At 63.7% G+C, this 55,952-nt stretch carries 56 protein-coding genes (2 of these 56 cut by a window edge); 23 read left to right on the forward strand and 33 right to left on the reverse strand.

What is annotated here, in order from left to right; all coding sequences use genetic code 11:
- The 3 genes from R3C13_RS08725 to R3C13_RS08735 all read left to right on the forward strand — a co-directional run.
- On the forward strand, positions 1-6 hold the final stretch of the coding sequence (locus R3C13_RS08725) for a hypothetical protein (RefSeq protein ID WP_371310422.1). The gene continues 303 nt to the left of window position 1, outside the view; only the last 6 of its 309 coding nucleotides appear in the window; its start codon lies off the left edge, out of view; it ends in the stop codon at positions 4-6.
- 97 nt (positions 7-103) lie between these two features.
- Positions 104-1,225, forward strand: a complete 1,122-nt coding sequence (locus R3C13_RS08730) for a beta-ketoacyl-ACP synthase III (RefSeq protein WP_371310423.1) — start codon at positions 104-106, stop codon at positions 1,223-1,225.
- Positions 1,225-3,138, forward strand: coding sequence for a glycoside hydrolase family 9 protein (locus R3C13_RS08735; RefSeq protein WP_371310424.1), 1,914 nt, complete (start codon positions 1,225-1,227; stop codon positions 3,136-3,138). Before R3C13_RS08730 ends, R3C13_RS08735 begins: the two co-directional genes overlap by 1 nt.
- A gap of 3 nt (positions 3,139-3,141) precedes the next feature.
- Here R3C13_RS08735 and R3C13_RS08740 read toward each other — a convergent pair whose 3' ends face one another.
- The gene (locus R3C13_RS08740) at positions 3,142-3,291 is read right to left on the reverse strand and encodes a hypothetical protein (RefSeq protein WP_371310425.1); all 150 of its coding nucleotides are present in this window, start codon (positions 3,289-3,291) and stop codon (positions 3,142-3,144) included.
- Between the two features lie 535 nt (positions 3,292-3,826).
- On the opposite strand from R3C13_RS08740, the gene R3C13_RS08745 reads away from it, so the two are divergent.
- The 3 genes from R3C13_RS08745 to R3C13_RS08755 all read left to right on the forward strand — a co-directional run bounded on the left by R3C13_RS08745 (position 3,827) and on the right by R3C13_RS08755 (position 5,917).
- Positions 3,827-4,240, forward strand: a complete 414-nt coding sequence (locus tag R3C13_RS08745) for a hypothetical protein (protein WP_371310426.1) — start codon at positions 3,827-3,829, stop codon at positions 4,238-4,240.
- Between the two features lie 106 nt (positions 4,241-4,346).
- Entirely contained in the window at positions 4,347-4,964 is a 618-nt protein-coding gene (locus R3C13_RS08750; RefSeq protein ID WP_371310427.1) for a YfbR-like 5'-deoxynucleotidase, read from the forward strand.
- Positions 4,964-5,917, forward strand: coding sequence for an NAD regulator (locus R3C13_RS08755; protein WP_371310428.1), 954 nt, complete (start codon positions 4,964-4,966; stop codon positions 5,915-5,917). Before R3C13_RS08750 ends, R3C13_RS08755 begins: the two co-directional genes overlap by 1 nt.
- On the opposite strand, the gene R3C13_RS08760 is transcribed toward R3C13_RS08755, so the two are convergent.
- The 7 genes from R3C13_RS08760 to R3C13_RS08790 form a co-directional block, all read right to left on the reverse strand.
- Positions 5,918-7,333 (reverse strand): M16 family metallopeptidase, encoded by a 1,416-nt coding sequence (locus R3C13_RS08760; RefSeq protein WP_371310429.1) that lies wholly within the window; start codon positions 7,331-7,333, stop codon positions 5,918-5,920.
- A gap of 6 nt (positions 7,334-7,339) precedes the next feature.
- A complete protein-coding gene (locus R3C13_RS08765) occupies positions 7,340-8,710 on the reverse strand; it encodes a M16 family metallopeptidase (RefSeq protein WP_371310430.1) in 1,371 nt (456 codons plus the stop codon).
- Between the two features lie 47 nt (positions 8,711-8,757).
- Positions 8,758-9,252 carry a DUF3035 domain-containing protein gene (locus R3C13_RS08770; protein ID WP_371310431.1) on the reverse strand — a complete coding sequence of 165 codons (495 nt, stop codon included), beginning with the start codon at positions 9,250-9,252 and terminating at the stop codon, positions 8,758-8,760.
- A gap of 21 nt (positions 9,253-9,273) precedes the next feature.
- Positions 9,274-9,804: a signal peptidase II gene (gene lspA, locus R3C13_RS08775; protein ID WP_371310432.1), complete on the reverse strand. Its 531-nt coding sequence runs from the start codon at positions 9,802-9,804 to the stop codon at positions 9,274-9,276.
- A gap of 87 nt (positions 9,805-9,891) precedes the next feature.
- On the reverse strand, positions 9,892-13,002 hold the full coding sequence (ileS, locus tag R3C13_RS08780) for an isoleucine--tRNA ligase (protein WP_371310433.1): 3,111 nt from the start codon (positions 13,000-13,002) through the stop codon (positions 9,892-9,894).
- A 164-nt stretch (positions 13,003-13,166) separates the two neighbouring features.
- Positions 13,167-13,691: a hypothetical protein gene (locus tag R3C13_RS08785; protein ID WP_371310434.1), complete on the reverse strand. Its 525-nt coding sequence runs from the start codon at positions 13,689-13,691 to the stop codon at positions 13,167-13,169.
- A gap of 90 nt (positions 13,692-13,781) precedes the next feature.
- On the reverse strand, positions 13,782-14,321 hold the full coding sequence (locus R3C13_RS08790) for a YbjN domain-containing protein (protein ID WP_371310435.1): 540 nt from the start codon (positions 14,319-14,321) through the stop codon (positions 13,782-13,784).
- Between the two features lie 170 nt (positions 14,322-14,491).
- On the opposite strand from R3C13_RS08790, the gene R3C13_RS08795 reads away from it, so the two are divergent.
- A complete protein-coding gene (locus R3C13_RS08795) occupies positions 14,492-15,694 on the forward strand; it encodes an IS256 family transposase (RefSeq protein WP_339635701.1) in 1,203 nt (400 codons plus the stop codon).
- Between the two features lie 158 nt (positions 15,695-15,852).
- On the opposite strand, the gene ribF is transcribed toward R3C13_RS08795, so the two are convergent.
- The 7 genes from ribF to R3C13_RS08830 all read right to left on the reverse strand — a co-directional run bounded on the left by ribF (position 15,853) and on the right by R3C13_RS08830 (position 21,836).
- On the reverse strand, positions 15,853-16,776 hold the full coding sequence (ribF, locus tag R3C13_RS08800; RefSeq protein ID WP_371310436.1) for a riboflavin biosynthesis protein RibF: 924 nt from the start codon (positions 16,774-16,776) through the stop codon (positions 15,853-15,855).
- Positions 16,777-17,208: a MaoC family dehydratase gene (locus tag R3C13_RS08805; protein WP_371310437.1), complete on the reverse strand. Its 432-nt coding sequence runs from the start codon at positions 17,206-17,208 to the stop codon at positions 16,777-16,779.
- A 55-nt stretch (positions 17,209-17,263) separates the two neighbouring features.
- Positions 17,264-18,124 carry a TIGR01459 family HAD-type hydrolase gene (locus tag R3C13_RS08810; RefSeq protein WP_371310438.1) on the reverse strand — a complete coding sequence of 287 codons (861 nt, stop codon included), beginning with the start codon at positions 18,122-18,124 and terminating at the stop codon, positions 17,264-17,266.
- A gap of 32 nt (positions 18,125-18,156) precedes the next feature.
- A complete protein-coding gene (locus R3C13_RS08815; protein ID WP_371310439.1) occupies positions 18,157-18,645 on the reverse strand; it encodes a hypothetical protein in 489 nt (162 codons plus the stop codon).
- A gap of 67 nt (positions 18,646-18,712) precedes the next feature.
- A complete protein-coding gene (locus R3C13_RS08820) occupies positions 18,713-19,942 on the reverse strand; it encodes an EAL domain-containing protein (protein ID WP_371310440.1) in 1,230 nt (409 codons plus the stop codon).
- Between the two features lie 306 nt (positions 19,943-20,248).
- Entirely contained in the window at positions 20,249-20,989 is a 741-nt protein-coding gene (locus tag R3C13_RS08825; RefSeq protein ID WP_371310441.1) for a hypothetical protein, read from the reverse strand.
- Positions 20,990-21,002: 13 nt separating this feature from the next.
- The gene (locus tag R3C13_RS08830; RefSeq protein ID WP_371310442.1) at positions 21,003-21,836 is read right to left on the reverse strand and encodes a fumarylacetoacetate hydrolase family protein; all 834 of its coding nucleotides are present in this window, start codon (positions 21,834-21,836) and stop codon (positions 21,003-21,005) included.
- A gap of 148 nt (positions 21,837-21,984) precedes the next feature.
- Here R3C13_RS08830 and R3C13_RS08835 point away from each other — a divergent pair, with 148 nt between their 5' ends.
- The 4 genes from R3C13_RS08835 to R3C13_RS08850 all read left to right on the forward strand — a co-directional run bounded on the left by R3C13_RS08835 (position 21,985) and on the right by R3C13_RS08850 (position 25,458).
- Positions 21,985-23,601: a DUF262 domain-containing protein gene (locus R3C13_RS08835; protein WP_371310443.1), complete on the forward strand. Its 1,617-nt coding sequence runs from the start codon at positions 21,985-21,987 to the stop codon at positions 23,599-23,601.
- Between the two features lie 102 nt (positions 23,602-23,703).
- Positions 23,704-24,468, forward strand: a complete 765-nt coding sequence (locus R3C13_RS08840) for an SDR family NAD(P)-dependent oxidoreductase (RefSeq protein WP_371310444.1) — start codon at positions 23,704-23,706, stop codon at positions 24,466-24,468.
- Between the two features lie 10 nt (positions 24,469-24,478).
- A complete protein-coding gene (locus tag R3C13_RS08845; protein ID WP_371310445.1) occupies positions 24,479-24,955 on the forward strand; it encodes a PaaI family thioesterase in 477 nt (158 codons plus the stop codon).
- Complete coding sequence (locus R3C13_RS08850) at positions 24,955-25,458, forward strand: hypothetical protein (RefSeq protein WP_371310446.1); 504 nt, start codon at positions 24,955-24,957, stop codon at positions 25,456-25,458. Before R3C13_RS08845 ends, R3C13_RS08850 begins: the two co-directional genes overlap by 1 nt.
- A 3-nt stretch (positions 25,459-25,461) precedes the next feature.
- On the opposite strand, the gene queA is transcribed toward R3C13_RS08850, so the two are convergent.
- The 5 genes from queA to ssb form a co-directional block, all read right to left on the reverse strand.
- Positions 25,462-26,517, reverse strand: a complete 1,056-nt coding sequence (gene queA / locus R3C13_RS08855; RefSeq protein ID WP_371310447.1) for a tRNA preQ1(34) S-adenosylmethionine ribosyltransferase-isomerase QueA — start codon at positions 26,515-26,517, stop codon at positions 25,462-25,464.
- A 71-nt stretch (positions 26,518-26,588) separates the two neighbouring features.
- On the reverse strand, positions 26,589-27,476 hold the full coding sequence (locus R3C13_RS08860; RefSeq protein ID WP_371310448.1) for a peptidylprolyl isomerase: 888 nt from the start codon (positions 27,474-27,476) through the stop codon (positions 26,589-26,591).
- A 111-nt stretch (positions 27,477-27,587) separates the two neighbouring features.
- Positions 27,588-28,085 carry a pantetheine-phosphate adenylyltransferase gene (coaD, locus tag R3C13_RS08865; RefSeq protein WP_371310449.1) on the reverse strand — a complete coding sequence of 166 codons (498 nt, stop codon included), beginning with the start codon at positions 28,083-28,085 and terminating at the stop codon, positions 27,588-27,590.
- Positions 28,086-28,128: 43 nt separating this feature from the next.
- A complete protein-coding gene (gene gyrA, locus R3C13_RS08870; RefSeq protein WP_371310450.1) occupies positions 28,129-30,915 on the reverse strand; it encodes a DNA gyrase subunit A in 2,787 nt (928 codons plus the stop codon).
- Between the two features lie 175 nt (positions 30,916-31,090).
- Complete coding sequence (gene ssb / locus R3C13_RS08875) at positions 31,091-31,570, reverse strand: single-stranded DNA-binding protein (RefSeq protein ID WP_371310451.1); 480 nt, start codon at positions 31,568-31,570, stop codon at positions 31,091-31,093.
- Between the two features lie 215 nt (positions 31,571-31,785).
- Between ssb and R3C13_RS08880 the strand changes: the two genes are divergently transcribed.
- Complete coding sequence (locus tag R3C13_RS08880; protein WP_371310452.1) at positions 31,786-32,871, forward strand: phosphatase PAP2 family protein; 1,086 nt, start codon at positions 31,786-31,788, stop codon at positions 32,869-32,871.
- A gap of 108 nt (positions 32,872-32,979) precedes the next feature.
- Entirely contained in the window at positions 32,980-36,000 is a 3,021-nt protein-coding gene (gene uvrA, locus R3C13_RS08885; protein ID WP_371310453.1) for an excinuclease ABC subunit UvrA, read from the forward strand.
- A gap of 22 nt (positions 36,001-36,022) precedes the next feature.
- On the opposite strand, the gene R3C13_RS08890 is transcribed toward uvrA, so the two are convergent.
- From R3C13_RS08890 to R3C13_RS08905, 4 genes are read right to left on the reverse strand one after another with little or no spacing between them, the layout of a single operon-like run.
- Positions 36,023-36,604 (reverse strand): DUF6265 family protein, encoded by a 582-nt coding sequence (locus R3C13_RS08890; protein WP_371310454.1) that lies wholly within the window; start codon positions 36,602-36,604, stop codon positions 36,023-36,025.
- On the reverse strand, positions 36,561-37,505 hold the full coding sequence (locus R3C13_RS08895; protein ID WP_371310455.1) for a hypothetical protein: 945 nt from the start codon (positions 37,503-37,505) through the stop codon (positions 36,561-36,563). The genes R3C13_RS08890 and R3C13_RS08895 overlap by 44 nt, the downstream gene beginning before the upstream one ends.
- Before the next feature lie 25 nt (positions 37,506-37,530).
- The gene (locus R3C13_RS08900; RefSeq protein WP_371310456.1) at positions 37,531-38,508 is read right to left on the reverse strand and encodes a hypothetical protein; all 978 of its coding nucleotides are present in this window, start codon (positions 38,506-38,508) and stop codon (positions 37,531-37,533) included.
- 49 nt (positions 38,509-38,557) lie between these two features.
- Positions 38,558-39,376 (reverse strand): hypothetical protein, encoded by an 819-nt coding sequence (locus R3C13_RS08905; protein WP_371310457.1) that lies wholly within the window; start codon positions 39,374-39,376, stop codon positions 38,558-38,560.
- A 78-nt stretch (positions 39,377-39,454) separates the two neighbouring features.
- Between R3C13_RS08905 and trmFO the strand changes: the two genes are divergently transcribed.
- Positions 39,455-40,858 (forward strand): methylenetetrahydrofolate--tRNA-(uracil(54)-C(5))-methyltransferase (FADH(2)-oxidizing) TrmFO, encoded by a 1,404-nt coding sequence (gene trmFO / locus R3C13_RS08910; protein ID WP_371310458.1) that lies wholly within the window; start codon positions 39,455-39,457, stop codon positions 40,856-40,858.
- A 7-nt stretch (positions 40,859-40,865) separates the two neighbouring features.
- A complete protein-coding gene (locus tag R3C13_RS08915; protein ID WP_371310459.1) occupies positions 40,866-41,843 on the forward strand; it encodes an NAD-dependent epimerase/dehydratase family protein in 978 nt (325 codons plus the stop codon).
- Here R3C13_RS08915 and R3C13_RS08920 read toward each other — a convergent pair.
- Positions 41,840-42,511 (reverse strand): squalene/phytoene synthase family protein, encoded by a 672-nt coding sequence (locus tag R3C13_RS08920; RefSeq protein WP_371310460.1) that lies wholly within the window; start codon positions 42,509-42,511, stop codon positions 41,840-41,842. The two genes, R3C13_RS08915 and R3C13_RS08920, sit on opposite strands and share 4 nt — an antisense overlap.
- 43 nt (positions 42,512-42,554) lie before the next feature.
- Between R3C13_RS08920 and R3C13_RS08925 the strand changes: the two genes are divergently transcribed.
- From R3C13_RS08925 to R3C13_RS08935, 3 genes are all read left to right on the forward strand, one after another.
- Positions 42,555-43,163 (forward strand): superoxide dismutase, encoded by a 609-nt coding sequence (locus tag R3C13_RS08925; RefSeq protein ID WP_371310461.1) that lies wholly within the window; start codon positions 42,555-42,557, stop codon positions 43,161-43,163.
- A gap of 141 nt (positions 43,164-43,304) precedes the next feature.
- Positions 43,305-43,910, forward strand: coding sequence for a hypothetical protein (locus R3C13_RS08930; protein ID WP_371310462.1), 606 nt, complete (start codon positions 43,305-43,307; stop codon positions 43,908-43,910).
- A 175-nt stretch (positions 43,911-44,085) separates the two neighbouring features.
- Positions 44,086-45,633, forward strand: a complete 1,548-nt coding sequence (locus R3C13_RS08935; RefSeq protein WP_371310463.1) for a DEAD/DEAH box helicase — start codon at positions 44,086-44,088, stop codon at positions 45,631-45,633.
- A gap of 80 nt (positions 45,634-45,713) precedes the next feature.
- Here the strand turns inward: R3C13_RS08935 and R3C13_RS08940 are convergent, their stop codons facing one another.
- Complete coding sequence (locus R3C13_RS08940; RefSeq protein ID WP_371310464.1) at positions 45,714-47,150, reverse strand: coniferyl aldehyde dehydrogenase; 1,437 nt, start codon at positions 47,148-47,150, stop codon at positions 45,714-45,716.
- Positions 47,151-47,305: 155 nt separating this feature from the next.
- Here R3C13_RS08940 and R3C13_RS08945 point away from each other — a divergent pair, with 155 nt between their 5' ends.
- From R3C13_RS08945 to R3C13_RS08955, 3 genes are all read left to right on the forward strand, one after another.
- A complete protein-coding gene (locus R3C13_RS08945) occupies positions 47,306-48,100 on the forward strand; it encodes an enoyl-CoA hydratase/isomerase (RefSeq protein WP_371310465.1) in 795 nt (264 codons plus the stop codon).
- Positions 48,101-48,186: 86 nt separating this feature from the next.
- Positions 48,187-48,675, forward strand: a complete 489-nt coding sequence (locus tag R3C13_RS08950) for a DUF3291 domain-containing protein (RefSeq protein ID WP_371310466.1) — start codon at positions 48,187-48,189, stop codon at positions 48,673-48,675.
- Positions 48,672-49,178, forward strand: coding sequence for a histidine phosphatase family protein (locus R3C13_RS08955; RefSeq protein ID WP_371310467.1), 507 nt, complete (start codon positions 48,672-48,674; stop codon positions 49,176-49,178). Before R3C13_RS08950 ends, R3C13_RS08955 begins: the two co-directional genes overlap by 4 nt.
- Before the next feature lie 104 nt (positions 49,179-49,282).
- On the opposite strand, the gene R3C13_RS08960 is transcribed toward R3C13_RS08955, so the two are convergent.
- From R3C13_RS08960 to R3C13_RS08985, 6 genes are read right to left on the reverse strand one after another with little or no spacing between them, the layout of a single operon-like run.
- Positions 49,283-49,636: a TfoX/Sxy family protein gene (locus R3C13_RS08960; RefSeq protein ID WP_371310468.1), complete on the reverse strand. Its 354-nt coding sequence runs from the start codon at positions 49,634-49,636 to the stop codon at positions 49,283-49,285.
- A 3-nt stretch (positions 49,637-49,639) separates the two neighbouring features.
- A complete protein-coding gene (locus R3C13_RS08965; RefSeq protein WP_371310469.1) occupies positions 49,640-49,897 on the reverse strand; it encodes a DUF3253 domain-containing protein in 258 nt (85 codons plus the stop codon).
- Between the two features lie 18 nt (positions 49,898-49,915).
- Positions 49,916-50,542: a hypothetical protein gene (locus R3C13_RS08970; RefSeq protein ID WP_371310470.1), complete on the reverse strand. Its 627-nt coding sequence runs from the start codon at positions 50,540-50,542 to the stop codon at positions 49,916-49,918.
- A 2-nt stretch (positions 50,543-50,544) separates the two neighbouring features.
- Complete coding sequence (locus R3C13_RS08975; protein ID WP_371310471.1) at positions 50,545-51,780, reverse strand: serine hydrolase domain-containing protein; 1,236 nt, start codon at positions 51,778-51,780, stop codon at positions 50,545-50,547.
- Positions 51,780-52,313 carry a hypothetical protein gene (locus R3C13_RS08980; RefSeq protein WP_371310472.1) on the reverse strand — a complete coding sequence of 178 codons (534 nt, stop codon included), beginning with the start codon at positions 52,311-52,313 and terminating at the stop codon, positions 51,780-51,782. The genes R3C13_RS08975 and R3C13_RS08980 overlap by 1 nt, the downstream gene beginning before the upstream one ends.
- 8 nt (positions 52,314-52,321) lie before the next feature.
- Positions 52,322-53,482, reverse strand: a complete 1,161-nt coding sequence (locus R3C13_RS08985) for an acyl-CoA dehydrogenase family protein (RefSeq protein WP_371310473.1) — start codon at positions 53,480-53,482, stop codon at positions 52,322-52,324.
- A 111-nt stretch (positions 53,483-53,593) separates the two neighbouring features.
- Here R3C13_RS08985 and R3C13_RS08990 point away from each other — a divergent pair, with 111 nt between their 5' ends.
- Positions 53,594-54,025, forward strand: a complete 432-nt coding sequence (locus R3C13_RS08990; RefSeq protein WP_371310474.1) for a PaaI family thioesterase — start codon at positions 53,594-53,596, stop codon at positions 54,023-54,025.
- Positions 54,022-54,810, forward strand: coding sequence for an SDR family NAD(P)-dependent oxidoreductase (locus R3C13_RS08995; protein ID WP_371310475.1), 789 nt, complete (start codon positions 54,022-54,024; stop codon positions 54,808-54,810). The genes R3C13_RS08990 and R3C13_RS08995 overlap by 4 nt, the downstream gene beginning before the upstream one ends.
- Here R3C13_RS08995 and R3C13_RS09000 read toward each other — a convergent pair.
- A protein-coding gene (locus R3C13_RS09000; protein WP_371310476.1) for a M1 family aminopeptidase crosses the window boundary here: on the reverse strand, positions 54,807-55,952 show its 3' portion. 1,605 nt of this gene lie beyond the right edge of the window; only the last 1,146 of its 2,751 coding nucleotides appear in the window; its start codon lies off the right edge, out of view; its stop codon occupies positions 54,807-54,809. The two genes, R3C13_RS08995 and R3C13_RS09000, sit on opposite strands and share 4 nt — an antisense overlap.

The raw sequence follows: 55,952 nt of genomic DNA on the forward strand, positions 1-55,952 counted from the left end.
GATTGACTCTGCCGCTCGACCGGGCGGAAAACCCGCGCTACAGACGTCAGATCATAATAAATACAATGCCGCACCCCTGGGAGGCGCGCAGTCAGAGGCCAGCATGAAAACCGCCGTCATTTCGTCCACGGGCCTGTGGACCCCGCCGAACTCCATTTCCAACGCCGAACTTGTGACCGCCTACAATGCGTGGGCGGAGAACTGGAACCGTGAGCGCGAGGCGGACATCGCCGCCGGGCTGATCGAACCGAAACCCATGTCGTCGGTCGAGTTCATCGAAAAGGCGTCCGGTATCAAGGCACGCTATGTGATCAACAAGTCCGGCGTCATCGACCCGGACATCATGGCCCCGCGCATCCCGGAACGTCCGAACGACGAGGTTTCCGTGATGGCGGAAATGGCCGTCAAAGCGGCGACCGAGGCACTGGAGCGGGCCGGCCGCAGACCGGAAGACGTCGATGCCGTGATCTGCGCCGCATCCAACATGCAGCGCGCCTATCCGGCCATGGCCATCGAAGTGCAGCAGGCGCTCGGCATGTCCGGCTTCGCCTTCGACATGAACGTCGCCTGCTCTTCGGCAACCTTCGGCATACAGACGGCTGCAGATTTCGTGCGCTCGGGCAGCGCGCGGTCCGTCCTGATGGTGAACCCGGAAATCTGCTCCGGCCACCTCAACTTCACCGACCGCGACAGCCACTTCATCTTCGGCGATGTGGCGACGGCCGTGCTGGTGGAAGAAGAAAGCATGGCCCCGGCCGGGCACTGGAAAATCCTCGGCACGAAGCTGAAGACGGAATTCTCGAACAATATCCGCAACAATTTCGGCTTCCTGAACCGCACCGCGCCGGAAGGCATCGACGCGCCCGACAAGCTGTTCGTGCAGGAAGGCCGAAAGGTGTTCAAGGAAGTTGTGCCCATGGTGGCCACCATGATCACCGAACACCTCGGAGAGCTAGGCCTTCAGGGCACGGACCTTCGCCGCATGTGGCTACACCAGGCAAACGCCAACATGAACCGCCTGATCTCATCCAAGGTTCTGGGCCGCGAAGCGAACGAGGATGAGAGCCCGACTGTGCTGGATACCTATGCCAACACGTCTTCCGCCGGCTCCATCATTGCCTTCCACAAGAATTCGGAAGACTTCAAGGCCGGCGAGAAAGGCCTGATCTGCTCGTTCGGGGCGGGCTATTCGGCCGGAACGGTCTTCGTCGAAAAGACCGCCTGATGTGGCGCACGGCGGCAGCCTGTGTGGGTGCCGCGCTGTTCCTGTTCGCTGGCGACGCCGTCGCCGCGCCGCCCGAAGCGACGCCTACGCTGGTGATCGACCAGTTCGGATATCGTCCGGAAGCGGAGAAAACCCTGATCGTGCGCACGCCCATGCGCGGCTTCGATGCGGGAGCCGGCGAGGCGCCAGAAGACGCGTATGAAATCGTCAGCGCGGCAACAGGCGAGGTCGTTTTTCGCGGCGAGCCTCAGCCCTGGCGAAATGGGGCGGTTGATCCCGGATCGGGCGACAAGGTTGCGTATATGGACTTTTCGGCGCTCGATACGCCGGGCACCTACTCCATCCGCTCCGAAGACGGAAGGCAGACGTCCGGCCCGTTCGTGATCGCACCTGACGTGTATGAAGACGTGTTCCGCGCCGCGTTCCGCACTTTCTTCTACCAGCGTGCAGGCTTCACCAAGGCCGTGCCCTATGCCGACCCGCGCTGGGCCGATCGTGCCAGTCATCTGGGCAAGGGACAGGACACCGAAGCGCGCAGCTTCTTCGCCAAGGGAAACGCGAAGACCGCCCGCGACCTGCACGGCGGCTGGTACGATGCGGGCGATTTCAACAAGTACACGAACTGGACCGCAGATTACTGCCACACGCTGCTGCTCTCCTTCGCAGAAAACCCTGAAGCCTGGGGCGACGATTTCGGCATTCCTGAAAGCGGCAATGGCATTCCGGATGTTCTGGACGAGGTGAAGTGGGGCCTCGAATGGCTCGTCCGTATGCAGAATGAGGACGGTTCGGTTCTGTCCATCGTCAGCCTGGATGTCGCAAGCCCCCCGTCCAGCGCCAGGGGGCCCTCCTTTTACGGCCCGGCGAGCACGTCGGCGACGCGGTCCACGGCCGCGGCCTTCGCGCAGGCGGCGCTTGTCTATCGCGCGACCGGCCTGCCGGGCCACGACGCCTTTGCCGAAGACCTCGCGCGCCGCGCCGTCGCGGCCTGGGATTGGGCCGAAGCCAATCCGGACGTCACCTTCTTCAACAATGACGTCCGGGATGCCTCTATTGGCCTCGGCGCCGGGCAGCAGGAAGTCGACGATGCCGGCCGCGCCGCCAAACGCCTCGCCGCCGCAGTCTATCTTTTTGCGCTGACCGGAGAGGAGGCGTACCGCAAGGCGGCGGAGTACGAGATTGGCGCCGCGAAGCTGATGCGCGAAGGCGCCGTGACGCCGTATGACCTGGAAGCGCAGGATGCGATGCGGGTCTATGCGGCCCTGCCGGGCATTTCAGATGGCCTCGGCCAGTCGATCAACACCGCCCTGCGCAAGGCGATGGCGGGCGAGCGCTTCTGGACGGCAATCGAACAGGAGCAAGACCCTTACTTCGCACCGGTCTGGGCAATGCACTGGGGCAGCAACAATGTGAAAGCGCGCACCGGAAACCTGTTCATGGACGAGCGCAAGACCGGCCTCACCCCGGCCGAGTTGGTCACCGTGCGCGATGTTGCGGCGCGCTATCTCCACTATTTCCACGGCGTCAATCCGCTGGGAAAAGTCTACCTGTCGAACATGGGCGCCTATGGGGCAGAAAACTCGGTCGACAGTTTCTATCATGGCTGGTTCTCGGACGGCAGCCGGCTATGGGACAGCGTGACGGAGTCCCGCTACGGCCCGGCGCCGGGCTTTGTCGTGGGTGGGCCAAACCCGTCTTATTCCTGGGCCGATTGCTGTCCGAACAGTTGCGGCGGACCGGGCGCGCGGATCAGCTGCGGACGGACGCCGCCGTCTCCGCCTGCCTGGCAGCCGCCGCTGAAAGCCTATCTCGATTTCAATACGAGCTGGCCGCTGAATTCCTGGGAAGTCACGGAAAACTCGAACAGCTATCAGGTGTCATACCTGCGCCTGCTCGCGAATTTTGTGGATTAAGGATCAGTCGTATTCGTCATCGCTGAAGAGGTCGCCCCACAGCGCTTCGCGGCTCGACTTGAACGCTTCGACGACCACGATGATCGCACCCATCAGCAGCACGCAGAATGCCATCACCTGCCAGGGAGCAATCTGTGTCACCGCATCGAGCATAACCACCGCCTTGTTTTCTGATCCGGGGCGCAAAAGCACCGGTGTGTTGTCGGTCCAGCAGTTGTCGCGGAAAAGCCTTAACGGCGGTTTGGCAATTGGAGGCCATTGCAGGGCGGCTTCGTAACCAGATTGCCCCGCTTTCTTTACCCTTGCTACGAGAGGGTTAAGAGTGCCGCGCCAGCCGGGCCGCCATCAACACATTGGAAGGGATCAAGGCAGGCGCGCCTTATTTTGACGCTTGTGGAATTCCCGGCGCCAACGCAATCATCGGTGATGATATCGCGGCGTCTGGCAATGGGAGGGTTGGCAATGGTGTTCCTGTCGCCAGCGGCGTCTGCCGAACGATCGGGGCGCGCCAGCCTGCCGGGCGGAGGCGAAAGGGGCGCGCCACCTCTGGTCCGGCCTTGCCGCTGACGAGCCGGGCGACCTCCACCGCGTGCATTACCTTTTCGAACACCGTGGTCAGGGCTTATACGGACTGGCAGAAGCACCGAACGATCTTTGGGCGGATTATGGCCCGTTCCTGGAAGGCGCCATGCTATCGCTTGATATCGGGGAAAAGCCGGTCCCGGTGCTTGCCCTTATCGGAGGCGAAGCGGCACCGGCCATCCCTGACCGGCCTGTCGAAGTTGACCCCATCGCAGAAACGAAGCGATTGCTGGAGAGCCTGTCGGACGACACGGTGCGCCTGGTCCTGGCCGGAGACTTCGATCAGGCGGAGCGCAGGGTGCGCGAGATCGACCGGGACGCCATGGGCGCGCATGCGCTCGCCGCCGCCTATGAGGCCGCGCTGCGAAGCGACCCGGCGAACCCGCGATTGCTGGAACGTGCGCTGTACTGGGTCCGGTCGGGCTTTCCCGATCTCCACACCGCCCATGAAGCCGAGGCATTCGGCGCGGCGATCCGGGAGGGCGAAGCCCGGCTGCGGCAGATCTATCGTGGACCGTAAACCGCATTGCCAATGCCGCCGCCCTGCCTGCAAATCGCAGGACAGGGTGCAGGTTCTTCGTTTTGGGCCTTAATCGTCCCGCCGCGATGCCGTAAGAGGGGTCAGAATGACCGCACGTACACGACAAACTTCAGCGGCGCCGCGCGTGTGGCAGCGCATGCTGTCCGGCCGGCGGCTGGACCTTGCCCACCCATCCCCGATGGATGTGGAAATTGAAGACATCGCCCATGGCCTTGCCCGCGTAGCGCGCTGGAACGGGCAGACAAAAGGAGAGCATGCCTTCTCCGTCGCCGAGCATTCGGTGATCGTCGAGCGGATCTGCCGCAAGCTCGACCCGTCGATGACAGCGAAACAGGGCCTGACGGCCTTGCTCCACGACAGCCCGGAATATGTGATCGGCGACATGATCTCGCCGTTCAAGGCGCTGCTGGGCGAGGGCTACAAGGGGGTCGAGTCGCGGCTGCAGGAGGCCATCCATATTCGCTTCGGGCTCGTGGCGGTGACGCCGGTGAAGCTGAAGAAGCTGATCAAGAAGGCCGACATGATCTGCGCCTGGTTCGAGGCGACGCAGCTGGCAGGGTTCGAGGCGGCCGAAGCGGACAGGTTCTTCGGCCATCCACCTGAAGGCATCCGCCTGCGCCTCGCACCGAAATCCGTGCCGGAAGCGGAGGACGTGTTCCTCGCCCGCTTCCGCCAGTTGATGACCGAAATCGGAGCGCCGTGATGCCTGGTGGAGCGACGCCCCTTCTGATTGGCCTCTCGGCCGTGATGGTCGCGGTGGAAGACGACACGCCGCTGGTTCTGGTTACGCGGCGCGAGACGGGCGAGGACGCCCTGCCCTTTGGCCCGTTCAATCCCGATGAGCACCGGACCTTTGACCTGTCGCTGCGCGGCTGGGTGCGCGAGCAGACGGGTTTTGAACTCGGCTATGTCGAACAGCTCTACACCTTTGGCGACAAGGACCGGGAGATGCCGGAGGCGACCCTTTCCGGAGCGCCGGCACATGCCCGCGTGATTTCCGTCGGCTATCTCGCCCTGACGCCGGATGCCCGGCCGGCCGGCGCGCCCTTCGAAGCCCGCTGGCAGGGCTGGTATCGCTATTTCCCGTGGGAAGACCACCGCTCGGGACGCCCCGCAATGATCGATGAAGAGATCGTGCCGCGCCTCTATACCTGGGCGGCAGGGAAGGAGCGGCGCCTGGAGCGCGCGCGCATCGCCTTCGGCATTGATGGCGCCCGCTGGGCCGAGGAGCGCGTGCTGGACCGGTATGAGTTGCTCTATGAAGCCGGCCTCGTCGCAGAGTGCGGGCGCGATGCCGGCCTGCCGGAACCGGACATCCGACTGGGCGAGACGATGGCCTCGGACCACCGGCGCATTCTGGCCACCGCCATCTCGCGCCTTCGCGGCAAGATCAAATACCGCCCCGTCGTGTTCGAACTGATGCCGGAACGGTTCACGCTGTCGGCCCTGCAGAAGACGATGGAGGCCATTCTGGGCCTGGGCCTGCACACGCAGAATTTCCGCCGCGCGCTCGACAAGACCGGGCTCGTCCAGGGCACGGGCGCGATGGAGACAGGCACGGGCGGGCGCCCGGCCGCGCTCTACCGGTATTGCCGGGACCAGGCGGCCGCGACCGCCGCGCCGGGCCTTGCGACCCCGCGACGGCCGGCCGACTGACTATTCCGCCGCGACGGGCGCTGCTGCTTCGGCAGCGGGGACAAGACCCTGCGGCTGGCCCACGGCGATGAAGAGATACTTCGAAGGCTGAAGGTACTCCTTTGCCACGCGGTTCACATCGTCCAGCGTGACCGCATCCACCCTGGCGTTGCGCGTATCGAAATAATCGATGCCGAGCTTTTCCTGGCGCACGCCCATAAGCTGGCCGGCGATTTTCGAGTTGGAGTCGAAGCCGAGGGCGTAGGAGCCAGTGAGATAAGCCTTCGCCGCGTCCAGTTCCTCTTCGGTCACGCCGTTCTGGACGAAGTCTTCCATTTCGGCCTTGATGCCGTCGATGAAGGCACCGGCGCTTTCGTTCTTGGTCTGACCGCTGCCGCTCCAGCTGGCATAGTACTCACCCGGATTGATGCCGGTATAAATGCCATAGGTCAGGCCCTGTTCGACGCGCAGCGTCTGCATCAGGCGGCTTTCAAAACCACCGCCGCCATAGGTGTAGTTCAGCACATAGGCCGGGAAGAAATCCGGATCGTCGCGCTTCAGGCCGGGACCGGAAAACTGCACCAGCGTCTGCGGCTGCGGCAGGTCCACTTCGACAGGCGCAGGCATGTCGAGCGCCGGGAAAGCAAGCTCAGGCGTCTCCGGAAGGTCGGAGCTTTCCGGCAGGCTGGCGATCACCTCGTCGATCATCGGCGCCAGTTCCTCCGGCGTGATGTTTCCAACCGCCGTCACCAGAAGCCGGTCCTTCACCATCAGCTTGCGCATATGCTCGCGTGCAAGCTCAGGCGTCAGAGCCGCGATGCTTTCGGCGCTTTTCTCGCGGGCATAGGGATGATCCGGGTACAGAGCCTGCGACTGGGCACGCCAGGCAAGGTAGCCGGCGCTCGTCTCGCGGGTTTCGAGCCCGACCTGCTGTTCGCGGCGGAAACGTTCGAACGGGACATCGTCGAAGCGCGGCTCCGCAAAGGCCTTTGCCACAAGGTCCATGACGTCGGCGGCATTCTCCGTCAGCATGGAGGTCGAGCAGGACGTCCAGTCATTGTCGGCGTCGCAGCCAAAGCTCATATTGAGGTCTTCCATCCGCGTCTGGAAGGCAAGCGAGTCGAGATCGCCGGCGCCCTCGTTCATATGATAGGTGACCGCTTCAGCCAGACCCTCAAGGCCCTCCGGGTCAGCCGCTTCGCCGCCTTTCCAGGCCATGTCGAGCGACAGGATGGGGATGGAAGGTTCGGACACGAGCCAGACCGAGGCGCCGCCCGGCGTCACGAATTGCTGGATGGTGGCGAAATCGCCTTTATGGACGTCGACCTTCAGGCCGGCGTCTTCGGTGGTGATGAGATCTGCTGTGGTGTCAGGCACCTGGGCGCAGGCAGCCAGGCTGGCGGCGAGAACGAGGGCCGATACAAGTTTCCGGGTCATCATCTCTTACTCCGCTGCGTCTGTGCCGGTCTCTGCCACGGGCGGCAGGAGCTGGGCTTCAATGTAATGGCGATCCGGCGCGAACACCTTGCGCACCGCGGCGATCGCTTCCTCGGTGGTGATCGACTTCATCCGGTCAGGATAGGAGAGGACATCCTCGATCGTTCCGCCGAGCGCGAGGGTGGAGCCGAAATTGTTGGCCTGAGTCGACTGGCTGTCGCGGCTATAAATGGCCGAGGCGGCAAGCTTGTTCCGGGCCCGGACGACTTCCTCGTCGGTAAAACCCTCTTCAAGCACCTTGCTGACCTCTGCCATAACGGCGGCTTCGAGATCGTCCATGGACACACCCGGCGCAGGGCTGGCCGTGATCAGGGCCGGGCCCTCATCATGCAGTGTCGTCCAGGCATAGCTGGAAGCGTCGATGGCGAGTTGCTGCTGCTCCACCACGGACTGGTAGAGCCGGCTGGTCATGCCGCCGCCGAGGATTTCGAGGCCGACGTCCAGCGCCAGCGATTCCCGCGGCTCGCGCGTTTCCGAGGTGCCGTTGTAGTACCGGCTCCAGACCGGCTGGCGGACCTTCGGATCTCGGTAGACGATCGTTTCGGTCTGGGTGAGCAGCGGCACGCTCTGCCATTTGCGCTCGCCATGGGCGGTGCCGGTCGGCTGGATCTTGCCATAATGCTCTTCAGCCAGCGCACGCACTTCTTCCGGTGTCACGTCGCCGGCAACGACCAGGATCGCATTCTCCGGGCTGTAGTATTCGTGGTAGAAGTTCAGACCGTCTTCCGGCGTCAGCGCGGCGACTTCTTCCATCTTGCCGATGACGGTGATCTCATACGGATGGCCAGCCCAGAGCTTTGACAGCACCTGTTCCTGCAGGATCACGCCCGGATTGTTGTCGATCCGCTGGCGGCGCTCTTCCTTCACGACATCACGCTCGGAAATGAAAGGGCCTTCGGGGTCGTCATTGATGACGAGATTGACCATGCGGTCGGCCTCAAGGCCCATCATGGTGCCGAGCTGCTCCTTGGCGACGCGCTCGAAATAGGCGGTGTAGTCCCAGCTGGTGAAGGCGTTGCTCTGGCCGCCATTGCGCGAGACGATCTTGTCGAACTCGCCGGGCGCCAGCGTGTCGGTTTGCTGGAACATCACGTGTTCGAAGAGGTGCGCAATTCCGCTCTTGCCCGGCTGCTCGTCAACGGCGCCGACCTTGTACCAGACCATGTGGGTAACGACCGGCGCGCGATGGTCGGGCACGACCACGACCTGCATGCCATTATCGAGATTGAATGTTGTAGGCTTCCACGCTTCCTCGGCGAATGCGGGAAGTGCGGACAGGGCGAGGGCAGCAAGCCCCCCTGTCAGGATCTGTTTCATGGGCTTGCTCCGTATGGGTCAGTCAGGCGGCGGGCTGGGCCGGGAGATCAGGTTCCCGGCAGTTTCAGGCGCGGTTCTGCGGTGCCACGCTCGATGGTCACTTCTGCATCGCCGGTCGCGTTATCCTTGGCGGCGGCGGCGGCATCTTCCGGATTGTCCTTGCGCCAGAACAGGATCCGGTCCGCAATGCCCTGCGGCTTGCGGACGGCCTTGGTCTCGTCATAGTCGACCTCGACGCGAATGAGCGGGCTGACGGCATTGGCGCCCGCTGCAGCCACCAGGGCCTTTTCAGAGGCGCTGGCATTCTCGCCGACCGTGGAGCCGAAGGTGGAAACACTCTCGGCGCGGGCGGCTTCCACTTCTGCCGGGAGCGACATGCCGGAAGCCGGCGGGCGCAGCGAATAGTCCGGCGGGACGGTCAGCGGCGCCTTTGTGACGACGCGGAATTCGTCCGGCGTGCGCGTGGTGGTGCGGCCGGTTGAACAGGCCGTCGTCGCGACGCATGCAGCGCCGAGGGCCAGGATGGAAAGCGTTGTCTTCATAGGGCGTCCTCGCCTCTCCGGTTACTTGTGTTCAGATGCAGCTTTTGCCTGCCTGCGGCCCGACAGTAAGAACTGATCGGCAAACAGCAAGACGGCACCGACACTGATTGCAGCATCGGCGATGTTGAAAACCCACGGAAAATGCAGGGCACTGGCGTCGATAAAGTCCACGACGGCGCCAAATCGCACGCGGTCGATCAGATTGCCGAAGGCCCCGCCGACGACCAGGCCAAGCGCCAGCCGGAGCAACCCGCCCTGCGCCTTCAGCAGCCAGTACAGAAAACCGAACGCAATCGCAGCCATGACGAGCGCCAGAACCCAGCGCATGACGCCTTCGGACTGGAACATGCCGTAGCTCATGCCGCGGTTCCAGACCATGGTGAGGTCGATCGGGCCCGGAATTTCGATTTTTCCACAAATATTCAGGTTATCAAGGCACTGCAGCGACCTGAAGCGCGGATTCCCGAGGATCATGTGCTTGGTGACCTGATCGGCAATCACCGTGGCCGGGATAAGGGCCAGCGGCCAGACCTGAGCGGGTTTCAGTTGCATGGCGGCAGATTGCAGCTACCGCCCGGCAGATCAAGCGATTCCGTGCAGGAAAGGCCTTCACCCCTTTGAGAGGCGAAGGCCGGTTCCCTAGTTCTGTGTCGCGTCCCACGCCTTCACGGCGAGCGCATCGCGCGGCGTGATGTCCGGAAAGGCCGGATCGGCCGTGGCCGGGTCAAAATACTTCCAGCTGCGGCGGCATTTGATACCGGTCGCTTTCTCCGGATACACGACGACGCCCGGCGTATCGTCCAGCGTGAAGCCGCCGCCCTTGCCTTCAGCCGTGTTCAGCAGCGTCGCGCCCGACGTTATGAACAGGTCGCCGGCATCTTCGCCTTCAAAGGCCTTCACAAGTTCCTCGTCGGCAATGTGGACAACCGGCGCAGCCTCGAGCGAGGCACCGATGCGCTTTTCGCGGCGTTCCACTTCCAGCGCACCGGTGACGACGCGGCGGACGGTGAAGATCTTCGACCAGCGCGCGGCCAGCTCGTCATTATTCCAGCCGTCCGGCGTTTCCGGAAAGAGGAGCAGGTGGACGGAGTCGGCCTTGTCCTTGAGGTGGCTTTCGAGGAAGGCCTCCTCCATCGTGAACGGCATGACCGGGGCGAGCCAGATGAGCAGGCGTTCCAGCACGGCGGCCATCACCGTGCGCGCGGCACGGCGGCGGTTGCCGTAAACGGCGCTGGCCTTGTCCCATGCTTTCATCGTGGCAAAACGCGGGTCGCAGTAGAGGCTATCCTTGCGGATGTCGAAATAGACGGCCGAAAGGTCCACGCCGGCGAAGTTGATGAGCAGGCTCATCACGCGCTTGAAGTCGTAGACCATGTAGGCGGCTTTCACCTGCGCATCGAGTTCGGCGAGACGGTGCAGCACCCAGCGCTCGAGGCCCGGCATCTCTGCCGGCTCGACCGCTTCGGCATCGGTCCAGCCGTCGAGCGCGCCGAGCATGTAGCGCACCGTGTTGCGTAGTTTGCGATAAGTCTCGACCGAACCCTTGATGATCTCGTCGGAGATGCGGAGGTCTTCCGTATAGTCGCCCGAGGCCGTCCAGATACGGAGGATCTCGATCCCGTACTGTTTCTGCACTTCCTGCGGCTCTATCGTGTTGCCGATCGATTTCGACATCTTCTTGCCTTCGGCATCGACGATGAAGCCGTGCGTCAGCACCTGCCTGTAAGGCGCCATGCCGCGCGTGGCGCAGCATTCCAAGAGGGACGACTGGAACCAGCCGCGATGCTGGTCGGAGCCTTCCATGTAGAGATCCGCCTGCCCGGTTTCCGGATCGATGATGCCGCGCTCACGCAAGGCGAAGGCATGCGTCGTGCCGGAGTCGAACCAGACGTCCAGAACGTCGGTCACCTTGTCCCATTCATTGGCCGAGAGGCCGTGCGGCGCAAGGAAGTCTTCCGTAGGCGTATCGAACCAGGCCTCAACGCCGCCCTTGGTGATGGCGGCACGGATGTCGGCGTTCAGGGCCTCGGCCTGCGCCTTCGGCAGCGCGGCCGTGTGCGGCTCGCCGGACTTGTTGACGAAGATGGTGATCGGCACGCCCCAGTTGCGCTGGCGCGAGATCAGCCAGTCGGGCCGGCCCTCCACCATCGCACGCAGGCGGTTGCGGCCGACAGCCGGGAAAAACTCCGTGTCGTCGATCGCCTTCAGGGCGTTCTCACGCAGCGTGCGGCCGTTGGGGCCGGGCTTGTCCATCGAGATGAACCATTGCGGCGTCGCACGGCGGATGACCGGTGCCTTTGAGCGCCAGGAGTGAGCGTCGCGGATCGTCGTCATACCGCGCGCCAGCAGGTTGCCGCTCTCGGCGAGGGCCGCGATCACTTCATTGTTCGCCTTGCCGGGCTCGCCGCGCTTCTTGCCACTGGTACGGATGATGTCCATGCCCGCAAAGCGCGGCACGTCCGGCGTATAGCAGCCATCGGCATCGACGATCTGGCGGATTTCCTGCGTCGTGCGGCCGGACTCGACCCAGACATTGAAGTCGTCTTCGCCGTGCGCCGGCGCCGTGTGCACGAAGCCCGTACCGGCATCGTCGGTGACGTGTTCGCCGGCGAGCATGGGGATTTCGTGCGCGAAGAATGGATCCATCGCGTGGAGCGGATGGGAGATCCGCAAGCTGGAGACGATCTCCGGCGGCAGATCAGTGACTTTGTGGAATGCCTTCACTTTGGCGGCTTCCATGGTCGCAGAAGCGAGCGAGTCAGCCAGGATCACCCGCTCTCCAGCTTTCGCATACGGTGGAAAGCCGAGTTCTTCTTCGGAGAAGACTTCATCAACTTCATACAGGCCGTAGACGATAACCGAATTGAACGAGACCGCTTGGTTCGCTGGGATCGTCCAAGGAGTCGTTGTCCAGATGACAACGCTTACCGGCTTGAGTTCCGGGTGCTGCAGCTTCTCAGCTGGCACCTGCTTTCCGCTGAGCGCGTCTGTCTCAGTGAAATGTGCGAAGACCTCCCGAACGGTTTCCCGGTTTTCTGCAAGCCAACCGCGGTCAGGCGCCATCCCAATTACAGGAAACTTCACCCAGATCACCGGCACCTTGCGGTCGTGGTATTCGACTTCCGCTTCGGCGAGCGCGGTGCGCTCCACCGGGCTCCACATGATCGGCTTGGCGCCGCGGACCAGCGAGCCGGTCATCGCCATGCGGAGGAATTCGCCAACGATGGAGGCTTCGCTCTCGAACTTCATCGTCAGGTACGGATTGTCCCACTCGCCCTCGATGCCGAGCGCGCGGAATTCCGCTTTCTGGACGTCGACCCATTTGCCGGCATAGGCGCGGCAGGCGGCGCGGAACTCGGCGGCGGGCACGTCATCCTTGTTCTTGTTGTTGGCGCGGAACTCTTCCTCGACCTTCCATTCGATGGGCAGGCCATGGCAGTCCCAGCCCGGCAGGTAGGAGGCGTCATAGCCCGCCATCTGGTGGCTGCGGACGATGATGTCCTTGACGATCTTGTTCATCGCCGTGCCGAGGTGGATGTGCCCGTTCGCGTAAGGAGGGCCGTCATGCAGGATCCAGGGCTTGGCGCCGCGGGCCTTTGCATCGGCGCGCAGGCGCTCATACAGTTTCAGCTCGTCCCAGCGGGCAATCCATTGCGGCTCGCGCTGAGGCAGGCCGCCGCGCATGGGAAATTCAGTCGCGGGCAGGAACAGGGTGTCGCGATAGTCTCGTTCGGTCAGGGAATCGGTCATGTGTCTTGGTCTGAACGGATTGAGGGGCGTTTGAGGGCTCGAATGTCAGAATCCCGGCCTGGCCCAGACCCTTCGGAGGGGTCAGCGCGCAGCCGGGCGGCTAATTCGAATGGAGAATATCCGTTCCATCGTCTGCGCCTTAACAGGCAGAGGTTAACCTGTCACTAGGGCGATGGCGGCGGGGGCGGCCCCATGCCGGAAAGGCGCTCGGCGACCCGGCCGCACAGGGCCTCGAACACGCGGGCGTTTTCCTTCAGGTTCGCCCAGGTGATACCGTGGTCCAGGATGACATAGCGCGAGACGTTCACGGTCTCGTCGTCCGGCTTGTAGACCGAAACGGCGGTGAAGGCCCGGTCGATCGTGGCGACGTCGCGATCCGGAAGGCCCGAGCCGAATGCGGCCATGAATTCGACGCCCCGGCAATCCGTCGCCGTGGCGTCGGTGCAGACCGTGTACATGCCGAGGGTCAGTCCATCGGGCAGGCGTGCGAAGAGGAAGGGGGCGCCGGCATCGTTCTGCCCGGCGGCAAGGAAGGTTCCGCCCAGTTCATCGACCAGGAGGCGCAGATCATCCAGCTGCACGCTGGAGATGACCATATCAGGCGACCTGCCGGGCGGACCGGCGACTTCAGCGGAAGCGTTCCCCGCAACGAGGTTCAGAACGCCTGCGGCGACCAAGATCCTTGCCAAGCCAGATGCCTCACCAACTGCCATGTGCCCCACGCACCGCAGACTTTGTGACATCGTTGAATGGCAGCATTATGACGGCCGGGAGGCAGCCTATTCGTCGTCGTCGCCCCAGAACATGTCGTCGTCCCAATCTTCGTCGGACGGCCAGATCACGTCTGCGACGAGCGGGCCGAGTGCCAGCGCGTTTTCCAGATTGATCTTGACGTTCTCCATCCGCTGGCCGCCATCAAGAATGACGTAGCGCGTCACGCCGACGGTCTCGTTCTCCTTGTCCCACCAGGTCGACACAGCGGCATAGGTCACATTCGCGCTGTTGACGCTTTCCAGCGTTACATCGCTATCGGCATCATAGCGGACCTGCACCATCAGGCCGAGACAATCATCGGAATATTCGGTCTCGCAGGCCGTACCGATCAGATGGAAGATCAGGCCGTCTTCCGTCGTCGCCCGCACCGACACATCGCCAAAAGCGCCGGTTGAATCGATCGTATGGCCCTCGGCGACAACAATCGCCTTGAGGTCTTCAAGGTTCACCGATTTGACGACGCGGTCATTGTCCGCAAGTGACGTATCCGCAGTGAATTCTTCGGCTATGGCTGGCAGCGACATAGCCGTCGCGAGTGCCGTCATGGCAAGAAAAGGTCACGTCCCGGGTCGTGGTGTAGCTGGTTAGCGCTGCGGGTCTCGTCCGCGCCTTTCCACATGGCGCTGTAGGACGAGGCCCGCAGCGCGGTTGGCCATTGCCGGTTCCTTGGTAGGATTGGGTTGCGACACACAACCTGACCGAAGGAAAACCGACAATGACCAAGGCTATGATGGACCTGCGCGAGCTTGTTGAGAAGAGTGGGGACGCCGACCTGCTCAAGGAGATGATTGGATTTGCCGCTGAGCGGCTGATGGAGCTCGAGGTTGGCGTGCGCGCCGGCGCGGCCTACGGCGAAAAGGATCCGGAGCGCAAAGCCCAGCGCAATGGCTACCGGGAACGTGACTGGCAGACCCGGGCCGGCAATGTCGAACTGCGGATCCCGAAGCTGCGCACAGGCAGCTACTTCCCGTCCTTCCTGGAGCCTCACCGCGCCGTCGAGAAAGCCCTGACAGCGGTGATCCAGGAGGCCTATGTGCACGGCGTCTCGACCCGGGCGATGGATGATCTCGTCCAGGCGATGGGCGGCACAGGCATCTCAAAGAGCCAGGTGTCGCGTCTCTGCGAAGAAATCGATGAGCGGGTCGAGGCCTTCCTGACCCGGCCGATCGAAGGCGAGTGGGTCTATCTCTGGATCGATGCCACCTATCTCAAGGTCCGCCAGGGCGGGCGTATTGTATCGGTCGCGGTGACAATCGCCGTCGGCGTCAATACGGACGGGCGCCGGGAAGTCCTGGGCATGGCCATTGGCCCCTCGGAAGCGGAGACGTTCTGGACGGGCTTCCTGCGCGATCTGGTACGCCGGGGGCTGAGTGGGGTGAAACTCGTCATCAGCGATGCCCACGAGGGTATCAAGGCGTCCGTCGCCCGCGTCCTCAATACCAGCTGGCAACGCTGCCGCGTACACTTCCAGAGGAATGTCCTGGCCCATGCCGGCAAGAGCAGCCGGCGTGTGGTCTCGGCCTTCATCGCCACCGCCTTCGCCCAGAACGACTATGCCTCTGCAAAGACCCAGTGGCGCCATGTCGCCGATCAGATGCGGCCGAAACTGCCGAAGCTCGCCGCGCTGATGGACGAGGGAGAAGAAGACGTCCTTGCCTACATGACGTTCCCGCAGCAGCATCGCACGAAACTGCACAGCACGAATCCCATCGAACGGCTCAACGGCGAGATCAAACGGCGCACAGATGTCGTCGGTATCTTCCCCAATGAAAACGCCATCCGCAGACTGGTGGGAGCGATCCTCATGGAACAGACCGAGGAATGGGCCGTGCAGAGAGCACGCTACATGACGCTGGAAACCCTCGCGCCAGTCTGCGATAACCCCCTGGTCAGCCTGCCTGCAGCACAGGTCAGCTGACCAGCTCAGCCCGCCCAAGACCGGCAGGCCAATGACGAGCTACACCACTTGCTGGGACACGATCCAAGAAAAGCGCGCAAAGGAATCTCCCTCATCCTGTCCCCCGTCTTCAGAATGAAGACTGTGATGCGCGAAGGGAAGCGGGATTCTAAATATTTTTACAGGCTTGCGAGCCGGTCGCGGGCGTTTTTGGCGTCCTGTTTCATGGCCGCCACAAGCTCATCCAGCGTGTCGAATTTCAGTTCCGGCCGAAGGTAGGAAACCAGGCGCACTTCCAGCCACTTGCCGTAGAGGTCGCCGTCAAAGTCGAAAATATGCGTTTCCAGCAGCGGATCGCGGAGGCCTGTCGTCGGCGTGCGCCCGAAATTGGCGACGCCGGCCAGCCAGTCGCCCTGCCTGTCGATCCGGGCCTGAACGGCGTAGACGCCGTGCTTGGGGTGGATCAGTTCGCCGAGATGGAAATTGGCGGTGGGAAAGCCCAGCTTGCGGCCATTGCGTTCGCCGCCCTCGACTACCCCGTCAGCCACCCACCAGTTGCCCAGAATTTCTGCCGCTGTTTCGGGCTCGCCGGCCAGCAGGGCCTGCCGGATCGCTGTAGATGACGCTTTTGCGCCGAGCTTTTCGACCTCTTCCACAATGGTCACGCCGAAGCCGAGCGCCCGGCCAAGGCTGGCGAGACGCTGGGCGTGCCCCATCCGTCCGCGCCCGAAGCGGAAGTCGAAACCGACCGACACATGGCTGACGCCCAGCCCGTCGACGAGCACCTGGCGCACGAAGCCCTCGTCGGTCATCGCCGCCATCTCGCCATTGAACGGCAGTTCAAACACCGCTGCGGCGCCAGCTTCGAGGATGGCGGCATTGCGCCGCTCCGGCCGGAAGATGCGAAACGGCGGATCGCTCGGCCGGAAATAGGCGCGCGGGGGCGGCTCGAAAGTCGCCACGGAAAATCGTCCATGGCCACCCTTGCGGGCCGCTTCCATCACTTCGCGATGGCCGGCATGCAGGCCGTCAAAATTGCCGAGGGCAACCGAAGCACCCCGCGCGGCGGCGGGCAGGCCCCGATAGTCGGCATAGATGGCCAATCAGGCCTCCCGGCTCGGCGCGACCACTTCAGCGTCGCCGGCAATGACGCGCTTGCCATCGACGATGCACTCGATCTTGAGTTTGACGCGATTGCCCTTGTCGTTCTTCTCGATGATTTCGGCCCGCGCCGTCACTGTGTCACCGATATAGACCGGACGGCGGAAGCGCATGTTGAGGCCGACAAAGACCGCGCCGGGGCCGGGCAGATTGTTGCCGAGGATGCCGGAGATATAGCTGGCGGTCAGCGCGCCATGGGCGATGCGACGGCCGAACATGGTGCTGGCGGCATAGTCGTCGGACATGTGCAGCGGGTTGAAGTCCCCAGAGACTTCCGCGAATTTCTGGATGTCATCGGCCGTGATCTCATGCACGGTTTCATGGGACATGCCGATCTCGAGCTCTTCGTATTTGTAGCCGGTAAATTCCGTCATGCGGGGTCTCCGAAATGTGACACTGGCGCCTCGTTACACGGGCGCAGCGCCTGCGTCACCATCTTAAGCCTGTCATCGCCCATGTGGCCTGTTCTGCATAGGCAGCAAGCAATTCGACGACCTCGGCGCGGAAATCTGCGCCATGTTCCTTGAGGCCAGTCCCGACATACAAGCTGTCGAATCCCTGACGGCCTGCTCCACGAACATCGGTGGACGGGCTGTCGCCGATGCACAGGATGCGCGACCGATCCGCCGGCGCGCCGGTCATGGCTTCGAGCCGCGACAGGCAGGTCTCATAGATCGCCGCATGGGGCTTGCCGGGATAGATCACCCGCCCGCCCAATTGTTCGTAGATTTCGGCCAGCGCCCCGGCACACCAGTAGAGCTGGTTGCCCACGCGCACCTGCTTGTCCGGATTGGCGCAGAGCATTGTCAGGCCCCGCTCGACGCCGAAGGCGAGTTCTTCGCGATAGTCTTCCGGGTTTTCGTTCGCCTGATCCTTGAGGCCGATACACAGCAGCAGGTCCGCCTCATCCGGGGGCACGAAATCGAGGCCGAGGCCCTCGTATAGGTGCTTGTCGTGCTCCCAGCTGGAATCGACGCCCATGCGCCAGATCTTCTGGTCACGACGGCGGGAGAGTTCCTCCCGGCAGACATCGCCTGAGGAAACGCAGTCATCAAAGGTGCCGTCCGGCACGCCGAGCGGCTTGAAATAGGAGACGACCTGCGCCTTCGGCACCGGCGCATTGGTGATCAGGCAGACCCGGCCGCCCGCCTTGCGGAAATTGCCAAGCGCCTCGCAGGCCGGCGCAAACGCGCTGCGGCCATTGTGAATCACGCCCCACACATCGCAGAGGATGGCGTCATAGCGGCTGGCGATGTCGGAGAGCCCGTCCGGGAACTGAAGTGCGGTCATGCGGCGGCAGGTAGGCTGTGCCGTGCGGCCGGTCAATTGCCGTAATGACAGGCATCCGCGGGCAGCGGGTTCAGGATCCACTGCACGGCCGTCGGAATCGAAATCGAATTCGCGAAGTAGCAGCCTGTCAGCCGGGTCGTCGTGCCGAAACTGGATTCGGTGCCGAATTGCGGGGCGTAGTTGCAGGACAGGAGATTCGCGGCGTGCTGGTCCGGCGAGCCGGGATGCACGTCCAGCAGCAGGTGGTTGGAGCCGGTGCGGATAGAAACCGTTGTGGCTGCAACAGGACCGGGATCGCAGGCCTCGAGGCTTTCGAACGTGGCGTCGCCGCGTTCGATGGAGGGCGCGAGCGAGGGCTCCATGGTCAGGTCCAGCCAGACCACGCCTTCCTGCAGCTCCTGCAGCGCTTCAGGGGCGTCGAAATCGCCATCCTCGGCGAGGGTGGCGGCGATCTTCCGGACTTCGGCAGAAGCCATCAATGTGGTGGATAGAGCCACCAGCACCAGGACAGGAAACCGCATCGCTCTCCTCCATTCAGATGGGGGATAAGAGACGCGACGATTGGGGCGTTTTGTGGGTGGTGGCCGCTCAGCCGAATTTCGACAGGCGCTGGACCATTTGCGGCGGCGGGGCCGTTTCCTCCATCAGCGAGGCCTTGATCGGGCGCGGCGCGCCGAAGACATGGCCCTGACCGTAAGGAATGTCGTATTCGAGGACCTCGACCACGGAGGCCTCGTCCTCGATCTTCTCGGCGATCATGGTGATGCCGTAGCGCGAGAAGACGGCGGAGACTTCCTCGCCCTCGATGCGGCGGTTGATCGAGGAGACCGGGCGGGCGCCCATCGGGTCGCGCAGCTGGTCGATCAGTGCGTGGCCGTTCATCTTCACGAAGCGCACACCGGCCGACTGGAGACGCGGCAGGTCGAGGCCCAGCGTATCGGCATGGTCGATCGAGAAGCGGAAGCCGAGCGCGGTCAGCTTGTCCATGTTCTCGCGCATCAGGCGCGAGCGCGTCTCGAACCGGTCGCCGCGAATCTCGAAGATCACCGCGCCCGAGAGGTCGCGGTTTTCGGTCATGAATTCAAGGAAGAACGGGAAGAAGGTCGAGTCTTCGAGGGACGCAGCCGCAATGTTGCAGAAGACGCCAACGCGGCGGTCACGCTCGGCAAGGCGGCGCACGATCTGGACGCAGCGGAACAGGGTGAAGTTATCGATCTGGCCCATCAGACTGGCGCGGCGGGCCGCATCCAGGAACTCTGCCGGCAGGATCAGCGAGCCATCCGGCCGGCGCAGGCGCGTGAAGCCTTCATAGAAAGAAACCCGGCGCTGCGGCAGCGACACGATCGGCTGGAGGTGCAGGTCGACCCGGCCATCCTTAAGCGCATCGCGCACGTCGCGCAGGATGGCGTCTTCGTTCGGCGCGAAGGACGGGCTGGCGGAGGTTTCCTGAAGCTTGGTTTCGAAGCTGCGCGACAGGCGGTCGATCAGGCTTTCGAGCTGTTTCATTTCCGAGACGAGCGCATCGCGGCGCTCGGTCAGCTCGTGTTTGACCGTTTCCTCGACCGCATCGGTGCGCGCTTCGATCACGTCCATGCGCCGCCCGGTGTTGCGGGTTTCCTTTTCCACAGCTTCCAGCCGCTCGTTCAGCTCACGCTTGGAGCTGCCGTTCGTGGCGAGCAGGTGGATCTGGCCGAGAATCGCCGTGGTGATCGCGCCGCTGGCAATCGACAGCGGGATGCCGAGGTCCAGCAGCGACCAGCCTGCGTAGCCGACGGCACCGCCGATCGCCATGTACAGCAGGAACAACACGAAGGTCATGATCTCAGCACCCGGAAACAATCCATCAATCTTAACGGATAGGGTCAATAGGTTAACGAATTGCATGGATTTGACGGAATTTGGCCACCCCGGCAATCCCGGCACACATTGTTGCCCATCCGCCACAAAGCGTGCGTCCGCGCAGGCCCGAAGCGCCTTCCTAACTCGACAGGCCAGCGGCCGGAGGTTAGCTGACTCCCCTACCCTGGCGCAACCGGTCCGCGGCCATGTTTCTGGCCGGAGCGGGGGCAGTCTCGGGGGAGACATGGGCCGCACCTTCGGGTGCGGCCCTGTCCTATCCCGGCGCTAGTCCGCCTTCTTGGACTGTAGAAGATAGTGCAGTTTCGAGAGCGGCCAGCCGGTCTCATCACACGCCAGCACAAAGTCCGATGCCTCGGAGAATCGCACCGCCTGGTCCATCCCGCAGGGCTGGAGTACAGCCCGTTTTCCACCGTAATCGACCCAGTAGCCGGCCTGACCGAGGGCGGTTTCGATCTTGGTGATGACCAGGTCGCCGGTATCGAAAACGCGGGTCTTGGCGTCGCCTTCTCCGGGGAGTAGCCCGAGCAATGCCGCGTCGAATCCCCCCTTCGGAGGGGCAGAAACGAACCGTTCGGCGTCGGATAATTCGTAAACCTTGTTGAGGGCGCCGAGCATGTCGCGCGTGCCGGATGGGCCGGCCACCGGCAGCACATTTTCGCGGCCTGCGACCCATGTGGCGTTACGCACCTCATCGAGGCCTTCAATGTCCCCAGCCTGCAGCGAGAACAGCAGGACCGCGTCCAGATTCGCGGCGGTATAGGGATCGGCCTCAAGCGCCTGGCGCAGGCCCGCCGGCGCCCCGGCAAGCACGCGTTTGCCGCCCGCGCCGATGAACACGCAGGGGCTTTCCGGCGTGCTGGCGGGGCACGGAATGAGCGCAAAATCGGTGGATTGGAGCGACACGGCGTTGACCGCCGGCGTAGACGTAGATGACTTCCCGCCCTGCCCACAGGCGGCGAGCGTTGCCAGTGCAAGCATCGCAAGGCGCAATCTTGGACGTGTCATCGCGGGCTCCGGATCAGCCAATCACGGTCTGGCCCGGCTCCGTTACGATTTGGTTTTCGATATGGCCGAGGCCATCGATCTCCACCCGCACCCGGTCGCCGGCAACCAGCCATTTCGGCGGGTCGAACCCCGCCCCGACGCCGGCCGGCGTGCCGGTGAAGATGACGTCGCCCGGCTCCAGCGTGAAGGCCGCGGTGAGGTGCGCGATCTGGGCGGGAATGTCGTGGATCATGTCGCGCACATGGCCGGTCTGGCGCTGCTCGCCATTCACATAGGTGCGCACTTCGAGAGCGCCGAGGTCCGCAATCTCGTCCAGCGTCACGATGGCCGGGCCGAACGGCGCGTGCGTGTCGAAGCCCTTGCCCATGATCATGGTCTGGCTGGCGCGCTGCCAGTCCCGCACGGAATAGTCGCAGCCGATGCACACACCCGCAACGATTTCGAAGGCGCGTTCGGCCGGCACATGGCGGCCGCGCTTGCCGATCACCACGACCAGTTCACCTTCATAGTCCAGTTGTCTGGATACTTTCGGTAAGTGGACATCCGTGTACGGACCATTCACCGCAGTCGCCTGCTTGTTAAACCACTTCTGGACATCCGGTTTTTTCGTATCGACGAAGCTGACACTCTCGGCCGCATGCGCGGCATAATTCACACCGATGCCGAGAATTTTTCCCGGCCGTTCGACCGGCGATAAAAATTCAACCTCCGAGAGCGGTATGGGATCGCCGATTTCTTCAGCGTTTACAGCAGCTTCGAACGTTTCGGCACCCAAAGGAATGACGCAGTCCGACAACAGCGTTCCAAAAATTTTGGTGCCCTTGTGGTTTACGCGGCACAATTTCATACCGTTACTCTCCCGTCACAGTTCAGCCAGAAAGGCATTGCAAGCGGTTCATCCCGCGTTGTGAGGCGGTTTGGCAAGAGCTAGGGAAACCAAATTCAGGGAGGCCAGAATGGATCTAGGGGTGAGGGCGCAGGAAAGTTCCCTGAAAATGCTGTTTGCGCCCGGCGAGCAATTGCGGATGCCGCCCTATCAGCGCAGCTATTCCTGGGGGATCAACGAAGCCAAGGAACTGCTGAACGATCTGATCGACGCAGCCGAGACGGGCACGCCGCACTTCATCGGCGCCATCGTGCTGATCCATGGCGAAGAGAATGGCGTCCTTGAGATCGTGGACGGCCAGCAGCGCCTGACAACGCTGACCATCCTCCTCGCTGTGTTGCGGGACCTGGAGCCTGACAGGGCCCGCGCCGCCATGCTGCATGAGCTGATCGCCGACGCCCCGCGGCCGATGCTGAACGAGGGCGCCACCTGGCGGCTGACCCTCAACCATATGGACGGCCCCTTCTTCCGGGAGTCGATCCAGACGCCCGGCGCCACGCGCAACCTGGACAAGGAACCGGGCGACAGCGAAAGCCAGCAGCGCATGGTCAACAATGCCGCCGAATTCACCCGGCGGATCAAGGAGATGAGCGACGACGCGCGTCGCTCGCTGGCCGAAGTCGTGATGGACAAGACGGCCCTCGTCCGCGTGGTGGTGGGCGAGAAGGAACAGGGCTTCAAGGTGTTCCGGGTGCTCAATACGCGGGGAAAGGAACCTGACGCGCACGACATCATCAAGACGGAAATCTTCCAGCGTGCCCGGTTCACGTCCCAGGAAGCAGCAAAGTATTCCGAACAATGGGCCGAACATGAAGCCGCGCTCGGCGGCTCTGCCTTCGACGACCTGCTGCGCCAGATCCGCGCGATCTACGACAAATCGAGCCGCGGCGAACTCGCCTCCGCCTTCCCCAAGGCGGTGCTGTCAAAGGTCGAACCACGCCGGTTCCTCGACGATGTCCTGCCGCGCTATGTCGAGGCGTACCGCCTGATCACCACCGGCGCTGTCGACAATGAACCCAATGCGAAGATCATCGGCGACAAGCTGAACCAGATGCGCGCGCTGGACCAGAGCAGCTGGCGCGCACCGGCGCTGAAATTCCTGGTCGAGCGCGGGGCGAAGGATCCCGCCGCGCCGGAATTCTTCATCCAGCTCGAACGCCTCGCCTATGTGATCATGCTGATCGTGACGGAGCGCGACCCGCGCAACAAGCGTTTCAACCGTGTGAACGACGCGATCAGCAACGACCGCGTCCTGTTCGGCCGCAACAGCCCGCTGGCGATCGATCGCACCGACGGGCGCAAGACCAAGGAACGGATGCTGGGCCGGTTCGCGACGTTCGGCCAGCGCCGCGCCATGGCCCTGCGCCTCAATGCGGCGCTGGAGGGCGGTGTGACCATCCCGCCGGAATCGGACGCGACGGTGGAACATGTCCTGCCGCGCAACGTGCATGAGGACAGCCACTGGATGACCGTCTGGCCCGACGCGGCCAAGCGGCGCGAGCAATGCGACACGCTGGGCAATTTCGTGCTGCTGACCCACAAGGTGAACCAGAAGGCTGACCGCCTCGACTTCCGCGCCAAGAAGGACGTCTACTTCAATGGCGGTGGCGGACGGGAATTCGCCCTGACCCGCGACCTTGAGGAACAGGACGCCTGGACGGCCGATGTGGTGCGCAAACGTACCGAACGGCTGGTCGAAATCCTGTGCGGGGAATGGGGCATCTGAGGCTCTGAGCACCGGCCGGCTTTCCCTGCGGAACCCCTAGCGGCGGCGCGCCTGAGCGCCTAGCGTGCGGGCAACCAGAAAACACTGCAGGGAGCGCCAGACATGAGCCTGTTCGACCTTACCGGAAAAGTCGCCGTCATCACCGGATCCTCGCGCGGGATCGGCCGGGCCATTGCCGAAGCCATGGCGGATGCCGGCGCCAAGGTAACGATCTCCTCGCGCAAGCCGGGACCGTGCCAGGAAGTCGCCGACGCGATCAATGAAAAGCACGGCGCAGGCACGGCCATCGCGGTGCCGGCCAACATCTCGTCGAAGGAAGAGCTGCAGGCCATGGTGGACGCCACCAACAAGGCCTTCGGCAAGATAGACATCGTCTGCTGCAACGCCGCGGCGAACCCCTATTACGGGCCGATGGAAGGCATTGCCGATGAACAGTTCGAAAAGGTGCTGCAGAACAACATCATCTCGAACCACTGGCTGATCCAGATGTGCATGCCGCAGATGCGCGAGCGCAAGGACGGCGCCATCATCATCGTCTCGTCCATCGGGGGCCTGCGCGGCTCGCCGATCATCGGCGCCTATAACATCTCCAAGGCCGCGGATTTCCAGCTCGCCCGCAACCTCGCGACCGAATATGGCAAGGACAATATCCGCGTGAACTGTATCGCGCCGGGCCTCATCCGCACCGACTTCGCCCGCGCGCTCTGGGAAGACCCGACCAATTTGAAGCGCGCGCTCTCCGGCACGCCGATGGCGCGCATCGGAGAGCCGGAAGAGATTGCCGGCGCGGCGGTCTATCTCGCTTCCAAGGCCGGCGCCTACATGACCGGCCAGATGATGGTGGTTGACGGCGGGGCGACCTGCTGAGGCGCCGCGCATGAGCCGCACGGAACTTTCCGCCCAGCAGCAAGCTTTCTTCGCGCGCCTGAAGAAGGGCGAGTGGGAGATGCCGGTTGCGCTGCGCAATCTCGGCATCCGGCCGGATCTCTGGCTGAAGGACGTTTCCTACGGGCGCACGCTGTATGAGTGGCCGAACACCGGCGACCGGGACATCCAGCCCGGCCGCGTCTTTGGCGGCTGGGTCGCGGCGCTGTCGGACCATATCGTCTCGATGACTATGGCAAGCGCGCTGGAAGACGGCGAATGGTTCACCACGATGGAGGTGCAGACCCGCATCCTGCGGCCCGTGCCGAACGGCCTCATCACGATCGAGGGGCGGCTGGTCAGCCGTGGACGGACGACCGGCCTCGTTGAAGCCGACTGGCGCGACGACAAGGGCCGCCACCTTGCCCGCATCACGGCCGCCAAGGCGATCCGCGACATGCAGGAGCTGCGCCCCGGCGGGGTTGGCTAATGCGCATAGAAGTTACCAAAGGCATACGCGACGACATCATCTGTATCACGCGCGATGATGGCAGCATGGCGGAAACGCGATTTCCGAAGAAAGGTCCGTTCCCGCACGATCTTGTCCATGCCGTGGTTGAGGATCAACTGGGTTTCCGTCACGCCTTCTGGGGCATGATCGCCAGCGGCCGCCATTCGGAAGACATCCAGGCGATTGCCGACGCGCTTGGACATGCCAGTGCCGGCAAGGCGCACATACCCGATCCTTCCATCGTCGAACTGATCCAGGCCGAACGCCTGGTGGAATGTTTCGAAGCGGAAATCTGGAACGGCCCGGCCGCGCTGGAAGACCTGCAATCCGTCGCCGATGCCGCCTTTGCGCAATCGCTGGTTCCGCGTGTGGAGCTGACGGCGGAAAGCGTTTCGGAAATCCGCCGGCGGCTAGACGCCTTGCGAGCGCAATGGCGCGAAACGCCCACCGGCGGCGCGCTCACTTCAGACTGGTCCGGCTGACCCTCAGGGCAGCAACAGGCAGGCGTCGCCATAGGAATAGAAGCGGTAGTCCTTGGCGATGGCATGTGCGTAGGCGGCGCGCATCACATCGGTGCCCATCAGCGCGCAGACCAGCATGAACAGGCTGGAGCCCGGCAGGTGGAAATTCGTCACCAGCGCATCGGTGGCGCGCACGGCATCGCCGGGCTTCAGGAAGATGTCGGTCGGGCCGGTGGCGGGGTGCAGCACCCCATCCGCATCCACGCAGCTTTCCAGCGTGCGCATGGCGGTGGTGCCGACCGGCACGATACGGTGCCCTGCCCCGCGCGCGGCATTGAGGCGCGCAGCGGTTTCCGGCGTCAGGCTACGCCATTCCTTGTGCAGACGGTTTTCCTCCAGCTGCTTTTCTTCCAGCGGCTTGAAGGTGCCGAGGCCGACATGCAGGCGCACGGTTTCGCGGACAAGCCCGGCTGCGTCACACTCCGACAGGAGGCGCGGCGTGAAGTGCAGCCCGGCCGTGGGCGCGGCGACCGAGGCCGCGTCCTCGCCGGCGAAGTTTGTCTGGTAGGTCTCCCGGTCCAGCGCATCGGCCGGGCGGCGCCGGGCGATGTAAGGCGGCAGCGGCATGGCGCCGTGCCGGTCCAGGGCCGCCGTGAGTTCGTTGCCTGCGAGTGAGAAGCGCAGGCCAATCTCACCGCCCTCATGATGGCCGGTGATGTCCGCGGTGAAGCCCTCGGCGAAAATGATCGTGTCGCCATCCTTAAGGCGCCGGCCCGGCCGGGCGAGCGCGCGCCAGGTGCGCGCATCCATCCGTTCGGTGAGGTTCACGTCGCAGGCGACATCCTGACCCGCCGCATCGCGCGCAGGCCGCACGCCTTTCAGCGCGGCGGGCAGTACGCGCGTATCGTTGAAAACCAGAACGTCACCGGGCGAAAGGAAGCGTGGCAGGTCGCGCACGCCCGCATCTTCCAGCCGCCCGTCGCGGTGCACGACCAGAAGGCGCGCGGAATCCTGCGGATCGGCCGGGCGCAGCGCGATCCGGTCTTCCGGCAGGTCGAACTGGAATTGCGTCAGGTCCAAAAGGAGCGCTCCGGCGAGGGTCGCCCCTGCCTTGGCTCAGGCGTCCCCATCACGCAACGGGAAAATACCGCCTAGTTCTCGACAGCCGTCAGCACGGATGTGAGTTGGCAGACGTCCGAGACTTCGCCCTGCGTCGCAAGGCTGTCGCGGAATTTCGGGCCATCCGTGCGCATCACCCAGACCTGCGGCCGTTCCGCCGCCGGCAGGTCGGCAGCGACTTTCGCGGACTTCAGAATGTCGGGGTTTTTAACCTCGCCATTCGTGCCGGGTGCGCCATGCTTGATCTCCAGCACGACCTTTTCGCCTTCCACCACACGGCCCCAGGCCGTGTATTTGCGGTCAAGGTGATCTGCCTGGTCGCGCATCAGGAAGAATTGCGAATTGGCGGAATTCGGGTCGTCCGTCCGCGCCGTGGAAACGGTGCCGCGGCAGTGCGGGATATAGCTTTCGACCAGTCCGTCAGCGGACATTTCCGCGAAGAAGCTTGCCTGCGTGCCGATCGGGAAGCCCTTGATATAGCCGAAGCGGGCCGTGTCTTCCGGGCCGATCGTGGCGTCCAGCGGCATGGTGGCGGGATCGCGGCGGAAGGTGAATTCGCCTTCAATGTCCGGCAGGCCGGATTCGCGGCCCTTCAGGGCGAAAATGTCGCCGCCCTGGTCCATGAAGCCGTCGATCACGCGGTGGAAGCTGGTTCCGTCAAAATCGCCGGAGCGGATGATCGCCGCAAACTGGGCATAGTGCTTCGGGGCGACCTCCGGAAAGGCTTCGATCAGGACGCGGCCCTTGGTGGTGTCGAAAATGAAGAGGTTTTGCAGATCCACCTGGCGCCAGTTGGCCGGGTCCGCCTTTGCCTCGGCCGCATCCACAAGCGCCGGCGGATCACCGGCCGGCAGTTCGGCAAGGGCGTTGAACGAGAGGGAAAATGCGGACGCTGCAAGCGCAAGGGCGGCAAATCTCATGTGACTCAACTCTCCATCGGACGCGGGGGCGCGCCAGTCCCGCCCAATGTCGGGCATCGGGCGGACCGATTCAACGGTTCGTGGCAGTTGGCGGGACCGGCGGGCCGGCCCTTATTTCGCGTATTTCGCCAGCAGCGCGTCTCTTACAGGCGTCGTGACGAAGGGCGAAATATCCCCTCCAAGGCTCGCGATTTCCTTCACAAGGCGCGAGGCGACGGCCTGATGGCGCACATCGGCCATCAGGAAGACGGTTTCGATGTCCGGATTGAGCTGTTCGTTCATGGCCGTCATCTGGAATTCGTATTCGAAATCCTGCACGGCGCGCAGGCCACGGACGATGAAATGGGCGCCGCAGGCCTCCGCGAACTTCATCAGCAGGCCATGCATGGGCAGCACCTTGATGTCCGCCAGGCCCGGCCCGTTGAGCCGCCCGGTCTCGGTGCGCACCATCTCGACGCGCTCTTCCAGGGTGAACAGCGGCTTCTTGGCCTCGTTCACCGCGACCCCGATGATGAGCGTATCCACCAGCTTGCGGGCCCGCCCGATAATATCGAGGTGGCCATTGGTCACCGGGTCGAAGGTTCCCGGATAAAGTCCTACGCGATGCATGGCGTCCCTCCCCGGCGCTGCAATACTGGCAGCGGCAATCCGATCAGGCGCCGCCACCCTCATCCATACCGGTTTCGCCGTCTTCCACAAGGCGGGCGACCGAAACAACGCGCTCGTCGTCCGCCGTGCGCAGCACCCAGACCCCGCCCGTGGAACGCCCGGCAATGCGGATCTGCTCAACCGGCGTGCGGATCAGCTGGCCGGCATCGGTGACCAGCATGACCTGATCGCCATCGCCGACGGGGAAGGACTGGGCCACTTTCTTGAGCGGGCCCTTCTTCTTGTCGCGGCCCCAGATGTTCTGGGCGACGAGGCCTTTGCCGCCCCGCCCGGTGACGCGGTAGTCATAGGCCGAGGAGCGCTTGCCCATGCCGTCGTCAGCGATGGTGAGCACGAATTCCTCTGCCGCGCCAAGCTCGACGATGCGGGCCGGCGAAAGCGTGGTTTCGGCAACGTCTTCCTCGTCCTCCGAGACCTCCTCTTCTTCGCCTGTCGCAGCACGGCGCATGGCGGCGGCGTGCTTCAGATAGGCCCGGGCCTCTTCGGACGTGATTTCGACATGGCGCAGGATGCCCATGGAAATGACTTCGTCGCCATCGGCCAGACGGATGCCGCGCACGCCGGTCGAGTTGCGGCCCGCGAAGACGCGCACATCGGTCACCGGGAAGCGGATGCACTGACCCAGCGCCGAGGTCAGCAGGATATCGTCCTTCTCGGAACAGATCTTCACGCTGACAATGCTGTCGCCGCCATTCTCGTCTTCCAGCTTCATGGCGATCTTGCCGGCGCGGTTGACGCGCACGAAGTCTGCCAGCTTGTTGCGGCGCACGGTGCCGGAGCGGGTCGCGAACATGATGTCGAGATGCTCGGTTTCGGCCTCGCTCTCGGGCAGTGGCATGACGCTTTCGATGCGCTCATCGGCCGCAAGCGGGAAGATGTTGACCAGCGCCTTGCCGCGCGAGGTCGGCCCGCCGACGGGCAGGCGCCACACCTTCTCCTTGTAGACCATGCCGGCCGAGGAGAAGAACAGAACCTCCGTATGCGTCGTGGCGGAGAACAGCTCGACGACGAAATCGTCTTCCTTCATTGACACGCCCGCCCGGCCCTTGCCGCCGCGATGCTGCGTCCGGTAGGTCGAGAGCGGCGTGCGCTTGACATAGCCGCCATGGGTGACGGTGACGACCATGTCCTCGACCTCGATGAGGTCTTCATCTTCCATGTCGATGCCGCCGGCAGTGAATTCGGAGCGGCGCGGCACGGCGAACTTGGATTTCACCTCGGCCAGTTCCGCCTTGATGATGTCGCGGATGCGGGCGCTGGAGCGGAGAATGTCTAGATAGTCGGCAATCTTTTCCGACAGGCCCTTGGCTTCATTGCCGATCTCGTCGCGGCCAAGGCCGGTGAGGCGCGACAGCTGCAGCGCGAGGATGGCGCGGGCCTGTTCGTCCGAAAGGTAGATCGTGTCGCCATCACCCTTGCGCGTGCGCCGGTCTGCGATGAGGTCCAGCAGCGGGCCCATGTCCATGATCGGCCAGGCCTTGGCGAGCAGCGCTTCGCGCGCGCTGTTCGGGTCCGGCGAATAGCGGATGATGCGGATGACCTCGTCGATGTTCGCGACGGCCATGGCAAGGCCGACGAGGACGTGGGCGCGGTCGCGCGCCTTGTTCAGGTCATGCTTGGTGCGGCGGATCACGACTTCCTTGCGGAAGGCGATAAAGCAGTCGAGCACCTTGCGCAGGTTCATCAGTTCAGGCCGGCCGCCATTCAGCGCCAGCATGTTGACCGGGAACGAGTTCTGCATCTGGCTGAACCGGTAAAGCTGGTTCAGCACCACGTCCGCGCTCGCATCCTTCTTGATCTCGATCACCACACGGATGCCGTGACGGTCGGATTCGTCGCGCAGGTCCGCAATGCCCTCGACGCGTTTCTCGCGCACGAGTTCGGCGATCTTGGTGATCATCGCCGCCTTGTTCACCTGGTAGGGAATCTCGCGGACGATAATGGCCTGGCGGCCATTGCGGGCCTCCTCGATATCCGTCTTCGCCCGGACGATCACACTGCCGCGGCCGGTCAGCAGCGCCTTGCGGCTGCCGGACATGCCCATGATGAGGCCACCGGTCGGGAAGTCGGGGCCCGGAACGATCTCACAGAGGGCGTCGTCGTCGATCGCCGGATTGTCGATCACTTCGATCGTAGCGTCGATGATCTCGCCCAGATTGTGCGGCGGGATGTTGGTCGCCATGCCGACCGCGATGCCGCCGCCACCATTGACGAGCAGGTTCGGGAACTGCGCCGGCAGGACGACGGGCTCCTGCTGGGAACCGTCATAGTTAGGCTGGAAGTCAACCGTATCCTTGTCGATGTCGGCGAGGAGGTAGGTCGCCTCTTTCGTCATGCGGCTCTCGGTGTAGCGCATGGCGGCCGGCGGATCGTTGTCGATGGAGCCGAAATTGCCCTGGCCGTCGACCAGCATCACGCCCATCGAGAAAGGCTGGGCCATACGGACGAGCGCGTCATAGATCGCGCTGTCGCCATGCGGGTGGTAGTTACCCATCACGGCGCCGACGATGTTGGCAGATTTCTTGTAGGGCTTGTCCGGCGTGTTGCCGCCCTCATTCATGGCGTAGAGGATACGCCGGTGGACCGGCTTCAGGCCATCGCGCACGTCCGGCAGGGCGCGGCTGACGATGACGCTCATCGCATAGTCGAGATACGAGCTTCTCAGCTCGGATTCGATGGAAACCGGCTCGATACCGTCCGGCAGGGCCGCGCCGCCACCGCCATTCTCGGGGGTTTCCGGCTCGTCCGGAGGGGTCGTCTCGTCGCTCATGTGGAACTCGTGTCTGCTACGGAGGGCGCGTTCAGAATCACGCGCGGAATGACTTCCATTTATCTAGCATTTTGCGCCCGCAATACAAACCGCAAAGGCCAGTATTTGCAGTAGAATCGGCCCCTCCGGCGCAGACGCGCGGGAGGGGCCGGAACATGCCGTATTCAGGTGTAGCCTAGAACGGAATCTCGTCGTCGAGATCGTGGCTGGCAAAGCTTTCCTGCGGGCCGCTCATCGGGCGGGCGCCGCCACGCGAATAGCCGCCGAAATCATCGCCACCAGCCGACCGGCCGCCGCCTTCGCCGCGGCTGTCGAGCATGGTGAGCACGGCGTTGAAGCCGCGCAGCACCACCTCGGTCGTGTAGCGGTCCTGCCCGTCCTTGTCCTGCCATTTACGGGTTTCGAGCTGGCCCTCAATGTAGAGCTTCGAGCCCTTTTTCACATAGTTCTGGACGACGCGGACAAGGCCTTCATTGAACACCGAAATCCGGTGCCATTCGGTGCGCTCCTTGCGCTCGCCGGTGTTCTTATCTTTCCAGTTTTCCGAGGTGGCGAGGGAGAAGCTGGCCACCTGGCCGCCATTCTGGAACTGGCGGACCTCCGGATCCTGCCCAACATTGCCGACGAGGATGACCTTGTTGACTGATCCTGCCATGGCGACTCTCTCCTAAATCAAAGCTTCCGATAACTATCCAAGGGCCCCTTCTAGGCCCCGCTGACACACGAGTCTCTCAGGATTCGCGGAAATCCACAGGCGATTGCCGCTGTGCCCTCAACATCAAATGTTCTTATTATGTTCTCATAATCGAGTCAAACGCAATTTTCGCCTGAAGATACTGGTCCTTAAGGCGAAGCTGATAGGACAGCGGCATGTCTTCCCGCGAAACCACCCTGCGCAGCCTCAGCCTCGCCCGCCTGCCCTGGCGCCAGGCTGACATGCGCCTGCTGGTGCCGGTCTTCGCGGCGATTGCGGCATGGCTCACCCTGTCCGCGGTGCTCAAGGCAATGATCCACGGCGCGCCGGGCGCGAGCGCGTCGCTGACGCCGTCCTATTACAATTATGCCTTCCGCAATGCGCTGATGTTCTTCCAGGGCGCGCTGATCATAGGCGCAGTCCGCCTTGCCCTTGGCCTCCTGAAGGAGGGCGGGCTGGACGGCATGAAAGCCGCGCTGGTCGGGCAGAAGTCACGCATCCTCGCGCTGCCTCTTTTGTTCGTGGCCGGGCTGGTCTCATTCGCCCTGTTCATGTCGGCCTATTCCGGCATCAAGGTGCGCATCCCCTCCCTGCACCCCTTTGCCTGGGACGATGCCTTTGTCGCGTGGGACCGGGCCCTGTTCTTCGGCCACGATCCGTGGGCCGTTTTCGGCTTCATCTACGACTCGCCATTCCTCCTGCGCAGCGTGGACTTTCTGTACGATCTCTGGGCCGTGTTGCTGGTCGGCAGCTGGATGGTCTGCTTCGTGATGGGAAACCGCGCGGATGTCGCTCGTCGCCTTCAGTACTGCCTCGCCCTGATCCTCACCTGGTTCGTCGGCGGCAATCTGCTCGCGATCTTCTTCTCGTCCGCGGGCCCCTGCTTCTATGACCATGTCGGTGTTGATCCGGCCTATTATTCCGGCCTGTTCGACCGCCTCGCCGCAACGCCCGGCCTGCGCGCGCCCGAGATGCAGCAGATGCTGTGGCAGACCTTCGAGCAGGATGGGCTCGGCATCGGCGGCATTTCGGCCGCGCCCAGCATGCATTGCGCGACGGCCTTCCTGTTCGTGCTGATGTTCGGGCGCACGCCGCTGCGGCGCACGGTGACCGGCGTTTACTTCGCCGTGATCCTGTCCGGATCGGTGATCCTCGGCTGGCACTACTTCATCGACGGCCTGATGGGCGCGGCGATTGCGTTCGCCTGCTGGAAGCTTTGCGGGCACTTCGCCGCCCGGCTTGCGCCTGCAGAAGGCTGCTGACAGATCCTGTCACGAACGTTCACATCCTGTTCTTTACCTTTCCGCGCGGCCGCCCTACATCTCGCCCTCAGCGAGTAAGTCAGCCCGATTCCCGAAAGGCTCAGCAGAATGGCCGAGTCCCCCTTCATCCGCGTGCGCGGCGCCAAGGAACACAACCTCAAGAATATCGACGTGGACATCCCCCGCGGCGAGCTGGTCGTGATGACCGGCCTCTCCGGCTCGGGCAAGTCCTCGCTGGCGTTCGACACGATCTATGCCGAGGGCCAGCGCCGCTATGTCGAGAGCCTGTCGGCCTATGCGCGCCAGTTCCTGGAACTGATGCAGAAGCCTGACGTGGAGAGCATCGAGGGCCTCTCGCCCGCCATCTCCATCGAGCAGAAGACGACCAGCCGGAACCCCCGCTCGACCGTCGGCACGGTGACGGAGATCTATGACTACATGCGCCTCCTCTGGGCGCGCGTCGGCGTCCCGTATTCGCCAGCCACGGGCCTTCCGATCGAGAGCCAGACGGTCAGCCAGATGGTCGACCGCACCATGGACCTGCCGGACGGCTCTCGCCTTTACCTGCTCGCCCCTATCGTCCGTGGGCGGAAGGGCGAATACCGCAAGGAATTCGCGGAGCTGCTGAAGAACGGCTACCAGCGCGTGAAGGTGGACGGGGAATTCTATGAGCTGGAAGACCCGCCGAAGCTCGACAAGAAGTTCAAGCACGACATCGACGTCGTGGTCGACCGCATCGTCGTGCGCGAGGGCATGGAACAGCGTCTTGCCGAGAGTTTCGAGACCGCGCTGAACCTTGCCCAAGGCATCGCAATCGCCGAATTCGCCGACAAGAGCGATGGCGACGAGGAACCGCGCCGCATCACCTACAGCGCCAATTTCGCCTGCCCTGTCTCCGGCTTCACGATTCCGGAAATCGAGCCGCGGTTGTTTTCGTTCAATAACCCGTTCGGCGCCTGCCCCACTTGCGATGGGCTTGGCGAACAGCTGAAGATCGATGCCGGCCTCGTCGTGCCGGACAAGGATCTCGACCTTATGAATGGCGCGATTGCGCCCTGGGCAAAGAGCGCCTCACCTTACCAGACGCAGACGTTGCAGGCGCTGGCCGACCATTATGGCTTCGACCTGAAGAAGCCATGGAACAAATTGCCCGAACGGGTGCAGGATGTGATCCTTCACGGGACGGGCGAAGAGGAAATCGACTTTGTCTATGACGACGGCATGCGCCGCTATGAAGTCACCAAGACATTCGAAGGCGTCATTCCGAATCTCGAGCGCCGGTATCGCGAGACCGATAGCCAGTGGGTGCGTGACGAAATTGCGAAATTCCAGGCCGCCGCGCCCTGCCCGTCCTGCGGCGGAAAACGCCTGAAGCCGGAAGCCCTCGCCGTCAAGATTGCCGACCTCGATATTTCCGACGCCGGACAATTCTCGATCAAGGAAGCCGGCGAATGGTTCGGCAAGGTCCACAAGACGCTGACGAAGCAGCAGAACCAGATCGCGTCGCGTATCCTGAAGGAAATCAACGACCGCCTTGTCTTCCTCAATGATGTCGGCCTCGATTATTTGAGCCTCTCGCGCGCATCCGGCACGCTGTCAGGCGGCGAGAGCCAGCGCATCCGCCTCGCCAGTCAGATCGGCTCCGGCCTGACGGGCGTGCTGTATGTACTCGACGAACCCTCCATCGGCCTGCACCAGCGCGACAATGAGCGGCTGCTCGAAACGCTGAAGCGCCTGCGCGATCTCGGCAATTCGGTCATCGTGGTGGAGCATGACGAGGATGCGATCCTCACCGCCGATCATGTTATCGACATGGGCCCCCATGCCGGCGTGCACGGCGGCGAGATCGTCGCCGAGGGCACGCCAGCCGAGATCATGAAGTCTAAAACCAGTCTGACGGCGGACTATCTGAACGGCGCCCGCGAAATCGCCATTCCGAAGCGCCGCCCGGTGGAGAAAGCGAAGCGCAAGATCACGCTGAAGGGCGCGACCGGCAACAATCTGAAATCCGTCAATGCCACCATCCCGCTGGGCAGCTTCACCTGCGTCACCGGCGTATCGGGCGGCGGCAAGTCTACTCTCATCATCGAGACGCTCTACAAGGCGCTGGCCCGCAAGCTGAATGGCGCGTCGGATCCGCCGCTGCCCTATCAGAGCATCGAGGGCCTGCAGCATCTCGACAAGGTCATCGACATCGACCAGAGCCCCATCGGCCGCACGCCGCGCTCGAATCCCGCGACCTATACCGGCGCCTTCGGGCCGATCCGCGACTGGTATGCCGGCCTGCCGGAAGCCAAGGCGCGCGGCTATGCGCCCGGCCGGTTCAGCTTCAATGTGAAGGGCGGGCGCTGCGAAGCCTGCCAGGGCGACGGTGTCATCAAGATCGAGATGCACTTCCTGCCCGACGTCTACGTCACCTGCGAGACCTGCAAGGGCAAACGCTACAATCGCGAAACGCTGGAAGTCCTGTTCAAGGGCAAATCCATCGCTGACGTGCTGGACATGACGGTGGAAGACGGCGCGAAATTCTTTGCCGCCGTGCCGGCCATTGCGTCGAAGCTCGACACGCTGAACCAGGTCGGCCTCGGCTATATCAAGATCGGCCAGCAGGCGACGACGCTCTCCGGTGGCGAGGCGCAGCGCGTGAAGCTCGCCAAGGAACTGTCGAAGCGCGCCACCGGCCGCACGCTGTATATTCTGGACGAACCCACCACGGGCCTGCACTTCGAGGACGTCCGCAAGCTGCTGGAAGTGCTGCATGAGCTGGTCGACGGCGGCAATACGGTGCTAGTGATCGAGCACAATCTGGATGTCGTGAAAACGGCCGACTGGGTGCTGGACATCGGCCCGGAAGGCGGCGACGGCGGCGGCCAGTTGATCGCGGCCGGTACGCCCGAAGACATCATCGCGGAAAAGAAAAGCTGGACCGGCCGCTTCCTGGCCGAAACCTTCCGCCGTCAGGACGAACGCCGTGCCGCCCGCAACAAGCGGGCGAAACCGGCCGCCGCTGCCGCAGAGAAGCAGACCTCAGGCAAGACGGCGTCGAAAAAACCCGCCGCCAGGAAAGCGCCTGCCAAAAAGGCCGCCGCAAAGCCGAAGAGATCGAAAGCCGCTTCCGCCGCCAAGTGATGCGGCCGGGCGCCGGACGGCGTCAGTCGCCGATACGGTCGTAGTGGACGACGTGCTTTTCCTGGCTGCCATCATCGGCCGTCAGGACGAAGCTGACCACCGCACGGTCCGGGCCATCGGACGCAAACGTGATGCCATCGAAATAAACGATGCCATCCCTGATCTCCACCAGCGGCCGGTCGACATAGTCATCCGCTGCCTGGAACGCGCGGAGGTCCGCACCGAAATGCCGGTTGCGGTAGGTGAGCGTGCGGCCGACCTCCATGAAGGCGGACAGCTCATACACGGATGTGTCGCCATCGGTGTAGAGGCGAACGAGGCCAGGCATCTGCGTGCCTTCCGGGGCCATGACCCGGTGATCCACGCGGTCACCGAAGACTTCGCCCCGCCAGAGTCCTTCGAACCAGGCGATATCCTCAAGGCTGGCATCCGGCGCAGCGCCGCCGTCCGAGAATTTCACCTCGGTGAGGTCGGCTGGGGCCGGATCGGTCGGCACTGCCGCGCAGGCCGCCATCAGCGCAGCGAGCGCCAGGATGGCGGGCCGGGCCAGGGCGCGGCGGCTAGACAAATTCGCCCGCGAGGTCTGCGCCAGCCCAGTCGTCATCGGTGCGCGCGGCCAGCGCGGCGGGGCCGCTGATGATGTGCTGGAAGGCGGCCTGCACCAGGAAGACGAAGAAGAAGACGAGCAGCAGCGGCCCCCAGAAGGCCGGAGAGGTAATGGCTGCGGAGACGGCCGCCTCATCCGCATTCCCCTCGAACAGGCCGGGCACCTGCGCACCCAGGATGCCGAAGCCGAGCGCGGCCGCGATCAGGTAGAGGATCACGAACACGACCATGATGATCAGAAACAGGACGATCCACGCACCGACGATCGTCCAGCCCTTGCCCTTGGTGACTTTCCAGGATTCGAAGAAACGGATTTCCTGGTCCCGCACGGTCAGAGCGGCTGCGGCCGACAGGCGCGCGGCGATCCACAGCGCCACCGCCACAAACCCGAACAGGGACAGGATCATGACGATGGCGCCGATCATCGCGCCCGCCTGTCCGAGAGCGACGCCGATGAGGAGCGGCACAAACATCGCGATGATCAGGCCGATATAGAGGCCGATGAAGAGGGCGAACCAGATCAGGCCGACGATGAACAGGCGCCCTTCATCGGCACCGAGCCGGAGGCTGAACCCGTCGCCGCGCATGTACCGGCGCTGGTTGGCGCCCTCGAACACGACCCAACTGAGAATGCCGAGCGGCATGATCCACAGCCCCCTGAAGCCGACCGTGGCCGACATGCGGTTGATTTCGGAGGCATGGGATTCGATGTCGCCGCCTTCAGTGATCATCCGCAGGTACATCTCGTAGATCGGCCATTGCAGCCAGATCGCGACCGCCTGGACCGCAAGCGTCACAAGGCCGAAGACGAGCGCGTACTTCCAGAGGAAGCCCCGCGGTCCGCCGGTTTTCGAATAGTGGGAAATCGCATTCCCGAAATTGAACTCAAGTCCGGCCATCGCTGTCCCCTTGCGCGTTGCGTGCCTAATCGAAATCCGAAATTGTCTGCGCATCGTCAACGCCGCCGCGCGGATCATGGCGCGCCGCGAAGGCCGCGGGCGCGGCCGAGAAATGCATCACCAGTCCGGCCATGAAATAGCGCACGAACAGGTAGAGCACGATCGCGAAGAAAACCGCTGGCGTGAAAAACTCATCGAGATCCGGTATCTCGTCGGTGATGAAGCTGGTGCTCAGCATGGCCGGCATCATGGCGGCCTGCGCGATCATCGAGACGATCGAATCGACGATTCCGGCAACGACCGAGACGATGACGAACGCGCCAAGAATGGGCCAGAACCGGCCACGCGATGCGATCCAGCCATCGAAGAAGGCGACCTTCCGGTCTTTCAGCGTCAGGCCGAAACTCGGCGAATACCGCGTTGCGAGGAAGACGTAGAGCGGGACCAGGACCAGCATGGATGCGAAGACGAGCCCCATGGTCTGCAAGGCACGCTGGCCAACTTCGTTTTCGGTCATCGTGCCGTCGGCTAATTGGCCGATCAGGCCCAGTGTCGAAAGACCCGCCGCCAACGGGATGAAGAAGATGATCGCCTGCATCAGAAACCAGAAGACGCCGGTGCCCATCATGCGCAGCTCATCGCCGCCGAAGCTGAGCGTGAATTTCTCGTCGCGGATATAGCGCCGCTGCGATGCGGTTTCGAACATCGCCCAGACGGCCCAACTGATGAGGGTGCCGGCAATGGCCCACGGGATGAGCGGCGACAGGACGCCGAACAGGGATCCGATCACCTGCATCGGATCGTCGGGCGTCGGCTGGCCCTCCAGGGCTTCGGCGGCCTCGAAGAATGCGATCAGGGGGTCGCGCGCGATGAAGAAGAAGGCGACCATCAGGCTGGTGCAGATCGTCGCGAACGCAAAGGCAAAGGCCCACGGGAACGTTCGCGCATGCGCGGCCCGAAAGCCGTTCATCAGCGCGCCGTCGAATGAAAACCCGCTGGTCATGCCTGCTCCCTTGCCTGCCCCGACGGGAATCTAGGCCAGTTTGCGGCCTTTAGGCAATCTTCCCGCCCGGACTTAGCCGCAACAGCAGGGCAACGGCGAGGCCGTGGCCTCCGAGCACAAACGGCGCATGGAGAGCCAGTCCGGTGATGCCTGTGGCGAACAGGGCGGGTTCGGACTGTCCCATTGCGTGGATCAGCGCAATGTTCGCCAGCGCGCCCAAGGCGAACGGGACGACGTGGGTGGCGAGCGCCGCCATGCCGAGGCGGGCGGCAAGCCCTTTGGTCCAGCGCCAGGTGCGGAACACCATGGCCTGCCCCCTCGCAACCGTCGCCGCCCCGACCAGCAAGAGGCGCAGCGCAAGGTAAGCGAGACCGCCCATGCCCGTCGCATAGATCATCACGAGCGCGACACCATAAGGCGTGCGCAACAGGTGACTGAAGGCGGCCTGCATCTGCGCCTCGTCCGGGCTCGCTGCGAGGTCGATCACACCGGACATCTGCAGCATCGCCACGCCGAAGGCGCCGACGAAGAACAGGACAAAGAAGCCGATCAGGAAAAAGGCGAGGTAGAGGGCAAGGTTTACGTGCGCGAGTTGTACGAAGCTGCCCTTTGCGTCCGGCAGCATGGCCCGGTAGATGCGGAGCGAGGCCAGGACGCCGGCAACGAAAACGAGGACAAGCGCCGCCAGCGTCAGGACCGCGCCGCCCGTCCCCGTGCTGAGGGCCCATTTGTAGAAGCCACCCGCCAGCGCCCAGAGGGCCAGCCACGGCAAAGCCGGCAGCGCCGCGCGGCCGGCATTGGCCCATGCGCCCGCCACCAGTGCGGGAACCGAGGCAACTTCCGAGAAGGCTTTTTCGTGTGAATCCATGGCCTTCCCCTAGCCGGAGGCCTGCGGCGCCGCAAACGCTATCTTGACGCGCCGCGCCCCTCTGCGCATGTCCGGCCCATGAGTATCAAGCCAATTCATATCATCGGCGGCGGCATGGCCGGTTCGGAAGCCGCCTGGCAGGCCGCGAATGCCGGCGTGCCCGTCATCCTGCACGAAATGCGGGGCGTCAAAGGCACCGAGGCCCACCAGACCGACAAGCTGGCCGAGCTTGTCTGCTCCAATTCCTTCCGCTCCGACGACCACACGACCAATGCCGTCGGCGTGCTGCACGAGGAAATGCGCCGCGCAGGTGGCCTCATCATCACCACTGCGGCGGACCACCAGGTTCCCGCCGGCAGCGCGCTGGCTGTCGACCGGGAAGGCTTCTCTGAGGCCGTCACGGCCAAGCTGGAAGCCCACCCGAACGTCACAATTATCCGCGAGGAAATCGCCGGCATCCCACCGGAAGACTGGGACAGCGTCATCATCGCCACCGGTCCGCTCACCTCTATCGCACTGGCCGAAGCGATCCGCGCGCATACGGGCGAGACGGACCTCGCCTTCTTCGACGCCATCGCGCCGATCGTCTATTTCGACAGCGTCGACATGTCGAAAGCCTGGCGCCAGAGCCGCTATGACAAGCCGGGGCCCGGCGGCGATACCGCCGCTTACATCAACTGTCCGATGACGGAAGAGCAGTACAACGCCTTCATCGATGCACTGATCGCCGGCGAGAAGACCGAGTTCCGCGACTGGGAGAAGGACACGCCCTATTTCGAGGGCTGCCTGCCGATCGAAGTCATGGCGGAGCGCGGCCGCGAGACGCTGCGCTTCGGCCCGATGAAGCCGGTCGGCCTCACCAATCCGCACCAGCCCGACGTGAAGGCCCACGCCATCGTGCAGCTGCGCCAGGACAATGCCCTCGGCACGCTGTGGAACATGGTCGGCTTCCAGACCAAGCTGAAATACGGCGCGCAGACGGACATTTTCCGCATGATCCCCGGCCTTGAGAAAGCAGAGTTCGCGCGCCTCGGCGGCATCCATCGCAACACGTTCCTCAACTCACCGAAACTGCTGGACCGCCAGCTGCGCATGAAGTCCATGCCGCGCCTGCGCTTTGCCGGTCAGGTGACGGGCGTGGAAGGCTATGTCGAGAGCGCGGCCATGGGCCTGCTCGCCGGACGCTTCGCCGCCGCCGAACGCCTCGGCCAGACGCTGGAAGCGCCGCCGCCGACAACGGCCCTCGGCGCGCTTGTCACGCACATCACCGGCGGCCACCTTGAAGGGGGCCAGACGTTCCAGCCGATGAACGTGAATTTCGGCCTGTTCCCGGATGTCGAGGATTTCCCGAAGAAGGACGAAAACGGCCGCCGCCTGCGTGGCAAGGAGAAGGGCCGTTCCAAGAAGCGCGTGCAGGCGGCGCGGGCCCTCACTGACATCGACACATGGCTGGCGGGGCAGGCCCTCGTCGCGGCGGAGTAACGGTGCGATGCGGCTACTGCTGACCGGATCGACCGGCTGGCTGGGCCGCCACCTTGCACCGCGCCTTGCCGCGCTCGGTCATGAGGTCACGGGCCTCGACGTCGCCCCCGGCCCGCACACGCAGGTGATCGGCAGTGTCGCGAACCGCGACCTGATCGACGAGACTTTCACCCGCCACGGCATCGAAGCCGTCATTCATGCCGGCGCCCTGCACAAGCCGGACATTGCCCGCTTCCCGTCACAGGCCTTCATCGACACCAACATCACCGGCACGCTGAACCTGCTGGAGGCCGCGACGCGCGCCGGGCATGACCGGTTCGTAATGACGTCGACCACGTCGCTGATGATCTCGCAGGCCGTGCGTGACGAGGTGAGCGACGCCGCCGTCTGGATGGATGAGGACTATAGCCCGCTCCAACCGCGCAACATCTATGGCGTGACGAAACTGGCCGCGGAAAATCTCTGCCGTCAGGTGCAGGGCGAGACGGGTATGGGCACCATCGTTATCCGCACGTCACGCTTCTTCCCGGAAGATGACGACACGCACAGCGATCCGCCCCCGGAAAACCTGAAAGCCAATGAGTTCCTGCACCGCCGCCTGACCGTGGAAGACGCTGCCGAGGCCCACATCGCCGCGCTCGATCGTGCTCCGGAGATCGGCTTCGGCCTCTACATCGCTTCGGCCCCGACACCTTTCGCTCGTGAGGATTGCGCCGAGTTAAAATCCGATGCCGCCTCTGCCATCGCCCGCTATTTCCCGGATGCGCCCGCACTCTATGCAAAGAAAGGCTGGCGCCTGCCCGCCTCACTCGGCCGGGTCTATGATGCCTCACGCATGGAACGGGAGATCGGCTTCCGCTGCCGGACGGATTTCGCCGCCATTCTCGACGCCCTGCGCACCGGCACGCCGATGCCCTTCGCCCACGATGGCGGTTTCGTTTCGCCCAGCACGCTGGGAGCCGACCTGATCCTACCCTGCGCCTAGACCTGCCCGGTGCGGATGGCCTTCAGGATGGTCAGCCGCTTGGTGACAGCGTTCGGTTCGCCCTTCTCGCTGTAGTGCTTGCGCAGGCGATAATGGGCCACAGCCGGGCGGATGGATTTCGGCACCGGTTTCACATGCGGACCGAAGGCCTTGGTCTCCGACCGCCGGAGCGCGGCGTAAGCGGGCGCCACGTCGCGGATTTCCTCGGCCCAGTCATGGTGCGAGGTCAGCACGCTCGCCGCGGTCAGGGCGAGCCAGGCTTCCGGTTCGCGCGAGCGGTCCTGCGCGACGAAGGCGGCCTCATAGGCATCGACCAGTTTCTGGAGCGCCCCCAGCTTCAGGCGCCCGGCGCCCGACTCTTCTGCAATGGCGAGGCACACATCGTGCTCCCGCGAGGGCTTGCCGGCCTCAAGCTCAGCCAGCGCGTCGCGCCACCACTGGTATCGGATGAGGCCCAGCGTCTCTTCCGTCACCGCAAGACGCACCCGCGCCAGCTCATAGGCCAGCGCATAGAGGGCCGTCAGGGCCTGACGCTCGGCTGCCGGGGCGTAGCGGCTGGAGATCCAGCGGTCTTCGTCGACCTTGCGCACCCGCTTGTCGATTGCGGCCCACTGTGATTTGGAGAGGGGGTTGGTCTCGGTCGGCATGGAACCCATATGTCGGATCATACGCTTTAACACCAGATACCCATCTGCAAGAGAGGATTTTCCCATGGCATTTGAACTCCCAGACCTGCCTTACGGCCGCGGCGGGCTTGCGCCGCACATTTCGGAAGAGACGCTGAACTTCCATCACGGCAAGCACCACCAGGCCTATGTCACCAACCTGAACGGCCTGATCGAGGGCACCGACCTTGCCGGCAAGTCGCTGGAAGAGATCGTGAAAATCTCGGGCGCCGACAAATCCAAGGCCGGCATCTTCAACAATGCCGCGCAGGTGTGGAACCACACCTTCTACTGGCACTCGATGAAGCCCGGCGGCGGCGGCGCGCCGCACGGCAAGGTGGCCGAGCTGATCGACCGCGACCTCGGCGGCTATGACGAATTCGCCAAGGCTTTCAAGGCGGCCGGCGGCACGCAGTTCGGCTCCGGCTGGGCCTGGCTGATCCTGAAAGATGGCAAGCTGGCGATCACCAAGACGCCGAACGCCGAAACCCCGCTGACCGACGAAGGCGCAACGCCGCTGCTCACCATGGATGTGTGGGAGCACGCCTATTATCTCGACTACCAGAACTCCCGCCCGAACTATATGGACGCGTTCCTCAATCACCTCGTGAACTGGGACTTCGCCAACCAGAACCTCGCTGACGCGGGCGTCTGATCCTGCTAGGGTCCCCGCGACAGGAATCGTCGCGGGGACCCGGCCATGTTCTGCACCCAATGCGGACGCAAGTTTTCTGACACCGATAAATTCTGCGGCGGCTGCGGCACGCCGAGGCCTGGGGCCGCGCCGCTGGGGCTGATGTCACCCGCAGCACCGGCGCCTCCGCCGCCCGCTCCCGACATCGACATCGATCCTTCCATCGACTGGCGTGCCTCCATGCGCGTGCGGGAAATTTCCAACCATCCGGACGTGCGGGCCCGCATCGTGCGGGTGACGGGGGCTGTGCCGTCCGGCATGACCGCCGACCAGTTCCTCGATGCGGCCAAGCCGCTGCTGGCGGCCGCCGGTGCCGGGAACATCCCGCTCAAGGCGCTGAAGGACGTCGCCGTTCCTTTCTATGCCAAGATGGGGCTCAAGACGAACACGGAGCTGTCGCAGGGCTTCAAAAACACGTTCGGCGAGACGCTCGCCGCCGTGCTGTGCTCTTTTGCGAGCCGGGGCCAGCCGCTGGTCGACATGGCCGAGGCCACCAATGGCTGTGTCGTCAATGCGAAGATGCCGTCCTCGATGTGGAGCTGGGAAGGCAACATGATCGTGACGCTGGAACAGCGGGACGAGGGCACCATGCTGAGGGCCAATCTGACCGTGCCCGGACAGGCCTTCGACTGGGGCAAGTCGAAGCGCGTGCTGCAAGACCTGATCGACGATGTCATGAAATACCGTGACATGCCGCCCGCCGCCTGAATGGTCCTGAATTCCGGGCCTTCACCTCGGGGCCAAATTGCATTATGTGCAGCGCACAAGACGCTCCGGGCATGGAAAGCGCCCGGTCCGCGGATCGCACAAGGGTGTGCGCAAAGCGGAATGTTGGCGGGCATGTGGCCCGCACGGGTATCAACTCCATCCCAGGAACCACACATTGACTGAAAAAACCTTTGCTGATCTCGGCCTTGCGCCGGACATCCTGAAAGCCGTCACCGAAGCCGGCTACACCACGCCAACCCCGATCCAGCTCGAAGCCATCCCGCATGTGATTGGCGGCGGCGACGTGACCGGTATTGCCCAGACGGGCACCGGCAAGACCGCCGCCTTCGTGCTGCCGATGATCCACCGCCTTGCCAAGGGCCGGGCCCGGGCGCGCATGCCGCGCTGCCTGATCCTTTGCCCGACGCGCGAACTCGCCGCGCAGGTGGCGGAGAATTTCGAGAAGTACGGCAAGTACCTGAAGCTCACCATGGCGCTGCTGATCGGCGGCGTCAGCTTCAAGGACCAGGAACAGCTGCTGCAGCGCGGCGTGGACGTGCTGATCGCGACGCCGGGCCGCCTGCTCGACCAGTTCGATCGCGGCAAGCTCCTCCTCATGGGCGTCGAATACTTCATCATCGATGAAGCCGACCGCATGCTCGACATGGGCTTCATTCCCGACATCGAGAAGATCTGCACCAAGCTGCCGGTGAAGCGCCAGACCCTGCTGTTCTCGGCAACCTTCCCGACCGACATCCAGCGCCTCGCCAAGACCTTCCAGCGCGACCCGGTGAAGATCGAAGTTGCGCGCCCGACCGATGCGGCCACCACGATCACCCAGCATGTCGTCCACCTTCCGACCGACAGCGCCAAAGCGAAACGCACGGCGCTGCGCCGCGTGATCGAATCCTGCGACGTGAAAAACGGCATCGTCTTCTGCAACCGCAAGGTCGAAGTCGATATCGTGGCTGCCTCGCTGTCGAAGCATGGCCATGACGCGGCGCCGATCCATGGCGACCTGCCGCAGTCTGTCCGGACGGAAACGCTGCAGAAATTCCGCGATGGCGACCTGAAACTGCTGGTTGCTTCGGACGTTGCGGCGCGCGGCCTCGACATTCCGGATGTGGGACACGTCTTCAACTATGCCCCGCCGCCGAAGGATGAAGACTACATCCACCGCATCGGCCGCACGGGCCGCGCCGGACGTACCGGCGAGAGCTATACACTGGTTTCGCCGGACGACGAGAAATCCTGGGGCTTCGTCCTCAAGATGATCAAGAAGGACGTCGAGAGCTTCATGCCGGAAGGCCTGCTGGAAGAACTTGAAAACCTGCCGCCGGAAGAAAAATCCGGCCGTGGCCGCCGCGGAGACCGGGGCGAGCGCGCACGGGGCCGGGGTGATCGCAGCGAGCGGGGAGACCGGGGCAGCCGCACCCGCAGCAGCCGCCGCAATCGCGACGACGCACCGAGGGAGGAAGAAGCCACCGTCGAAGCAACGGAAACGATTGCACGCGAGGAACCGGCCGAGAAGCCGAAGCGCGAGCGCACCGCGCGTTCGCAGGAACGCAGCGAGCGCAGCCCGGAACGTGCCGAACGCAGCGAAAAGCCGCGCCGCGACCGCGGTGGCGACCGCAAGCGTAAGGATGACGACCTGATCCTTGAGCCGGCGCCCGAAAACGTCAAAGGCTTTGGCAAGGACGTCCCGGCCTTCCTGAAGCGGTAAATCTATCCGCCGGATAGAGCGCTAAAATAAAATCCCCTCGATACCAGATCGAGGGGATTTTTTTGTTGGCGGACCCGGCCCTAGCGCTTCAGGCGGCCCTTCACCTGGGCACGGAACTTCTCGCCATAGGGCGGGCGGATCATGGCCAGCATCTCGCTGCCGGTCTGGGTGTAGACCGCCTTCTTGTGGCTGAATTCGTAGAAGCCTTCGCGGCCATGGTACGAGCCCATGCCCGACGGACCGACGCCGCCGAAGGGCAGGTCTTCCTGCGCGACATGGAAGATCACATCGTTCACTGTCACGCCGCCGGAGGTCGTATTGTTCAGCACAAGGTCTTTCTCAGCCGAGTCCTCGCCGAAATAATAAAGACCGAGCGGGCGGGCATGGGAGTTGATGTACTCCACTGCCTGTTTGGTATCGCCATACGACTTGATCGGCAGGATCGGTCCGAAGATTTCGTCCTGCATGACTTTCAGATCGTCGGACGGATCGATGATGATGTGCGGCGGGATCTTGTGATGCGGCTGCTGGGAGAAGTTCTCACCCGTGGGATTGATCTCCACGACATTCGCGCCCTTGGACTTCGCCTCGTCGATATAGCCCATGATGCGGTCGTAATGCCGCTGGTTCACGATGGAGGTGTAGTCCTCATTGTCCTTGAGGCCGGTGGGGTACATCGTCTGGACCGCCTTGGTCGCAGCGGCAACGAATTCAGCGGTCTTTTCCTGCGGAACAAAGGCATAGTCCGGCGCGAGGCAGATCTGGCCGGCGTTCAGTGTCTTGCCGGCCATGATACGGTTCGCCGCCTTCTGCATGTCGGCGGAGCGCCCGAGCACGACCGGGCTCTTGCCGCCAAGCTCCAGCGTCAGCGGCACCAGATTGTCGGCCGCCGCCCGCATGACGTGATGGGCGATAGAGGTCGCGCCGGTGAACAGGATGTGGTCGAAGGCGAGCTTGGTGAACTCGGCGCCGACCTCCGGCCCACCGGTGATCACGGCGACTTCTTCCTCGTCATAGTACTGCGCGATGGCCTTCTTCATGACTTCCGAAGTCGCCTCGGTGAATTCGGACGGCTTGATCATGCAGCGGTTGCCCGCGGCGAAGACGCCGGCGAGCGGCGTGAAGGTCAGGTTCACCGGGAAGTTCCACGGGCTGATGACACCGATCACGCCTTTCGGCTGGTACTGGATTTCCGCCTTCGAGCCGAGCAGGCCGAGCGGGAATTCCACGCCGCGCTTCTCCGGGCGCATCCATTTTGCGAGGTGTTTCTTGGCGAATTTCAGCGCCCCGATGGACCCGGCAATGTCGGTAAAGTTGGACTGGTCCTTCGAGCGATGGCCGAAATCGTGGCACATCGCCTCGTTCATCTCGTCGCCATAGGTGATGAGCAGGTCGATGGATTTGTCGAGCCATTCGATCCGCCGGGCCGCGGACGGGATGCCGTCGCGGAGATGCGCCGCTTTCTGGCGGGCGAGAATGCCGGCCATGCCGGTGCTGGAAACCGTATCGAGAGCCATGGCGTTCCTCCTTGCCTGGTTCAGTCTGAACAGTTTAGCGCGCGCTCAACGCTTCACAATGGGGCTGCGGGCTTGCCCCCGCGTGAGGCGTTCACAAGACGGTCGCCGCCGATAGAGTGCCCGGCAAGGAACCCATGCGCCACAGGGAGGCCAACATGAGCTATGAGCTGATTTCCTATGAGTTGAAGGGCACGATCGCCATCATCGCCCTGAACGACCCGAAGACGATGAATGCCTGCGGTGTCGATACGGCCCAGGAACTGCTCCATGCCCTGGAAAAAGCCGGCAGTGAGGCACGCTGCACGGTGATCACGGGCAATGGCCGGGGCTTCTGTTCCGGCGCCAATCTCGGCAAGGTGAACGGGCCGTCGCTCAGCCATCCGGGCTCGAAGCCCGATGCCGGCCGGCCGCTGGACACCCATTACAACCCGATGATCGTGGCCATCCGCGAGCATCCGCATCCGGTGATTACGGCGGTCAATGGCGCGGCGGCAGGAGTCGGCTGTTCCATCGCGCTGATGGGCGACCTCGTGGTGGCGGCGAAAAGCGCATACTTCCTGCAAGCCTTCCGCCGGATCGGCCTCGTGCCGGATGGCGGATCCACCTGGCTGCTGGCGCGCACCATCGGGCGCGTGCGGGCAATGGAAATGGCCTTGTTCGGCGAGAAATTGCCGGCGGAAAAGGCGCTCGAATGGGGCATGGTCAATGCCGTGGTCGCGGATGACCAGCTGATGGCGACCGCGATGGAATGGGCGGAAAAGCTGGCCAGCGGACCGACCATTGCCCTTGCCGGGACGCGCGGCCTGATCTGGGACGCCTGCGAGAGCGATTTCGGCGAGGCGCTGCACGCAGAACGCATCGCGCAACGCAAGGCCGGCCGCACGAAGGACTTTGCCGAAGGAGTCAGCGCTTTCCTGCAGAAGCGGCCTGCCGAGTTTTCGGGGAATTAAACCTTAAATTTATTCCATTTCCCCCGGCCCTTTAAGACAAGGGTAATCCCTTTGTCATAAAGCCTTTGAAGCTGGGAGACCCGGGGATGGAATACCGCCTTATACATTTCAATTGCGCGCGCCCGATGGGGGCGTTCAATCTTGAAAATGACTTTATGCGGGTGTTCATCGGCATCCTGCCGCGTATCTTCAAGGACGCCGACGAATTCGACGGCGTGTACTGGCACCAGCACGGCATCCGCCGGCCGGATGGCGAATGGCTGCCGCTGGCCTATCCGTTCGAATATCCGGAAGGGCTTGGCGCGCCGGACATTTCAACCATGGCTGGCTGGCGCTCGATCGAGACCCTGAAAGCCTTTTCCCATTCCGGCCGCACACACCCGGCCGGCATGCGGCGTCTTGCCGACCAGATCGACCGTTCCACGGGGGCGAGCTTTGTGATGTGGTGGGCGCCTCGCGGCCAGCGCTTCACGATGGAGGACGGATGGAACAAACTGCAGCTTCTACGGCAGAACGGCCCGTCGCCGGAAGCCTTCTCGCTGGACCAGCCGGTGGCGCACCCGCACGCGGCGTGAGCCTGACGCGCCGGATCGCCCTGGCCGCGCTCGGCGGCCTTTTCCTGACAGCCTGTGCGAGCACGCCGGACACGCCCCCGGACACGACGATCTATCTCGTGCGCCATGCCGAAAAAGAGGCGGGCGACAACCCGCCGCTGACCCTGATCGGGCGCCAGCGCGCCGACATCCTGGCGCAGGATCTCAAAGATGCCGGCCTCACCGCGATCTGGTCTACCGACTACAGGCGCACGCTGGAGACGGCGAAGCCGACAGCCCATATGGCCAACCTGCCCGTCCAGCTTTACGACCCGCGCGACCTGCCCGGTTTTGCGGCGACGCTGAAGGCGACACCTGGCGTGATGCTGGTGGTGGGCCATTCCAATACGACGCCCGAGCTTGTGGACCTGCTGGGCGGCGATGCCGGGCCGGCCATCGACGAGGCGACGGAATACGACCGGCTCTATGTGGTCGAGATTCGCGGCAAGCGGGTGACGAGCGAACTGCGCCGGTTTGGCCGCTGAGCTGTGGGATAAACTGGGGCCCGGCACTCCGGTAAATCCTACGCTGAGGCTCCGGGAAGGCTCCGGCCAGCGCGATCGTAGGAAAAAACACGCCTGACAGGCGGCTATTTCCTCTTTTTTTGCTTGGCCGCGAGCGCAACCTCAAAGGCCTTGCGGCCCCAGGCGCTGGCCGCGTCAGGCTCGTCCAGCGCATCCGCCGGCAGGCTGACATAACCCATGTCGACCTCAGCCCCGTCGCTGGGCCGCACCCAGATGAACGGCGCACAGCCTTCCGCTTCCAGCTCTGCACGCAAGGCCGCGTCGGTTTTCAGGAACAGCGTGTCGTCGACAATCAGGCCGAACATCAGGCCGTCGCGGAAGACGCCCGCACCGCCGAACATGCGGCGGATGCTGACGGGCCCCATCGGCCCGAGCAGCTCGATGACGAATTCGTGGAACGGGTCCGGCGGCTTCGCCATCGCTCAAGCGGCAGGCAGGCCGAGACGGTAGACGCCCTTGAAGGCATCGGGGTCTTCGACCGGCTTGCCCTTCCGGTAGATCAGCACCGTGCCGGCCTTGTGCAGGCGCACGGCCTCGGCGCGGACATCCTTCAGGACGCGCTGGAAGTTCTTATCGCTGACCGCGCGGGCGGCCTGTTCCGCGCTGATCGTCTTGCCCGGCCCGCAGGCCGCGGTGAGTTCAAGGATCGCCTCGCGGACGGCATTGAGAGAGTCTGTCATGTCGGGGCTGTCCCTGTATCAGTCACTTAAAGGCCGGATCTCTTGCAGCTTTTGCTCAACCGAGGCCAGTTCACGAATTTGGGCTGGCGCGAGCGAACCTTGCCGCTTCAGTTCTTCCACGTCCGTCAGAAGAGGGCCGACAAGTCTGGAAGGATCCTCAAAGCGTCCACTGCAACCTTCGTAGCTCAACCAGCCCACGTTCAGCATTACATCCATGACCAGATCCTCAGGTTCCGAACTTGTCCGCAAGATCGACTGTAATTTCCATTGATCGGAAAGCAGTCGGCCGGCACGATCCAGATGTCTAAGTGCGACGTCGGGCGCTTGAAGCTCCGTTGCCAGAGCAACCATGTCTGCATGCGCCAGAAATTCGCGATAAAGAGGTCCGGTATAGTCCGGACCATCCGCCGAGTAACCCGAATTGCAGCCAAAAAGGCAACGGGCCTCCTCAGACTTCGCGGTGCGGAGATAATCAACGGCGAACGCATCCAACGCAGCATCAATATCCGCCGTTTCCGCACTGGCGCCTGACAGACTTTCATATCTGGCGAGCAGTTCGGGATCCTTGAGGAACTGGGCATGTGCCGACCCGGCGCCCAAGGCGGTTGCCAGGCAGGCGGCCAGACTGATCGCCAGCCTTCGCATTGCTACCAGTCGATCGCCGCATAGGCCAGTTGCTGGAACTGGGGACGCATCGGATAGGTGGAAGACGGCATCAGCTGGGTCATCTGTATGCCAATGATCTCCTCGACCGGGTCGACCCAGAAGAAGGTGGAGGCAAGGCCGCCCCAGCTGAAGGTGCCGGCGCTGCCCGGCTGGTGGCCCGGCACGACATCGTCCACGACCGACCCGCCGAGGCCGAAGCCGACGCCGTCGGCCATGACTTCGGTGAACATCGACTTGCCCATGGCGCGCATCGTCTGCTTGCCGGGCAGATGGTTCTGGCGCATGAATTCCCAGGTCTTGGGGCTGATGATGCGGGCGCCGTCCAGCGTGCCGCCGCGCAGAAGCATGAGCGCGAAGCGGTGATAGTCGCGCACGGTGGAGACGAGGCCGCCGCCGCCGTTCAGGAGAGTCGGGCGTTTGGCATAAAGCTTCGAGGCCGCGCCCGCGCCGTCGGCGAGAACGGTCTCGCCGGTTTTCGGGTCTTTCTGGTAGCAAGCCATGAGACGGTCGATCTTGTCTTCCGGCACCCAGAACTCGGTATCGTGCATGCCGAGCGGGCCCGTGATCCGCTTGCGGAAGAATTCGTCCAGCTCCATGCCGGAGACGATCTCGACAATCGCGCCCAGCACATCGGTGGAATGGCTGTACCACCACTCCGTGCCCGGCGAGCATTCGAGCGGCAGGCCGGCAAGGCGTTTCGCCATCTGCTGCAGGGTCTCGTCAGGCCGGCCGATCTTTTCCTTGCGGTAGAGCGAGTCGACAACGCTCTGCATCATGAAGCCATAGGTGAGGCCGGAGGTGTGGGTGAAGAGGTCAAGCACCAGCATCGGCCGTTCGGGCTTGCGGGTCTTGTAGTCGTCGACCGGGCCGCCATCATAGACCTGCACATCCGCGAATTCAGGAATGTAGCGCGAGACCGGATGTTCCAGCCGCAGTTTGCCTTCCTCGAACAGCATCATCGCGGCGAGCGAGGTGATCGGCTTGGTCATCGAATAGATGCGGAAGATCGTGTGCGGACCGATATGTTCCTGCCCGCCGAGTTCGGTCGTGCCGGTGTAATTCTCCAGCGCCACTTCACCATTGCGCGACACAAGCGTCGCCATGCAGGGCAGCTTGCCGGTGTCGAGATAATTGGCCTTGAAATAGGCAGGGATGGCAGCGAGGCGCTCGCGGTTGAGGCCGACTTCGTGTGGGTCGGTGAGATCGTGGTCGAACATCAGTTGTCCTTTGCCGACATTGTTTCAAAGCAATCCTTCAGAAGTTCGAATTGGGCAAGATCCTGAGCCAATTCGTGCTCACCGTCGAATGCTGCGATGGCTGAAAAGAGATAAGGTAAATCTGTTGCGTATTCGCCCTGAACCCACGATCTGTGCGGATCAGTCAGCAAAGACACTGCAATCTGGCGAGCAACCGCAAGAGCCATGAAGTAGGACTCTGCAAGATCGTCGGGAATTTCAGGCCGGTCGGCCGAGCGGGCCGCTTCGATCCAACTGCACAGATACACCAGCCAGGCCTGCTCGGCCGGCGTTCGATGCTCGGCAATGCCGACCAGATGAGGCACCGCTGCATAGGAAGCGGTGCCCGGATCACCTTGGTGATATAGAGCTGAAGCAATATCGTCGAGCTCTGACGGGTTGCCCCACGCGATCACATCCAGCGCTTCGAGCCGACGCAGCATCTCCGGGATATCTTTAGCAGACCCATATACATGGGTCAGCTGTTTCCATCGCGGAGAATCGAGCGGCAGCATTGGTCGCCCTAAAGCTTTCCTGATTTCGCCGCCCGGGCCAGTTCGCGGGCGATGATGATCTGCTGGATCTGGCTGGTGCCTTCATAGAGGCGGAAGATGCGCACATCGCGATAGAAGCGCTCGATGCCATAGTCGGCAACATAGCCGGCGCCGCCGAAGACCTGCACCGCCCGGTCCGCCACACGGCCGGAGGCCTCTGTTGCGAACAGCTTGGTGGAGGAGGCGAGCAGGGTGACGTCCTCGCCCGCATCGCGGCGGCGCGCGGCGTCGAGGATCATGCACTCGGCGGCATAGGTCTCGGCCTGGCTGTCGGCGATCATGGCCTGGATCAGCTGGTGCTCCATGATCGGCTTGCCGAACTGCTTGCGTTCGAGGGCATAATTGACCATTTCGCGGATGAGGCGTTTCGAGACGCCCGTGGCCACGGCGGAGATGTGCAGGCGGCCCTTGTCGAGCACGCTCATCGCCACCTTGAAGCCCTCGCCTTCCTTGCCGATCATGTTGGCGGCCGGCACGCGGGCATCCTCGAAGATGACGTCGCAGATATGGGCGCCCTGCTGGCCCATCTTCTTCTCCGGCACACCGACGGAGACGCCGGGCGTGTTCCGCTCCACGACAAAGGCCGAGACGCCCTTGGCGCCCGGCTCGTCAGGGTTGGTGCGGGCCATGGTGGTGAAGATGTCGGCCTTGTTGGCGTTGGTGATGTACCGCTTGGTGCCGTTGAGGACGTAATGGTCGCCGTCGCGGATGGCTTTGGTCTTGAGGCCGGCGGCGTCGGAGCCGGCTTCCGGCTCGGTCAGGGCGAAGGAGGCGATGAGGTCGCCCGAAGCGACGCCGGGCAGCCAGCGCTGCTTCTGCTCCTCGGTGCCGAACAGGACGAGCGCCTGCGACCCGATGCCGATATTGGTGCCGGCGACGGAGCGGAAGGCCGGCGACGTCTGGCCGAGTTCAAGGGCGACAAGGCACTCGGTCTCCATGTCCAGCTGCAGGCCGCCATATTCCTCCGGCACCGCGATGCCGAACAGGCCGAGATTCTTCATCTCGTCGACGATGCTTTGCGGCACCTCGTCGGTCTCGGAAACCTGGGCCTCGGCCGGCACGCAGATCTCGGTGACGAAGCGGCGCACCTGCTCGATCAGCGCGTCGCGCACTTCCTGGTCGAATGGCATGCTTGCCCTCCTCCTGATACGTTCCTCAACGCCCTTTCTATTCCGCAACGGCAGACTTGTCGAAGGGTGACGGTGCGGTATCGTGCCGGCCAAATTGCAGGGGGCGGAATTGTGTCGGGAACCGTAGTGGACTCAGGGGAATTTGCCGGGTGGAAGACCTGGGCCGAGGAGCCGTTCGAGCATGAGACAGCCGGGCCGTTCTATTTCCGGGTCGACGAGAACGGGCCGGTGGCGGCGTTCCGGGCGCAGCGCAAGCACCTGAATGCCGGGGGCGTGGTGCATGGCGGCTGCCTGATGACGTTTGCCGACTATTCCCTGTTCGCCCTCGGCCATGAAGCCATGGAAGGCGAATACGGTGTGACGATAGCCTTCACGGCGGAATTCCTGACGGGTGCGCGCGAAGGCGAACGGCTGGAGGCGCGCGGCGAGGTGCTGCAGCAGGGCCGGTCGCTGTGCTTCGTCCGGGGCCTTGTCAGCACCGATGATGGCCGGCCGGTGCTCAATTTTTCCGGAACGATCAAGAGACGAAAGAAACAGCCATGATCCAGCACCCCTACCAAGAGCTGTCACGCTCGATCAAAGGCAAGACGGCCCTCATCACCGGCGCCGCCAGCGGCATGGGCCGGGCGACGGCGCATCTCTTCGCGCGCGAAGGGGCGAATGTCGCCGTGACGGACCTCAAGCAGAAGAACGTCGATGCGGTGGTGGACGAAATCCGGGCCGCGGGCATCGAGCATGTGAAAGGCTGGGCGCTGGACGTCGGCGATGCCGAGGCGATCAAGCGCGTGACGGACGAGGTGGCGGCGCATTTCGGCGGGCTGGAAATCCTCGTCAACAATGCGGGCTTTGCCATTCCGGCGGATATTGCCGAAGAGAGCTATGAGGACAGCTGGGGGCCGAGCATCAATGTGATGCTGACCGCGCACCAGCGGGCGATCCGCGCGGCGCTGCCCTATATGCGCAAGGCCGGGTACGGACGGATCGTCAATGTGGCCTCGACCGAAGGCCTCGGCGCGACGCCGGGCAATTCGCCCTATGTGGCGGCGAAACATGGCGTGATCGGCCTCACACGCGGCCTTGCCGTGGACCTCGGCAAGGAAGGGATCACCGTCAACTGTATCTGCCCCGGCCCGATCCTGACGGGGATCACGGCGGGCATCCCGGACGAGCACAAGGAAATCTATGCCAAGCGCCGCGTGCCGCTGCGCCGGTATGGCATTCCGGAGGAAGTGGCGAACATCACCCTGTCCTGCGTCATCCCGGCGGCGAGCTTCATGACGGGTGTGTTCATCCCGGTCGATGGCGGACTCACCATAAAGAACGCCTAGGGCGCGCCACCGAAGGCCGCCTCGAGGTCTGCCTGCGTCGCGTCGCGCTGGGCCATGCACAGCGTAATCGCCTCGCGCGTTTCGGCGAGCGCCCGCTCATGGCCTTCGGCCAGCGATCCGTATTCGGCGAAGAGGGCGTTCAGCCGGTCGAGGCCGTCCTCATCGCAGAAGCGTGCGGCGAGGCGCGGCGTCGTGCGCTGCCACTGCGTCGGGATGGCTTTCAGGAAGGCGGGAAAGTTCTCGCTGAGCGCCGCCCACATCGCATCGCGCGTCTCGGCATTCGCCATCTGGCCCCCGGCGAGGGTGAAGGTCTCGCGGGGCCCGAGTTCCGCGCTGGCGATCAGGGCGCGGGTGCGCGCGGCCTGGTCGGGATCCTTCACCGAACCGAGGGCTGCGGCAACTGCCTGCCCGAAGGCAGGGTCGTCGATGCTGGTATAGGCGGCCAACACCCGGTCATAGGCCGACATGCCACCTTCTTCGAGGACAACCGACAGGGCCGCAGCGTAGAGATCGCCCGACAGGTCAACGTCCGACGACGGATCGGCCAGCAGGGCGCGCATCTCGCGGCCAAGGCGGGCGCGGATTTCTTCCCGCTTCAGCACGGTCGCATCGAAGGCATCGAGCGTCGCTTCGAGTTCGGCATTCTTCATCTCTCCGCTGACGCGGGCACGCAGCAGGTCCGACATGGCCAGCGCATCGGCGCGCAGCGTCGCCGCTGCGACGCCGTCAAGCCGCCCCATCAGGCCGGAATAGGCATCGATCACCGCGCCAGCGACGACCGCGCTGTCATGCTGCGCCCCGGCGGCGAGCAGCTTGCGCAGCGTCGCCGCATCGAGGTTCCCGGCCGAAAACGCGGCAAGGCCGCTGTCGATTGCCGTCAGCGCTTCGCTGGCATCGAGATGCGGCAGCGCGCGGATCATCCGGGCCCAGCCCTCGTCGCCGAGCGCGAACCGGTAATAGCCGGTGCCGCCGGCATTCGGATGGTAGACGTCGGGACAGAAGGAGCCATCCAGCGCGACGACGGCGCGCTCGCTGGACATCAGGCTGCAGGTGCGCCCGGTATTGTCGCCCTCGCGCCAGGAAATGCAGACCGGGATGATCCAGCTCCGGGCTGGATCGATGGACGAACCGAGCGGACGATA

The sequence above is a fragment of the Hyphomonas sp. genome (assembly GCF_041398385.1).
GTDB lineage: Bacteria > Pseudomonadota > Alphaproteobacteria > Caulobacterales > Hyphomonadaceae > Hyphomonas.

Excerpts from the sequence above, each read along its gene's own strand:
- R3C13_RS08765 (WP_371310430.1), bottom strand. The coding sequence starts at position 8,710 with ATGAAACAGATCCTGACAGGGGGGCTTGCTGCCCTCGCCCTGTCCGCA.
- R3C13_RS08915 (WP_371310459.1), top strand. The coding sequence starts at position 40,866 with ATGCGGCTACTGCTGACCGGATCGACCGGCTGGCTGGGCCGCCACCTT.
- R3C13_RS08740 (WP_371310425.1), bottom strand. The coding sequence starts at position 3,291 with ATGCTCGATGCGGTGACACAGATTGCTCCCTGGCAGGTGATGGCATTC.
- R3C13_RS08810 (WP_371310438.1), bottom strand. The coding sequence starts at position 18,124 with ATGACCGCACTTCAGTTCCCGGACGGGCTCTCCGACATCGCCAGCCGC.
- R3C13_RS08825 (WP_371310441.1), bottom strand. The coding sequence starts at position 20,989 with ATGACACGTCCAAGATTGCGCCTTGCGATGCTTGCACTGGCAACGCTC.
- R3C13_RS08840 (WP_371310444.1), top strand. The coding sequence starts at position 23,704 with ATGAGCCTGTTCGACCTTACCGGAAAAGTCGCCGTCATCACCGGATCC.
- ileS (WP_371310433.1), bottom strand. The coding sequence starts at position 13,002 with ATGACCGATTCCCTGACCGAACGAGACTATCGCGACACCCTGTTCCTG.
- R3C13_RS08995 (WP_371310475.1), top strand. The coding sequence starts at position 54,022 with ATGATCCAGCACCCCTACCAAGAGCTGTCACGCTCGATCAAAGGCAAG.
- R3C13_RS08845 (WP_371310445.1), top strand. The coding sequence starts at position 24,479 with ATGAGCCGCACGGAACTTTCCGCCCAGCAGCAAGCTTTCTTCGCGCGC.
- R3C13_RS08970 (WP_371310470.1), bottom strand. The coding sequence starts at position 50,542 with ATGCGAAGGCTGGCGATCAGTCTGGCCGCCTGCCTGGCAACCGCCTTG.
- R3C13_RS08930 (WP_371310462.1), top strand. The coding sequence starts at position 43,305 with ATGTCACCCGCAGCACCGGCGCCTCCGCCGCCCGCTCCCGACATCGAC.
- R3C13_RS08795 (WP_339635701.1), top strand. The coding sequence starts at position 14,492 with ATGACCAAGGCTATGATGGACCTGCGCGAGCTTGTTGAGAAGAGTGGG.
- uvrA (WP_371310453.1), top strand. The coding sequence starts at position 32,980 with ATGGCCGAGTCCCCCTTCATCCGCGTGCGCGGCGCCAAGGAACACAAC.
- R3C13_RS08920 (WP_371310460.1), bottom strand. The coding sequence starts at position 42,511 with ATGATCCGACATATGGGTTCCATGCCGACCGAGACCAACCCCCTCTCC.
- R3C13_RS08975 (WP_371310471.1), bottom strand. The coding sequence starts at position 51,780 with ATGTTCGACCACGATCTCACCGACCCACACGAAGTCGGCCTCAACCGC.
- R3C13_RS08850 (WP_371310446.1), top strand. The coding sequence starts at position 24,955 with ATGCGCATAGAAGTTACCAAAGGCATACGCGACGACATCATCTGTATC.
- R3C13_RS08735 (WP_371310424.1), top strand. The coding sequence starts at position 1,225 with ATGTGGCGCACGGCGGCAGCCTGTGTGGGTGCCGCGCTGTTCCTGTTC.
- R3C13_RS08890 (WP_371310454.1), bottom strand. The coding sequence starts at position 36,604 with ATGACGACTGGGCTGGCGCAGACCTCGCGGGCGAATTTGTCTAGCCGC.
- R3C13_RS08750 (WP_371310427.1), top strand. The coding sequence starts at position 4,347 with ATGACCGCACGTACACGACAAACTTCAGCGGCGCCGCGCGTGTGGCAG.
- R3C13_RS08940 (WP_371310464.1), bottom strand. The coding sequence starts at position 47,150 with ATGGCTCTCGATACGGTTTCCAGCACCGGCATGGCCGGCATTCTCGCC.
- R3C13_RS08730 (WP_371310423.1), top strand. The coding sequence starts at position 104 with ATGAAAACCGCCGTCATTTCGTCCACGGGCCTGTGGACCCCGCCGAAC.
- R3C13_RS08895 (WP_371310455.1), bottom strand. The coding sequence starts at position 37,505 with ATGGCCGGACTTGAGTTCAATTTCGGGAATGCGATTTCCCACTATTCG.
- R3C13_RS08965 (WP_371310469.1), bottom strand. The coding sequence starts at position 49,897 with ATGACAGACTCTCTCAATGCCGTCCGCGAGGCGATCCTTGAACTCACC.
- R3C13_RS08985 (WP_371310473.1), bottom strand. The coding sequence starts at position 53,482 with ATGCCATTCGACCAGGAAGTGCGCGACGCGCTGATCGAGCAGGTGCGC.
- R3C13_RS08805 (WP_371310437.1), bottom strand. The coding sequence starts at position 17,208 with ATGACGGAATTTACCGGCTACAAATACGAAGAGCTCGAGATCGGCATG.
- lspA (WP_371310432.1), bottom strand. The coding sequence starts at position 9,804 with ATGCAACTGAAACCCGCTCAGGTCTGGCCGCTGGCCCTTATCCCGGCC.
- R3C13_RS08880 (WP_371310452.1), top strand. The coding sequence starts at position 31,786 with ATGTCTTCCCGCGAAACCACCCTGCGCAGCCTCAGCCTCGCCCGCCTG.
- R3C13_RS08860 (WP_371310448.1), bottom strand. The coding sequence starts at position 27,476 with ATGAGATTTGCCGCCCTTGCGCTTGCAGCGTCCGCATTTTCCCTCTCG.
- gyrA (WP_371310450.1), bottom strand. The coding sequence starts at position 30,915 with ATGAGCGACGAGACGACCCCTCCGGACGAGCCGGAAACCCCCGAGAAT.
- R3C13_RS08755 (WP_371310428.1), top strand. The coding sequence starts at position 4,964 with ATGCCTGGTGGAGCGACGCCCCTTCTGATTGGCCTCTCGGCCGTGATG.
- R3C13_RS08835 (WP_371310443.1), top strand. The coding sequence starts at position 21,985 with ATGCTGTTTGCGCCCGGCGAGCAATTGCGGATGCCGCCCTATCAGCGC.
- R3C13_RS08815 (WP_371310439.1), bottom strand. The coding sequence starts at position 18,645 with ATGCGGTTTCCTGTCCTGGTGCTGGTGGCTCTATCCACCACATTGATG.
- R3C13_RS08945 (WP_371310465.1), top strand. The coding sequence starts at position 47,306 with ATGAGCTATGAGCTGATTTCCTATGAGTTGAAGGGCACGATCGCCATC.
- R3C13_RS08950 (WP_371310466.1), top strand. The coding sequence starts at position 48,187 with ATGGAATACCGCCTTATACATTTCAATTGCGCGCGCCCGATGGGGGCG.
- R3C13_RS08745 (WP_371310426.1), top strand. The coding sequence starts at position 3,827 with ATGCTATCGCTTGATATCGGGGAAAAGCCGGTCCCGGTGCTTGCCCTT.
- coaD (WP_371310449.1), bottom strand. The coding sequence starts at position 28,085 with ATGCATCGCGTAGGACTTTATCCGGGAACCTTCGACCCGGTGACCAAT.
- R3C13_RS08900 (WP_371310456.1), bottom strand. The coding sequence starts at position 38,508 with ATGACCAGCGGGTTTTCATTCGACGGCGCGCTGATGAACGGCTTTCGG.
- R3C13_RS08760 (WP_371310429.1), bottom strand. The coding sequence starts at position 7,333 with ATGACCCGGAAACTTGTATCGGCCCTCGTTCTCGCCGCCAGCCTGGCT.
- trmFO (WP_371310458.1), top strand. The coding sequence starts at position 39,455 with ATGAGTATCAAGCCAATTCATATCATCGGCGGCGGCATGGCCGGTTCG.
- R3C13_RS08980 (WP_371310472.1), bottom strand. The coding sequence starts at position 52,313 with ATGCTGCCGCTCGATTCTCCGCGATGGAAACAGCTGACCCATGTATAT.
- R3C13_RS08905 (WP_371310457.1), bottom strand. The coding sequence starts at position 39,376 with ATGGATTCACACGAAAAAGCCTTCTCGGAAGTTGCCTCGGTTCCCGCA.
- R3C13_RS08770 (WP_371310431.1), bottom strand. The coding sequence starts at position 9,252 with ATGAAGACAACGCTTTCCATCCTGGCCCTCGGCGCTGCATGCGTCGCG.
- R3C13_RS08925 (WP_371310461.1), top strand. The coding sequence starts at position 42,555 with ATGGCATTTGAACTCCCAGACCTGCCTTACGGCCGCGGCGGGCTTGCG.
- R3C13_RS08820 (WP_371310440.1), bottom strand. The coding sequence starts at position 19,942 with ATGACCTTCGTGTTGTTCCTGCTGTACATGGCGATCGGCGGTGCCGTC.
- R3C13_RS08790 (WP_371310435.1), bottom strand. The coding sequence starts at position 14,321 with ATGACGGCACTCGCGACGGCTATGTCGCTGCCAGCCATAGCCGAAGAA.
- ssb (WP_371310451.1), bottom strand. The coding sequence starts at position 31,570 with ATGGCAGGATCAGTCAACAAGGTCATCCTCGTCGGCAATGTTGGGCAG.
- R3C13_RS08960 (WP_371310468.1), bottom strand. The coding sequence starts at position 49,636 with ATGGCGAAGCCGCCGGACCCGTTCCACGAATTCGTCATCGAGCTGCTC.
- R3C13_RS08830 (WP_371310442.1), bottom strand. The coding sequence starts at position 21,836 with ATGAAATTGTGCCGCGTAAACCACAAGGGCACCAAAATTTTTGGAACG.